At 64.0% G+C, this 57671-nt stretch carries 50 protein-coding genes (1 of these 50 running past the window's edge); 19 read left to right on the top strand and 31 right to left on the bottom strand.

Annotation, left to right across the window (positions count from 1 at the left end; translation table 11 throughout):
- Positions 1-189, top strand: partial view of a helix-turn-helix transcriptional regulator gene (locus XcyCFBP4188_RS04910; protein ID WP_006452421.1) — the 3' end only. Its footprint begins 396 nt before the window's first position; only the last 189 of its 585 coding nucleotides appear in the window; the start codon falls outside the window, past its left edge; its stop codon occupies positions 187-189.
- Here the strand turns inward: XcyCFBP4188_RS04910 and XcyCFBP4188_RS04905 are convergent.
- The 6 genes from XcyCFBP4188_RS04905 to XcyCFBP4188_RS04880 all read right to left on the bottom strand — a co-directional run bounded on the left by XcyCFBP4188_RS04905 (position 186) and on the right by XcyCFBP4188_RS04880 (position 8179).
- Positions 186-1811 carry a caspase family protein gene (locus XcyCFBP4188_RS04905; protein ID WP_104591727.1) on the bottom strand — a complete coding sequence of 542 codons (1626 nt, stop codon included), beginning with the start codon at positions 1809-1811 and terminating at the stop codon, positions 186-188. The two genes, XcyCFBP4188_RS04910 and XcyCFBP4188_RS04905, sit on opposite strands and share 4 nt — an antisense overlap.
- Positions 1812-2171: 360 nt before the next feature.
- Positions 2172-4403 (bottom strand): NADP-dependent isocitrate dehydrogenase, encoded by a 2232-nt coding sequence (locus tag XcyCFBP4188_RS04900; protein ID WP_104591726.1) that lies wholly within the window; start codon positions 4401-4403, stop codon positions 2172-2174.
- A 421-nt stretch (positions 4404-4824) separates the two neighbouring features.
- On the bottom strand, positions 4825-5379 hold the full coding sequence (locus tag XcyCFBP4188_RS04895) for a RodZ family helix-turn-helix domain-containing protein (RefSeq protein WP_006453104.1): 555 nt from the start codon (positions 5377-5379) through the stop codon (positions 4825-4827).
- A gap of 93 nt (positions 5380-5472) precedes the next feature.
- Positions 5473-5766 (bottom strand): LysM peptidoglycan-binding domain-containing protein, encoded by a 294-nt coding sequence (locus XcyCFBP4188_RS04890; RefSeq protein WP_006453105.1) that lies wholly within the window; start codon positions 5764-5766, stop codon positions 5473-5475.
- Positions 5767-5869: 103 nt separating this feature from the next.
- The gene (gene queF, locus XcyCFBP4188_RS04885) at positions 5870-6685 is read right to left on the bottom strand and encodes an NADPH-dependent 7-cyano-7-deazaguanine reductase QueF (protein ID WP_006453106.1); all 816 of its coding nucleotides are present in this window, start codon (positions 6683-6685) and stop codon (positions 5870-5872) included.
- Positions 6686-6862: 177 nt separating this feature from the next.
- Positions 6863-8179 (bottom strand): M20 family metallopeptidase, encoded by a 1317-nt coding sequence (locus tag XcyCFBP4188_RS04880; RefSeq protein ID WP_006453107.1) that lies wholly within the window; start codon positions 8177-8179, stop codon positions 6863-6865.
- A gap of 256 nt (positions 8180-8435) precedes the next feature.
- Here XcyCFBP4188_RS04880 and XcyCFBP4188_RS04875 point away from each other — a divergent pair, with 256 nt between their 5' ends.
- The 3 genes from XcyCFBP4188_RS04875 to XcyCFBP4188_RS04865 all read left to right on the top strand — a co-directional run bounded on the left by XcyCFBP4188_RS04875 (position 8436) and on the right by XcyCFBP4188_RS04865 (position 16290).
- The gene (locus XcyCFBP4188_RS04875) at positions 8436-9677 is read left to right on the top strand and encodes an efflux RND transporter periplasmic adaptor subunit (protein ID WP_006453108.1); all 1242 of its coding nucleotides are present in this window, start codon (positions 8436-8438) and stop codon (positions 9675-9677) included.
- Positions 9678-9770: 93 nt separating this feature from the next.
- Positions 9771-13019: an efflux RND transporter permease subunit gene (locus XcyCFBP4188_RS04870; protein ID WP_104591725.1), complete on the top strand. Its 3249-nt coding sequence runs from the start codon at positions 9771-9773 to the stop codon at positions 13017-13019.
- Positions 13020-13149: 130 nt separating this feature from the next.
- On the top strand, positions 13150-16290 hold the full coding sequence (locus tag XcyCFBP4188_RS04865; protein ID WP_104591724.1) for an efflux RND transporter permease subunit: 3141 nt from the start codon (positions 13150-13152) through the stop codon (positions 16288-16290).
- An 888-nt stretch (positions 16291-17178) separates the two neighbouring features.
- On the opposite strand, the gene hglS is transcribed toward XcyCFBP4188_RS04865, so the two are convergent.
- From hglS to XcyCFBP4188_RS04810, 10 genes are all read right to left on the bottom strand, one after another.
- On the bottom strand, positions 17179-18546 hold the full coding sequence (gene hglS, locus XcyCFBP4188_RS04855) for a 2-oxoadipate dioxygenase/decarboxylase HglS (RefSeq protein WP_104591723.1): 1368 nt from the start codon (positions 18544-18546) through the stop codon (positions 17179-17181).
- A 332-nt stretch (positions 18547-18878) separates the two neighbouring features.
- Positions 18879-19499 carry a hypothetical protein gene (locus XcyCFBP4188_RS04850; RefSeq protein WP_167393504.1) on the bottom strand — a complete coding sequence of 207 codons (621 nt, stop codon included), beginning with the start codon at positions 19497-19499 and terminating at the stop codon, positions 18879-18881.
- Between the two features lie 170 nt (positions 19500-19669).
- Positions 19670-20257: a hypothetical protein gene (locus XcyCFBP4188_RS04845; protein WP_104591721.1), complete on the bottom strand. Its 588-nt coding sequence runs from the start codon at positions 20255-20257 to the stop codon at positions 19670-19672.
- 108 nt (positions 20258-20365) lie between these two features.
- On the bottom strand, positions 20366-21124 hold the full coding sequence (locus XcyCFBP4188_RS04840; RefSeq protein ID WP_104591720.1) for an HAD family hydrolase: 759 nt from the start codon (positions 21122-21124) through the stop codon (positions 20366-20368).
- Positions 21125-21161: 37 nt separating this feature from the next.
- Positions 21162-21566 (bottom strand): EF-hand domain-containing protein, encoded by a 405-nt coding sequence (locus tag XcyCFBP4188_RS04835; protein ID WP_174556012.1) that lies wholly within the window; start codon positions 21564-21566, stop codon positions 21162-21164.
- 272 nt (positions 21567-21838) lie between these two features.
- The gene (locus tag XcyCFBP4188_RS04830; RefSeq protein ID WP_043907690.1) at positions 21839-22198 is read right to left on the bottom strand and encodes an EF-hand domain-containing protein; all 360 of its coding nucleotides are present in this window, start codon (positions 22196-22198) and stop codon (positions 21839-21841) included.
- A 225-nt stretch (positions 22199-22423) separates the two neighbouring features.
- A complete protein-coding gene (locus XcyCFBP4188_RS04825) occupies positions 22424-22801 on the bottom strand; it encodes a hypothetical protein (RefSeq protein ID WP_006449378.1) in 378 nt (125 codons plus the stop codon).
- 136 nt (positions 22802-22937) lie between these two features.
- Positions 22938-23135 (bottom strand): CPXCG motif-containing cysteine-rich protein, encoded by a 198-nt coding sequence (locus XcyCFBP4188_RS04820; RefSeq protein ID WP_006449379.1) that lies wholly within the window; start codon positions 23133-23135, stop codon positions 22938-22940.
- A 150-nt stretch (positions 23136-23285) separates the two neighbouring features.
- A complete protein-coding gene (locus XcyCFBP4188_RS04815; RefSeq protein WP_162096828.1) occupies positions 23286-24032 on the bottom strand; it encodes a M15 family metallopeptidase in 747 nt (248 codons plus the stop codon).
- Between the two features lie 97 nt (positions 24033-24129).
- A complete protein-coding gene (locus tag XcyCFBP4188_RS04810; protein ID WP_006449381.1) occupies positions 24130-24936 on the bottom strand; it encodes an N-acetylmuramoyl-L-alanine amidase in 807 nt (268 codons plus the stop codon).
- A 518-nt stretch (positions 24937-25454) separates the two neighbouring features.
- On the opposite strand from XcyCFBP4188_RS04810, the gene XcyCFBP4188_RS04805 reads away from it, so the two are divergent.
- The 6 genes from XcyCFBP4188_RS04805 to XcyCFBP4188_RS04775 all read left to right on the top strand — a co-directional run bounded on the left by XcyCFBP4188_RS04805 (position 25455) and on the right by XcyCFBP4188_RS04775 (position 31806).
- Positions 25455-26867 carry a C40 family peptidase gene (locus tag XcyCFBP4188_RS04805; protein ID WP_006449382.1) on the top strand — a complete coding sequence of 471 codons (1413 nt, stop codon included), beginning with the start codon at positions 25455-25457 and terminating at the stop codon, positions 26865-26867.
- On the top strand, positions 26864-27961 hold the full coding sequence (locus XcyCFBP4188_RS04800) for a dipeptide epimerase (RefSeq protein WP_006449383.1): 1098 nt from the start codon (positions 26864-26866) through the stop codon (positions 27959-27961). Before XcyCFBP4188_RS04805 ends, XcyCFBP4188_RS04800 begins: the two co-directional genes overlap by 4 nt.
- A gap of 663 nt (positions 27962-28624) precedes the next feature.
- The gene (locus XcyCFBP4188_RS04790) at positions 28625-29401 is read left to right on the top strand and encodes a L,D-transpeptidase family protein (RefSeq protein ID WP_104591719.1); all 777 of its coding nucleotides are present in this window, start codon (positions 28625-28627) and stop codon (positions 29399-29401) included.
- Positions 29398-30705 carry an APC family permease gene (locus tag XcyCFBP4188_RS04785; RefSeq protein ID WP_104591718.1) on the top strand — a complete coding sequence of 436 codons (1308 nt, stop codon included), beginning with the start codon at positions 29398-29400 and terminating at the stop codon, positions 30703-30705. The genes XcyCFBP4188_RS04790 and XcyCFBP4188_RS04785 overlap by 4 nt, the downstream gene beginning before the upstream one ends.
- Before the next feature lie 87 nt (positions 30706-30792).
- Complete coding sequence (locus XcyCFBP4188_RS04780) at positions 30793-31290, top strand: hypothetical protein (RefSeq protein WP_043907146.1); 498 nt, start codon at positions 30793-30795, stop codon at positions 31288-31290.
- A gap of 183 nt (positions 31291-31473) precedes the next feature.
- The gene (locus tag XcyCFBP4188_RS04775; protein ID WP_104591717.1) at positions 31474-31806 is read left to right on the top strand and encodes a hypothetical protein; all 333 of its coding nucleotides are present in this window, start codon (positions 31474-31476) and stop codon (positions 31804-31806) included.
- A 53-nt stretch (positions 31807-31859) separates the two neighbouring features.
- On the opposite strand, the gene yiaA is transcribed toward XcyCFBP4188_RS04775, so the two are convergent.
- Positions 31860-32297 (bottom strand): inner membrane protein YiaA, encoded by a 438-nt coding sequence (yiaA, locus tag XcyCFBP4188_RS04770; RefSeq protein WP_006452390.1) that lies wholly within the window; start codon positions 32295-32297, stop codon positions 31860-31862.
- A gap of 171 nt (positions 32298-32468) precedes the next feature.
- Between yiaA and XcyCFBP4188_RS04765 the strand changes: the two genes are divergently transcribed.
- The gene (locus XcyCFBP4188_RS04765; protein ID WP_043910495.1) at positions 32469-33647 is read left to right on the top strand and encodes a PQQ-dependent sugar dehydrogenase; all 1179 of its coding nucleotides are present in this window, start codon (positions 32469-32471) and stop codon (positions 33645-33647) included.
- Between the two features lie 287 nt (positions 33648-33934).
- Here the strand turns inward: XcyCFBP4188_RS04765 and XcyCFBP4188_RS04760 are convergent, their stop codons facing one another.
- From XcyCFBP4188_RS04760 to tsaD, 3 genes are all read right to left on the bottom strand, one after another.
- A complete protein-coding gene (locus XcyCFBP4188_RS04760) occupies positions 33935-36106 on the bottom strand; it encodes a glycoside hydrolase family 3 N-terminal domain-containing protein (protein WP_074056525.1) in 2172 nt (723 codons plus the stop codon).
- A 257-nt stretch (positions 36107-36363) separates the two neighbouring features.
- On the bottom strand, positions 36364-36741 hold the full coding sequence (gene folB, locus XcyCFBP4188_RS04755; RefSeq protein ID WP_104591716.1) for a dihydroneopterin aldolase: 378 nt from the start codon (positions 36739-36741) through the stop codon (positions 36364-36366).
- An 86-nt stretch (positions 36742-36827) separates the two neighbouring features.
- Complete coding sequence (gene tsaD / locus XcyCFBP4188_RS04750) at positions 36828-37892, bottom strand: tRNA (adenosine(37)-N6)-threonylcarbamoyltransferase complex transferase subunit TsaD (RefSeq protein WP_074056524.1); 1065 nt, start codon at positions 37890-37892, stop codon at positions 36828-36830.
- 280 nt (positions 37893-38172) lie between these two features.
- On the opposite strand from tsaD, the gene rpsU reads away from it, so the two are divergent.
- The 6 genes from rpsU to XcyCFBP4188_RS04720 all read left to right on the top strand — a co-directional run bounded on the left by rpsU (position 38173) and on the right by XcyCFBP4188_RS04720 (position 45013).
- Positions 38173-38388, top strand: a complete 216-nt coding sequence (gene rpsU, locus XcyCFBP4188_RS04745) for a 30S ribosomal protein S21 (RefSeq protein WP_002808376.1) — start codon at positions 38173-38175, stop codon at positions 38386-38388.
- A gap of 135 nt (positions 38389-38523) precedes the next feature.
- Positions 38524-38970, top strand: a complete 447-nt coding sequence (locus XcyCFBP4188_RS04740) for a GatB/YqeY domain-containing protein (RefSeq protein WP_046932417.1) — start codon at positions 38524-38526, stop codon at positions 38968-38970.
- Positions 38971-39219: 249 nt separating this feature from the next.
- A complete protein-coding gene (locus XcyCFBP4188_RS04735) occupies positions 39220-40167 on the top strand; it encodes a YihY/virulence factor BrkB family protein (protein ID WP_006449727.1) in 948 nt (315 codons plus the stop codon).
- 128 nt (positions 40168-40295) lie between these two features.
- Complete coding sequence (dnaG, locus tag XcyCFBP4188_RS04730) at positions 40296-42050, top strand: DNA primase (protein ID WP_104591715.1); 1755 nt, start codon at positions 40296-40298, stop codon at positions 42048-42050.
- Between the two features lie 112 nt (positions 42051-42162).
- The gene (locus XcyCFBP4188_RS04725; RefSeq protein WP_104591714.1) at positions 42163-43164 is read left to right on the top strand and encodes a bile acid:sodium symporter family protein; all 1002 of its coding nucleotides are present in this window, start codon (positions 42163-42165) and stop codon (positions 43162-43164) included.
- 268 nt (positions 43165-43432) lie between these two features.
- The gene (locus XcyCFBP4188_RS04720) at positions 43433-45013 is read left to right on the top strand and encodes a thioredoxin family protein (protein WP_104591713.1); all 1581 of its coding nucleotides are present in this window, start codon (positions 43433-43435) and stop codon (positions 45011-45013) included.
- Between the two features lie 202 nt (positions 45014-45215).
- Here XcyCFBP4188_RS04720 and cyoE read toward each other — a convergent pair whose 3' ends face one another.
- The 4 genes from cyoE to XcyCFBP4188_RS04700 are packed head-to-tail and all read right to left on the bottom strand — an operon-like array spanning position 45216 to position 48617.
- Entirely contained in the window at positions 45216-46112 is an 897-nt protein-coding gene (gene cyoE, locus XcyCFBP4188_RS04715; protein WP_074056519.1) for a heme o synthase, read from the bottom strand.
- 2 nt (positions 46113-46114) lie between these two features.
- Entirely contained in the window at positions 46115-47278 is a 1164-nt protein-coding gene (locus XcyCFBP4188_RS04710; protein ID WP_006449733.1) for a COX15/CtaA family protein, read from the bottom strand.
- Positions 47279-47288: 10 nt separating this feature from the next.
- A complete protein-coding gene (locus XcyCFBP4188_RS04705) occupies positions 47289-47864 on the bottom strand; it encodes a hypothetical protein (protein WP_043907994.1) in 576 nt (191 codons plus the stop codon).
- 27 nt (positions 47865-47891) lie between these two features.
- On the bottom strand, positions 47892-48617 hold the full coding sequence (locus XcyCFBP4188_RS04700) for an SURF1 family protein (protein ID WP_006449735.1): 726 nt from the start codon (positions 48615-48617) through the stop codon (positions 47892-47894).
- Positions 48618-48677: 60 nt separating this feature from the next.
- Here XcyCFBP4188_RS04700 and XcyCFBP4188_RS04695 point away from each other — a divergent pair, with 60 nt between their 5' ends.
- Positions 48678-48896: a twin transmembrane helix small protein gene (locus tag XcyCFBP4188_RS04695; protein ID WP_006449736.1), complete on the top strand. Its 219-nt coding sequence runs from the start codon at positions 48678-48680 to the stop codon at positions 48894-48896.
- 98 nt (positions 48897-48994) lie between these two features.
- Here the strand turns inward: XcyCFBP4188_RS04695 and XcyCFBP4188_RS04690 are convergent, their stop codons facing one another.
- The 6 genes from XcyCFBP4188_RS04690 to XcyCFBP4188_RS04665 are packed head-to-tail and all read right to left on the bottom strand — an operon-like array spanning position 48995 to position 53735.
- Positions 48995-49870, bottom strand: a complete 876-nt coding sequence (locus XcyCFBP4188_RS04690; protein ID WP_006449737.1) for a cytochrome c oxidase subunit 3 — start codon at positions 49868-49870, stop codon at positions 48995-48997.
- Positions 49871-49909: 39 nt separating this feature from the next.
- Complete coding sequence (locus XcyCFBP4188_RS04685) at positions 49910-50506, bottom strand: cytochrome c oxidase assembly protein (protein WP_006449738.1); 597 nt, start codon at positions 50504-50506, stop codon at positions 49910-49912.
- On the bottom strand, positions 50503-50676 hold the full coding sequence (locus tag XcyCFBP4188_RS04680) for a hypothetical protein (RefSeq protein ID WP_043907995.1): 174 nt from the start codon (positions 50674-50676) through the stop codon (positions 50503-50505). The genes XcyCFBP4188_RS04685 and XcyCFBP4188_RS04680 overlap by 4 nt, the downstream gene beginning before the upstream one ends.
- Positions 50657-52261 (bottom strand): cytochrome c oxidase subunit I, encoded by a 1605-nt coding sequence (gene ctaD / locus XcyCFBP4188_RS04675; RefSeq protein WP_095574994.1) that lies wholly within the window; start codon positions 52259-52261, stop codon positions 50657-50659. The genes XcyCFBP4188_RS04680 and ctaD overlap by 20 nt, the downstream gene beginning before the upstream one ends.
- Before the next feature lie 39 nt (positions 52262-52300).
- Positions 52301-53242 carry a cytochrome c oxidase subunit II gene (coxB, locus tag XcyCFBP4188_RS04670; RefSeq protein WP_006449741.1) on the bottom strand — a complete coding sequence of 314 codons (942 nt, stop codon included), beginning with the start codon at positions 53240-53242 and terminating at the stop codon, positions 52301-52303.
- Positions 53243-53258: 16 nt separating this feature from the next.
- Complete coding sequence (locus XcyCFBP4188_RS04665) at positions 53259-53735, bottom strand: DUF2244 domain-containing protein (RefSeq protein ID WP_006449742.1); 477 nt, start codon at positions 53733-53735, stop codon at positions 53259-53261.
- 278 nt (positions 53736-54013) lie between these two features.
- Here XcyCFBP4188_RS04665 and putA point away from each other — a divergent pair, with 278 nt between their 5' ends.
- Positions 54014-57214, top strand: a complete 3201-nt coding sequence (gene putA, locus XcyCFBP4188_RS04660) for a bifunctional proline dehydrogenase/L-glutamate gamma-semialdehyde dehydrogenase PutA (RefSeq protein ID WP_104591712.1) — start codon at positions 54014-54016, stop codon at positions 57212-57214.
- Between the two features lie 102 nt (positions 57215-57316).
- Here putA and XcyCFBP4188_RS23250 read toward each other — a convergent pair.
- Positions 57317-57671: hypothetical protein (locus XcyCFBP4188_RS23250; RefSeq protein WP_218972675.1), on the bottom strand; the 355-nt coding region annotated here is incomplete at its 5' end.

Genomic DNA, 57671 nt, shown 5'->3' with positions numbered 1-57671 from the left:
CTCACCCCACGCGAGCGTGAGGTGGCCGACTTGTTATCGCGCGGGCTGAGCAACAAGGAAATTGCACGCGACCTGCGTATCGAGCTGGCTACCGTAAAAAATCACGTACATAGCGTGCTCAGAAAGACCGATGCACGCACGCGCCTGCAAGCGGTGGTGAACATCGGCGCCGCTTTTTCCATGCCTTAGACCAGGGCCAGTGCGATGGGTGCAACGGTCTTTGCCACATCGAGCACAGTGTCATACCAGGCTTTATCGTAGCCCTCATCGTTTGGCGTGCCCGCGCTAACCGCAGGTGTAAACCCCTTGGTCTGCATTGCCTGGGTCACCATCGGCAACACGATCGGCAATGCCGTGCTCACCGCGCGGCTGATGCTGTCATACCACGCTTTTTCATCCACGCTGCCCATGGCCAAGCCCTGCGCCTGCGCTGCCGGTGAAAAGCCCTTGCTTTGTATTGCCTGGGTCACGATCGGCAACACGATCGGCAGTGCCGTGCTCACCGCGCGGGTAATGCTGTCGTACCAGGCTTTCTCACCCACGCTGCCCACGGCCAGGCCCTGCGCCTGCGCCGTCGGTGAAAAGCCCTTGCTTTGCATTGCCTGGGTCACCATCGGCAACACGATCGGCAATGCCGTGCTCACCGCGCGGCTGATGCTGTCGTACCACGCTTTTTCATCCACGCTGCCCACGGCCAGGCCCTGCGCCTGCGCTGTCGGTGAAAAGCCCTTGCTTTGCATTGCCTGGGTCACGATCGGCAACACGATCGGCAGTGCCGTGCTCACCGCGCGGGTGATGCTGTCGTACCACGCCTTGTCTACCGAAAGCGATTGGCCGGCTAGCAGGGCCGAGGAATTTAAACCACTGGACATGTATGCGGACATGACATTGACCTCTGAAGGATGCGAAGAAGGAAGGGAAACATTGGCAGGCGAAGAGGCGGCAAGCGGGTCGAGCTTCAAGAAGCTCAACTTCCCCATTCCGGCCGGCTTGATCGGCAACTTGATTGCGGGCGTCTGCTTCACGAACAGACGTCGAAGTGTGTTTCCCGCTCCGAGGACTAGGTCGATGGATGCGCGTGCTGCGCCAAGCTGATCGACCTGATCCAGCAAGGCGTATGTAAAGGCAGACATTCCGTTGGTTCCTGGCGTGGACGCAGATGCGGTCTCATCGGCTTGTGCTGCGGAGATGAGCAAGCCTTTGGACGCCGGAAGCGTGAGCGTGGTGACCGTTGCATCACCGGTGCCAGGAACATACCCCTTCGACGCAGGGGGCAGGACCAACCCGAATGGCCTGAAAGACACTGCAGCAGGCTCAAATCCCTTGGAGCTAATTACCTGGCTCGTCGGCGCCTCGGCAGTCCAGAACTTGGACTTGACGACATGGGCAATCCTGCCGTCTTCAGCAATGAAGAGTTTCTCCAAACCACCGGAGAAGCAGGTATCCAGAACGATGGTCAGTACACCATCCGGCACCGACACCATTGCATCTGCCAATTCCGTGTCATCGAGGAACTGGCTGTCCTGCGTCACCAGCGCCTCGCGCAACTCGCCGTTGATCTGCGGCCGGTAGCCATGACCGGAGTAGAAGAACACCAGACGATCCTGCGGCGTGGCTCCATTGAACAACCATGCCAGTCCGTCCAGAACCGCATGTTTGCTTGCCTGCTGGTCGGTCAGCGCTTTGATTTCCTGAAATGCAAACTTGGACTGCAGGTGGGTTGAAAATGCGGTTGCGTCCTGTACACAACTCGGTAGTGCATTGGTCCCTGGGTAGTTGTTGATACCAACTACAAGCGCTCGCGTTGTCATCGGGAAGACTCCCTTGTATCGCGTTGATCGTTGCCCGGCGGTTTACCGAGTAAGCCAATGCTGGTCGCGTTTGTCCCAACCGGCCATGCATCGATGGATCCGGTTTTTATCCTCCATCGTGCCCATATCCATGGATCCAACGATCCAGCCGAACGCTCAAGTGTGTGTCTTACAGCGTATTGACATGGACGAGCACGCCAATGGTTGGCGATGGTCGGCGTTAGCGACGGCATACGCGATCGCACCCTGGCGGCCTTCTCATCGGTGTCGCGGAAACAGAACGACCCGCTTCGAACGAAGCGGGTCGTGGGGACATGCATGCGGACAGGCCGCCTCAGAAGGCGGCTTCAGCCATCAGGATCAGGCCTTCAGCGTCGCCAAGACGTCGTTGAAGGTCTTGCTCGGGCGCATCGCTTCGCTGACCTTGGCCAGATCGGGGTGGTAGTAGCCGCCGATATCCACCGGCTTGCCCTGCGCGCCGTTGAGCTCGGCCACGATGGTGGCTTCGTTCTCGGTCAAGGCCTTGGCCAGCGGCGCGAACTTGGCCTGCAGCGCGGTGTCTTCGGTCTGTGCGGCCAGGGCCTGCGCCCAGTACATCGCCAGATAGAAGTGGCTGCCGCGGTTGTCCAGTTCACCGACCTTGCGTGCCGGCGATTTGTTGTTGTCCAGGAACTGGCCGTTGGCCACGTCCAGCGCCTTGGCCAGCACCGTGGCCGACGGGTTGTCGTAGCGGTTGCCCAGATGCTCCAGCGAGGCGGCCAGAGCCAAAAACTCGCCCAGCGAATCCCAGCGCAGGCTGTTCTGTTCGACGAACTGCTGCACGTGCTTGGGCGCCGAGCCACCGGCGCCGGTTTCGAACAGACCGCCACCGGCCATCAGCGGCACGATCGACAGCATCTTGGCGCTGGTGCCCAGTTCCAGGATCGGGAACAGGTCGGTGAGGTAATCGCGCAGCACGTTGCCGGTGACCGAGATGGTGTCCTGGCCCTTGCGGATGCGCTCCAGCGAGAAGGTGGTCGCTTCCACCGGCGGCAGGATGCGGATATCCAGCCCGCTGGTGTCGTGATCCTTCAGATAGGTTTCGACCTTGGCGATCACCTGCGCGTCGTGCGCGCGCGCCTTGTCCAGCCAGAACACGGCCGGGGTATCGCTCAGACGTGCGCGCTCGACCGCCAGCTTCACCCAGTCCTGGATCGGTGCGTCCTTGACCTGGCACATGCGCCACAAATCGCCGGCTTCCACCGCGTGTTCGAAGACGGTGGTGCCGGTGTCGTCGGTGACCTTGACGGTGCCGGCGGCGGGAAGCTGGAAGGTCTTGTCATGCGAGCCGTATTCCTCGGCTTTCTGCGCCATCAGGCCGACGTTGGGCACCGAGCCCATGGTGGACGGATCGAACGCGCCGTGCGCTTTGCAATTGTCGATCACGGCCTGGTAGACATCGGCATAGCAGCGATCCGGGATCACCGCCTTGGTGTCCTGCAGCTTGCCTTCAGCGTTCCACATCTGACCCGAATCACGAATCATCGCCGGCATCGATGCATCGACGATCACATCACTGGGCACATGCAGGTTGGTGATGCCCTTGTCGGAATTGACCATCGCCAGGGCCGGACGCTGCGCGTATTCGGCCTGGATATCGGCCTTGATCTGCGCTTGCTGCGCTTCCGGCAGCGTGGCGATACGTGCGTACAGATCGCCGATGCCGTTGTTGGGATCGAAGCCGACCGACGCAAGCGCATCGGCATGCTTGCTCAGCGTGTCCTTATAGAACTCGCCGACCACCACACCGAACAGCACCGGGTCGGAGACCTTCATCATAGTGGCTTTCAGATGCACCGAGAACAGCACATCCTTGGCCTTGGCATCGGCGATCTGGGCATCGATGAAGCTGGCCAGTGCGCGCTTGCTCAACACGGCGGCATCGACGATTTCGCCAGCCTTGACCGCCACTTTTTCCTTCAGCACGCTGCTGCTGCCATCGTTGCCGACGAATGCGATCTTCAGCGCGCCCGCCGCTGCCACCGTGGTGGACTGCTCGCTGCCGAAGAAGTCGCCGTCGTCCATGTGCGCCACATGCGACTTGGAGTCGCTGCTCCACTTGCCCATGCGGTGCGGATGCTTGCGTGCGTAATTCTTCACCGACAGCGGCGCGCGGCGATCGGAGTTGCCTTCGCGCAGCACCGGGTTGACCGCGCTGCCCTTGACCTTGTCATAGCGCGCCTTGATGTCTTTTTCGGCGTCGTCCTTGGGCGTGTCCGGATACGCCGGCAGCGCATAGCCCTGGCCCTGCAGTTCGGCGATGGCGGCCTTGAGCTGCGGCACCGAGGCGCTGATGTTGGGCAGCTTGATGATGTTGGCTTCCGGCGTGGTGGCCAGCGCGCCCAGTTCACAGAGGTCGTCGGCGATCTTCTGCGCGTCGCTCAGGCTTTCCGGGAACAACGACAGAATGCGGCCAGCCAGCGAGATGTCGCGGGTTTCGACCACGATCCCGGCAGTATCGGTGTAGGCATCGATGATCGGCAGCAGCGACTGCGTGGCGAGATAGGGAGCTTCGTCGGTGAGCGTGTAGAGGATCTTCGGTGTCTTCGACATGAGGTGCGATGGCTCTTGTGGTCGGGAGGAGCGCCGGTGTCCATGGCAATGGCGTTGGCGTGCTCGACGGGGGTCGCTGGTGGCACGCCGATCGGCCAGCGCGTGGAACGCGGCGATGGATCAGCACGGCATTGTCGCGTCTGAGCCGCGCCCGGGTAAAGCGACCACAGGCGGATGCTCCATCCCGTGACCCGGCCAATCGACATGGATGCAGCTGTAACGAATGTGTCGCGTCACAACGTGGCGCAGCAAAAAGGCGCGATCGTGTGATCGCGCCCTGATGGCTTACCGCTTGATGGCTTGCTGGAAGAACAGAGACGAAGTGATCGCCCTGTTGACCAACATGTTGGCGGGCCAGTGTGTTACCGCCCTGCTCCGCCAACATACGCGTCTACATGCAGCATGCTTCCTCGCGCTTGTCTTACTTGACCGTAATGGTCTGCGGATTACCTGCCGGCTTGCCATCCACCATCACCTGCGCGGTGTAGGTGCCAGCCGGCCAGCCGTCGGGCTTGCTGAAGCTGAGGTTGGTGGTTTCTGCGCCGGTGGTGGTCAAGGTAGCGTTCTGCTCGCCGGCGATCTGACCATCCTGGTAAGTGAGCTTGGCTGCGACCGGCACGTTGCTCGCGCTGCCATCGGTTTTCACCGAGACGATGATGGTGTCTTTGCTGGTGATATTGGCCGACGGGGTCACTGTCTTGTCTGCGGCAGCAGTGGTGCCGACCGCGACGCTGGATACCGTCACCGCCGCACCGGTTGCGGAAGCACTGTCGGTACTGGCAGCACCGGTGGCAGTGCTCTGGCCAGCCTGATCGCTCGCAGGCGGCGTGCCAGCCGGGCCGGGCATCGCTTCGGTGGCGGCACCGGAGGTGGGATCCTTCGACACGCTGGCATCTTCTTCTTTCTTGCAACCTGATAGTGCGAGCACGCCGACAAGAGCAATGGCGAGCGTGCTTGAAACGGCTTTAGTACGCATGAATGAATCTCCGGATAAACGAATGGGGTTTCTTGAAGAATGCGTTGAGTGCAATAGATCACCAAGCCAGCGATCGGCTAACCAGGCGTGCGCTTATGCCTTTAGTGGTAAATGCAACACCTGCCCCGGAAAAATCTTGTCCGGATCCTTGAGCGTCTCGCGATTGGCCTCGAAAATGCGCGGCCACAGATTGCCGTCGCCGTAATGGCGTTTGGCAATACTGGAAAGGCTGTCGCCTGCCTGCACGGTCACCGTCTCTTCGACGATCTGCGCCGTGCTTTGCACGCTGCTGCGGACGTTGGAAAAATCCGGCGCTGGCGTGACATTGGCGGTGCTGTCGACCGAGGAGGTTACGTTGGAAAAATCTGCTTTCTTGTCGACACTCATTGCTGCCGTCCTGCGTGCGTCACGATGACTGCAGGGTGCGCGGAGCGCCGTTAAGCGTGGATCGCGCCGCCGTGAAGCTGGCGCGATCCTCCAACACGGCCGGCTATTGGCGCAGATCGCGGAAAATCGACAGCGGTGTCGGCACGCTGGGCGAACTGCGCAATGGGTTGATGTCCAGTCCGCCACGACGGGTATAACGCGCCTCCACCACCAACCACTCGGGCGCGCAGCGGATCAGCACGTCATGGAAGATGCGCTCCACGCATTGCTCATGAAACTCGGCGTGGTCGCGGAAACTCACCAGATAGCGCAACAGGCCTTCGCGGTCGATCGGCGCGCCGCGATAGCGCAGCGTGACGCTGGCCCAATCCGGTTGACCGGTGACAGGGCAATTGGATTTGAGCAACGCTGAGGTCAGCACTTCTTCCACGATTGGTTGTGCGTGCGCTGAGAGATACGCGACATTGGGCGGGCCGTAGTCGTCGATGCTGACATCCAGCGCGTCGATCGATTCGCCCTCGCCCACCGCATCGATCGGCGGCAGACCGAATTCCACCGCCACATCGGCACCGGCGCGCGTGGACAGGTCGGAGGCAATACGCGTACGCACCGCTTCGGCGCTATTGAAGCGGGTGGCGTTGAGCGAATTGAGATACAGCTTGAGCGACTTGGATTCGATCAACGACGGCGAATCGCTGGGCACATGCAAGGTGGCGGTGGCCACGCAGGGTTTGCCTTGTGCATCGAGCCAGCCGAGTTCATAGGCGTGCCAGCGATCGCGGCCGATAAAGGGCAGCGCGCCGGTCAGGCCGATCGCCTCGCGCCCGGCCGCGCGCGGAATCGGAAACAACAGCGACGGATCGTAGCCGCTGGGGTAAGCGACCTCACGACCGAGGGAGGAATCTTCTGGGGTATTCATGCCGCCATTTTAGGGCGAGCGGGCTGGCCGTGAGGTGTATGGCAGCCGCCGGAGCGACCCCCTGGGCAAACAGAAGCAGCGGGCTTCACACAGCCCGCCGCCGTAATCACCGCAAACCGACAGCGGGAATCGTGCACTTGCACACGAATCCCTAATCCCGAATCACGAATCCCGGTTTCAGCCAGCCTCACCCTGATGCAGATAATCCAGCGACACCTGCAACAGCGCGCGCAAACCCACATCCAGCGACGACTCGTCGAGCAGGAACTGCGGCGAATGGTTGCTGGGCGCGGTCGCTGGGTCGATGCCCTTGGCGGTGGAGCCGACGAAGAAGAACATCGACGGCACCTGCTGGGCGTAGAACGAGAAGTCTTCCGCGCCCATCTGCAGCGGCGGCTCGTAGACGTTGTCGGCGCCCACCACGGCCTGCAAGCTGGGCAGCATTTTGGCAGTCAGTGCCGGGTCGTTGATCGTGGCCGGGTTGCCGGGCTGGTCCGGCACCTGCGCCTCGACGGTGGCCCCGTGGGCGACGGCGGTGTGCTCGGCCACCGTCTTGAGGTCGGCGAAGATCTGCTGGCGCATGGCTTCGTCGAAGGTGCGGATGGTGCCGACCATTTCCACGTCGTCGGGGATGATGTTGTAGCGGATGCCGCCCTTGATCGCGCCGAAGCTCAACACCGCCGGTTGTTTGGACAGGTTGGCGCGGCGGCTGATCACGGTCTGCGCGGCGCCGATCATGTCGGCGCTGGCCACGATCGGGTCGATGCCGTTCCACGGCGCCGAGCCATGCGTCTGGCGGCCGATCATCTTGATCGCAAACCGGTCCGAGGCCGCCATCAGCGGGCCGCTACGCACCGCGATCTTGCCGGCCTGCACGCTGGAGAACACATGCAGGCCGAACACCGCCTGCGGCTTGAAGTCGGCGAACAGGCCTTCCTTGAGCATCAGCGAGGCGCCGCCCTCTTCGTTGCCGGGGGCGCCTTCTTCGGAGGGCTGGAAGATCAGCATCACTTCGCCGGGCAGCTGCTCGCGCATGCCGACCAGCGCTTCGGCCACGCCGAGCAGGATCGCGGTGTGTGCATCATGGCCGCAGGCGTGCATCACCCCGACCTGCTCGCCGCGGTACTCGGCGGTGACCTTGGAGGCATACGGCAGGCCGGTCTGCTCTTTCACCGGCAGTGCGTCCATATCCGCGCGCAAGGCGATCTTGGGACCCGGTTTGCCGCCCTTGATGATGGCCACCACGCCGTGATGGGCGATGCCGGTGCGCGGCTTGAGGCCGAGCTTGCGCAGCTGCGCGGCCACCGTGGCGGCGGTGCGCTCCTCGCGGTTGGACAGTTCCGGATGCTGGTGGAAGTCGCGGCGCCACTGCACCAGCTTGCTCTGCAACGGCGCGGCGGCGGCCTGCACTTCGGGCCGGGGCGCGGCCTGGGCGGCGGCGAGCGTGGGCAGGGCGAGCAACAGCGCGCTGGTCAGCAGGCGGGAGTGGCGCATCGAGAATCCTCTAAAGATGGTTGCTTAATGTAGTGCACCGGCGCAGCTGGCGGGCTGCGGTGGTGCCCGATTCAGCCCGCCGGTCAACCGTGGCGACCGTGGTGCGTTGCCGCTGTACTGCATCTGTGAACGTCGTGGCCGTTTCGCCTGGCGAGCCGTTACTTCAGTAACGCTCAATTGGTGGGGCGCAACGATATGCTTCGCACAGCTGCCCCACGGTCGCATCAGCGCCCGGCCCGCCCTCAGGAGTTGTCGCATGTCGCGTTTTTGGAAGATCACACTGCTGGTCGTAGCGGTGCTTGTCGTGGTGTTCGTTGCAATGCGCATGTTCGGTGGGGGCAATCACGGCAAGCGCGCCGGCGCGCCGGACGGCAGCGGCAGCGAAGAGCACGGCCCGGTGCCGGTCACGGTGGTGGCTGCCACCACCCAGGACGTGCCGGTTTACGCCAGCGCGTTGGGCACGGTCACCGCGCTCAACACGGTCACGGTCAGCCCGCAGGTCGGCGGCCAGCTGATGAGCCTGAACTTCCAGGAGGGCCAGGAAGTGAAGAAGGGCCAGCTGCTGGCGCAGATCGATCCACGCAGCCTGCAGGCCAGCTATGACCAGTCGCTGGCGGCCAAGCGCCAGAACCAGGCGCTGCTGGCCACCGCGCGGGTCAACTACCAGCGCTCCAACGATCCGGCCTACAAGCAGTACGTCTCGCGCACCGATCTGGACACCCAGCGCAACCAGGTGGCGCAGTACGAGGCAGCGGTGTCGGCCAACGATGCGCAGATGCGCGCGGCCCAGGTGCAGTTGCAGTTCACCCGCATCCTGGCGCCGATCGACGGCATTGCCGGCATCCGCGGCGTGGACGTGGGCAATATCGTCAGCAGCACCTCCACCATCGTCACCCTGACCCAGATCCGCCCGATCTACGTGTCCTTCAACCTGCCCGAGCGCGAGTTGCAGGCGGTGCGCAGCGGCCAGGCGGCCGCCCCGCTGGATGTGGCGGCGCTGGATCGCGGCGATGCGCACGTGATCAGCGGCGACGGCAAGCTGGAGGTGATCGACAATCGCATCGCCGCCGACAGCGGCACCTTCGGTGCGCGTGCGATCTTCGCCAACACCGACAACGCCTTGTGGCCGGGCCAGTTCGTCAATGTGCGCCTGCAGCTGCGCACCATCTCCGGCGGCACCGTGGTGCCGACCCAGGCCGTGCAGCGCGGTCCGGACGGCGATTACGTCTACGTGGTCGGCAGCGACAACACCGCGCAGATGCGCACCGTGGTGCAGGGCGTGGAAGTGGACGACAGCCATGTGCAGGTCACCAAGGGCCTCAAGCCAGGCGAGCGCGTAGTGACCGAAGGCCAGTTCCGGCTCAAGCCGGGCAGCAAGGTCAGCGCGCTCAAGCCGGGCGAAACCCCGCCGGAGCCGACCGAGGCCGAACTCAAGGCCGCGCAGGACAAGAGCCGTGGCGGCGCCGGCGGCCGACGCAGCGGCGGCGGCCCGCGCTAACTCGCGATCACCGGCGACGGGATTTCCGTCGCCGGTGCGCCTCGGCGCATTGCGCGCCGGCACCGATTGACGTCTTCAGCAAGGATTCCCCCCGTGGGCTTTTCGACCATCTTCATCCGCCGTCCCATCGCCACCTCGTTGTTGATGGCGGGCATCCTGCTGCTGGGCATCCTGGGCTACCGGCAACTGCCGGTCTCCGCACTACCGGAAATCGACGCGCCCAGCCTGGTCGTCTCCACCCAGTACCCGGGCGCCAATGCCACCACCATGGCCTCCCTGGTGACCACACCGCTGGAACGCCAGCTCGGGCAGATCTCCGGGCTGCAGATGATGACCTCCGATTCGTCGGCAGGCCTGTCCACGATCATTCTGCAGTTCTCGATGGACCGCGACATCGACATCGCCGCGCAGGACGTGCAGGCGGCGATCCGCCAGGCCACCCTGCCCTCGTCGCTGCCGTACCAGCCGGTCTATAACCGGGTCAATCCGGCCGACGCGGCCATCCTCACGCTCAAGCTCACCTCCGACTCGCTGCCGCTGCGCGAGGTCAACCGTTATGCCGACGCGATCCTGGCCCAGCGCCTGTCGCAGGTGCCGGGCGTGGGCCTGGTGTCGATCGCCGGCAATGTGCGGCCTGCGGTGCGCATCCAGGTCAACCCGGCGCAGTTGTCGAACATGGGCCTGACCATGGAGTCGCTGCGCAGCGCGCTGACCCAGACCAATGTCAGCGCGCCCAAGGGCTCGCTCAATGGCAAGACCCAGTCCTACAGCATCGGCACCAACGACCAGCTCACCGATGCGGCGCAGTACCGCGAGACCATCATCAGCTACAGCAATGGCCGCCCGGTGCGGCTGGCCGATGTGGCCAACGTGGTCGACGGTGTGGAAAACGATCAGCTCGCCGCCTGGGCCGATGGCAAACCGGCAGTGCTGCTGGAAATCCGCCGCCAGCCCGGCGCCAACATCGTGCAGACGGTGGAGCAGATTCGCAGCATCCTGCCGCAGCTGCAGGCGGTGTTGCCGGCCGATGTGCATCTGGAAGTGTTCGCCGACCGCACCGAAACCATCCGCGCCTCCGTGCATGAAGTGAAGTTCACCTTGGTGCTGACCATCTTCCTGGTGGTGGCGGTGATCTTCGTGTTCCTGCGCCGGCTGTGGGCCACCATCATTCCCTCGGTGGCGGTGCCGCTGTCGCTGGCCGGCACCTTCGGGGTGATGGCGTTTGCGGGCATGTCGCTGGACAACCTGTCGCTGATGGCGCTGGTGGTGGCAACCGGATTCGTGGTCGACGATGCGATCGTCATGATCGAAAACATCGTGCGCTACATCGAACAAGGCAAGAGCGGGCCGGAAGCGGCCGAGATCGGCGCCAAGCAGATCGGCTTCACCGTGTTGTCGCTGACCGTGTCGCTGGTGGCGGTGTTCCTGCCGCTGCTGCTGATGCCGGGTGTCACCGGGCGCCTGTTCCATGAGTTTGCGTGGGTGCTGTCGATTGCGGTGACGATCTCGATGCTGGTGTCGCTGACGCTGACGCCGATGATGTGCGCCTACCTGCTCAAGCCAGACGCCTTGCCCGAGGGCGAAGATGCGCACGAGCGTGCCGCCGCAGCCGGCAAGACCAACTTGTGGACGCGCACGGTGGGCACCTACGAGCGCAGCCTGGACTGGGTCCTGGCGCATCAGCCGCTGACTTTGGCGGTGGCGATCGGTGCGGTGGCGCTGACCGTGGTGCTGTACATCGCGATCCCCAAAGGCCTGCTGCCGGAGCAGGACACCGGCCTGATCACCGGCGTGGTGCAGGCCGATCAGAACGTGGCCTTCCCGCAGATGCAGCAGCGCACCCAGGCGGTAGCCGCGGCGCTGCAGAAAGACCCGGCAGTGACCGGTGTGGCGGCCTTCATCGGCGCCGGCTCGATGAACCCCACCATCAACCAGGGCCAGCTCTCGATCGTGCTGAAGACGCGCGGCGACCGCGACAACCTGGATGAAGTGCTGCCGCGCCTGCAGAAAGCGGTGTCCGGCATTCCGGGCGTGGCGCTGTTCCTCAAGCCGGTGCAGGACGTCACCCTGGACACCCGCGTGGCCGCCACCGAATACCAGTATTCGATGTCGGATGTGGACAGCGCCGAGCTGGCCACCTGGGCCGCACGCATGACCGAGGCGATGCGCAAGCTGCCCGAGTTGGCCGACGTGGACAACAACCTGGCCAACCAGGGGCGTGCGCTGGAACTGACCATCGACCGCGACAAGGCCAGCATGCTGGGCGTGCCGATGCAGACCATCGACGACACGCTGTACGACGCCTTCGGCCAGCGCCAGATCTCCACCATCTTCACCGAGCTCAATCAATACCGGGTGGTGCTGGAAGTGGCGCCGGAATTCCGCAGCAGCACCGCATTGATGAATCAGCTGGCGGTGGCCAGCAATGGCAGCGGCGCGTTGACCGGCACCAATGCGACCAGCTTCGGCCAGGTGAGCTCGTCCAACTCGTCCACCGCCACCGGCGTGGGCGCGCAGAACACCGGCATCGTGGTCGGTGCCGGCAGCATCATTCCGCTGGCCGCACTGGCCGAGGCCAAGGTCACCAACACGCCGTTGGTGGTGAGCCATCAGCAACAGCTGCCGGCGGTGACGGTCTCGTTCAATCTGGCGCCGGGCCATTCGCTGTCGCAGGCGGTGGAAGCGATCGAACAGGCGCGCGAAGACCTCAAGATTCCGACCCAGGTGCATGCGGCGTTCGTCGGCAAGGCGGCCGAATTCACCGGCAGCCAGACCGATATCGTGTGGCTGCTGCTGGCCTCGATCGTGGTGATCTACATCGTGCTGGGCGTGCTCTACGAGAGCTACATCCACCCGCTGACGATCATCTCCACGCTGCCGCCGGCCGGTGTCGGCGCGCTGCTGGCGTTGATGATGTGCGGGCTGAGCCTGTCGGTGGACGGCATCGTCGGCATCGTGCTGCTGATCGGCATCGTCAAGAAGAACGCGATCATGATGATCGACTTCGCCATCGACGCACGCCGCGAAGGCGCCAACGCGCACGAAGCGATCCGGCGCGCCTGCCTGCTGCGTTTCCGCCCGATCATGATGACCACCGCCGCCGCGATGCTGGGCGCCTTGCCGTTGGCCCTGGGCACCGGCATCGGCTCGGAGCTGCGGCGTCCGCTGGGCATCGCCATCGTTGGCGGCCTGCTGTTGTCGCAATTGGTGACGCTGTACACCACGCCGGTGATCTATCTGTACATGGAACGCGCCGGCGAGCGCGTGCGCGATTGGCGTGCACGGCGTGCGGCACGCCGTGACGGCGCGAACCCGGCCTCCACCTCGGAGCGCCCGGCATGACGACTGGTGCAGCGAAGGCTGATCGGATTTCCGGACCGCGGCTTCGCCTGCGCGCAGGCGCGCTCGGGCGTGGCGCTGGCCCTGCTTGCCGAATCCCTAATCCCGATTCCCAAATCCCGGCACCACAGCCATGAACATCTCCGCCCCCTTCATCAAGCGCCCGATCGGCACCTCGTTGCTGGCGATCGGTTTGTTCGTGATCGGATTGATGTGCTACCTGCGGCTGGGCGTGGCGGCGTTGCCGAACATCCAGATTCCGCTGATCTTCGTGCACGCCACGCAGTCCGGCGCCGATGCCAGCACCATGGCCTCCACCGTCACTGCGCCGCTGGAACGGCATCTGGGCCAGCTGCCCGGCATCGACCGCATGCGCTCCTCCAGTTCGGAGAGCAGCAGCCTGGTGGTGCTGGTGTTCCAGAGCAATCGCAACATCGATTCGGCCGCGCAGGACGTGCAGACCGCCATCAACTCGTCGCAATCGGACCTGCCTTCCGGGCTTGGCACGCCGATCTATTCGAAAGCCAACCCCAACGACGACCCGGTCATCGCCATCGCGTTGACCTCCGACACCCAATCGGCCGATGAGCTCTACAACGTCGCCGACTCGCTGCTGGCGCAACGGCTGCGCCAGATCACCGGCATCAGTTCGGTGGATATTGCCGGCGCCTCCACACCGGCGGTACGCGTGGATGTGGATCTGCGCGCGCTCAACGCGCTGGGCCTGACCCCGGACGATCTGCGCAACGCGGTACGTGCGGCCAACGTCACCTCGCCAACCGGATTCCTGTCCGACGGCAACACCACCATGGCCATCGTCGCCAACGATTCGGTCGCCAAGGCCGCCGATTTCGCACAGCTGGCGATCTCCACCCAGTCCAACGGGCGCATCGTGCGGCTGGGCGATGTGGCCACCGTCTACGACGGCCAGCAGGATGCGTATCAGGCGGCCTGGTTCGACGGCAAACCGGCGGTGGTGATGTATGCCTTTACCCGCGCCGGCGCCAACATCGTCGAAACCGTGGACCAGGTGAAGGCGCAGATTCCCGGGCTGCGCGCCTACCTGCAGCCCGGCACCAAACTCACGCCCTATTTCGACCGCACACCCACCATCCGCGCCTCGCTGCACGAGGTGCAGGCCACGCTGATGATCAGTCTGGTGATGGTGATCCTGACCATGGCGCTGTTCCTGCGCCGGCTGGCACCGACCTTGATTGCCGCAGTCACCGTGCCGCTGTCGTTGGCCGGCTCGGCGCTGGTGATGTACATGCTGGGCTTCACCTTGAACAACCTCAGCCTGCTGGCGCTGGTGATCGCGATTGGCTTTGTGGTCGACGATGCGATCGTGGTGATCGAAAACATCATGCGCCATCTCGACGAGGGCATGTCGCGTCTGGATGCGGCACTGGCCGGTGCGCGCGAGATCGGCTTCACCATCGTCTCGATCACCGCCTCGCTGGTGGCAGTGTTCATTCCGATGCTGTTTGCCAGCGGCATGGTCGGGGCGTTCTTCCGCGAATTCACCGTGACCCTGGTGGCAGCGATCGTGGTGTCGATGCTGGTGTCGCTGACCTTGACGCCGGCGTTGTGCAGCCGCTTTCTGTCGGCGCATACCGAGCCGGAAAAACCTAGCCGTTTCGGTGCCTGGCTGGACCGCATGCATGAGCGCATGCTGGCGGTGTACACGGTGGCGCTGGATTTCTCGTTACGCCACGCGCTGCTGCTGTCGCTGACGCCCTTGCTGTTGATTGCCGCCACCATTTTTCTCGGCAGCGCGGTCAAGAAGGGTTCCTTCCCCGCGCAGGACACCGGGCTGATCTGGGGCCGCGCCAATTCCAGCGCCACGGTCTCGTTCGCCGACATGGTCAGCCGCCAGCGCCGCATCACCGACATGTTGATGGCCGACCCGGCAGTGAAGACCGTCGGCGCGCGGCTGGGTTCCGGCCGCCAGGGCTCCAGCGCCTCGTTCAATATCGAACTGAAAAAACGCAATGAAGGCCGCCGCGACACCACCGCTCAAGTGGTCGCACGGCTGAGCGCCAAAGCCGACCGCTACCCGGATCTGGATCTGCGCCTGCGCGCCATCCAGGACCTGCCCAGCGATGGCGGTGGCGGCACCAGCCAGGGCGCGCAATACCGCGTGTCGCTGCAGGGCAACGATCTGGCACAGCTGCAGGAATGGCTGCCCAAGCTGCAGGCCGCGTTGAAGAAGAATCCGCGCCTGCGCGATGTCGGCACCGATGTGGACACCTCGGGCCTGCGCCAGAACATCGTGATCGACCGTGCCAAGGCCGCGCGGCTGGGCATCTCGGTCGGTGCGATCGATGGCGCGCTGTATGGCGCGTTCGGCCAGCGCTCCATTTCCACCATCTACTCGGATCTCAACCAGTACAGCGTGGTGGTCAATGCGTTGCCCTCGCAGACCGCCACGCCCAAGGCGCTGGATCAGGTGTTCGTGCCCAACCGTGCCGGCCTGATGGTGCCGATCACATCGGTTGCCACGCAGGTACCTGGCCTGGCGCCGCCGCAGATCATCCACGAAAACCAGTACTCCACGATGGATCTGAGCTACAACCTGGCGCCGGGCGTGAGCACCGGCGAGGCAGACCTGATCATCAAGTCCACGGTGGACGGGCTGCGCATGCCCGACGGCATTCGTCTCAGCGGCGACGACAGTTTCAACGTGCAGCTCAGCCCCAATTCGATGGGCGTGCTGCTGCTGGCGGCGGTGCTCACCGTCTACATCGTGCTGGGCATGCTCTACGAGAGCCTGATCCATCCGGTGACCATCCTGTCTACGCTGCCGGCGGCCGGCGTCGGCGCGCTGCTGGCGTTGTTCCTCACCAACACCGAGTTATCGGTGATCTCGATGATCGCGCTGGTGTTGCTGATCGGCATCGTCAAGAAGAACGCCATCATGATGATCGACTTCGCACTGGTGGCGCAGCGCGTGCACGGCATGGATGCGCGCGCGGCCGCCCGCGAGGCCTCGATCGTGCGCTTCCGGCCGATCATGATGACCACGATGGTGGCGATCCTGGCCGCAGTGCCGCTGGCGGTGGGCCTGGGCGAAGGCTCGGAACTGCGCCGCCCGCTCGGTATCGCGATGATCGGTGGGCTGATCTTCTCGCAGAGCCTGACCTTGCTCAGCACCCCGGCGCTGTATGTGATCTTCTCCTGCCTGAGCGAGCGCTGGAAGGCGCGTCGCGCACGTGCGCGCGCACGCCGTGCAGAACGCGCGGCAGCACGGCGCCCGGCAGCCTCGGCGCACTGAGGCTGGGCTGACAAAAACCAAAGAGAAGTGATTGAACGGTGTGGATGCGTTGCGGTTGTGGAGCGGCTGATCTGCGGCTTGGCTGCAAGGCCCTTGCCCGCCCACCATCGCAGGACACGCTGCAAGTACGTCCGTGTAGGCTCTTACGCGGCATCCATGCCGCGTAAGGTCCCGCGACGGTGAGCGGGCAAGGACCAGTCGGGAGTGTCGGTGTGCAGGTTTTTAAACAAAGCTACCGATCAACTCTCTGGTGCGGTGTCTTCGCCGATGGCGGGACCGTGTGGCGGCATGGATGCCGCCACCGAGCCTCCAGGGATGGATTCACGGCGTGTCCCGCAAGCGGTGAGGGCGTCGCGCCCTCGACCCGCTAGGTTTCGGAACATCCAAGCAATGCTGAAGCTCAAGATCCCGGTCGCCTTGAGAGGTACTCGAACGGGGGTGGAGATGCCGTCGGGTGCAGAGCGGCTGATTTGCGGGTTTGCTGCAGGGCCCTTGCCCGCCCACCATCGCGGGACACGCCGCAAGTACGTCCGTGTAGGCTCTTAGGCGGCATCCATGCCGCGTAAGGTCCCGCGACGGTAGGCGGGCAAGGACCAGTGGAGATGGTCAGTGTGCGTGGTTACAAGCAGAGCATGGAGCGCGGTAGTTCGATTAGGTGCGGTCTGATCAGCTTAGTTCTATCCGATCGATGTCACCTCCATCCAACACCAACTCATTCGTCAAAACAGGGGCGTGTGGCCAACACGCTGCCGCTATCGAGACAGCGCTGAGAACTTTATCAGTCGCTCTTCGTAGTGCGTGCAGTTGGGCGATATCGCATGCAGCACCTGGAACTGCGGGATACCGCTACCGCACACACCCACCTGATACTGTCGCCTGGTTGCTGCCTTACACCACCAACGCCTGCAGCGACTCCCGCTCCAACTGTGCGTACAACGCAAATTCGTCGTGCACCTGCGCGCCCAATGCCTGCTCGAAACTGCGCTTGCTCGAATGTGCGGCGTAGGCACGTTGTTCGGCGCCGCCGAGATTCGACTGGAAGATACCCGCCGCACTCACCGGCAGAAAATCTTCATAGATGATCGGATCGGCGCTGACCAGGCCAAGCGCGATCGCAGTTTCTGCTGGCATCGCGGCCACCTGTGCGGGATCGGCGCGGCCTGCCTCGGTGAACGCATAACGGAAATAGCCCAGGCCTTCCTGACGCAACAGCGCTTCGTCATCGGGAAACGCCACAAACGCCGTCTGCAGGCGCGTGGCGTAATCGGCGCCGGTGCTGCCGGCGCCATCGCTGTCGCGTGCCTGCGCCAGCAACGCGTCGTACAGCGCGCGACCCTTGGGCGTGAGCGCAAGCCCGCGCTGCTCGATCTCGCCAAAGCGCGCGGTGTGCGTGCCATGTTCGGCCAGCCCGCTGTCGCCGACAAAGCGCACCGGCTCTTCCAGAGCCTTGAAGCTGGTCTGCCGCAGCAGGATCGGAATGCGCCGCTGCGGCGGGCCTTCGATCACCGCCTTGGCATCGATGCCGGCACGCTGCATCTGCGCCTGCGCCGCATCGATATCCAGCGTGCGCGGCGTCAGGTGATTGATGTGCGGGCCGTGGAAGCTCACCACGTCGGCAATCAACTTGTGCGCCTCGCTCAGCGCGCGGTAGGTCGGCAGCGACACGGTGGCATCGCCATGCCAGCGGAAGGTTTCCAGCGCTTGCGCCACAAATTCCTGCGCCTGCGCCGCCTCCAGCCCGCCGTGACGCTCATGCTGCTCGATCAACTCCAACACGCCGGCGGTGAAGATCTGCCGCTGCTGCAGGATCTGCTCGGCCTGCGCACGCAGCGCGACATCTTCGATCAACTCCAGCCGCAGCAAGGAGGTGAACACGCGGAACGGATTGGCCGACAGCGCCGCATCGTCGATCGGGCGGAACGCGGTGGAATGCACCGGCACCCCGGCCACCGAGAGGTCGTAATAGCCCACCGGATGCATGCCCATTACCGCAAACAGCCGGCGCAAGGTGGCCAGTTCCTGCGCGGTGCCGACCCGGATCGCGCCGTGGCGTTCCAGATCCAGCCGCGCGCGCTCGTCGTTGCGCTGCAGGCGCGCGGCCAGGGCGGGATCGGCGCTCAGGGTGTCGGCGTTGACCTGCGCCACCAGCGTCATCAAGTCGCCGTACAACGGCACTTCGGCGCGATACATGTCCGACATCGCCTGGGAGAACAGGCTGCGGATCTGATCGGGAGAGACAAACACGGTATCGCGCATGGGCTGGTCTTGGCGGAGCCGGCCAACGCCAGCGTTACCGCATTCTCGCCGACCCTGCCCTGCGGCGACCAGCTGCACGGCAGCATGCCGGCGAGCACGTTGGCGTGCAGACAGTCGCGCGGCATGGAGACTGCGTAGGCCTTTTGCCGCGCCAGAGCCGATGATGCCTTTCAGGATCAGAGGCGGTGGTCGTTAGCGATGCGGAGCCGGCGCTGCGTGGTACCGGCTCGGCTGGCCGGCCAAGGCAAGCCGCGCGACGCACGCTCCATGCCGCTAAACCCCGTGCCACTGAAGGCCACCCCACTCGGGAAGGCCGGAGGGAATCACACGCTCTAAAGCCCGGCCTGCGCCGCGGCCTCGTCCGCTTCGCTGGCCTGGCGCGCGGCCTCCAGCCGTTGCGTATGGTCGCCAAGTTGTCGACGCAGCAGCGCATCCAGCGTGATCGGCCGCTCCCAGCGGTCGTAGCTGGCGACGATGGCATGCCGCAGCGCACGCATGTGCGCGCTGTCCGGGCTGGCCGACAAACGCGTGACCACGCCTTGCCAGCCATCGTGATGGTCGCGGCTGTACGCACGCACCGCGTCGCGACAGGACAACTGCAGGGTCTGCGCCCAGAAACAGGCGAAATAGATATCGCCCGCATGCCAGCCATGCACCTGCAGCAGCGCCTGCACGTAACCGCGCGGGGTGCCGGTGTAGCGCGCCACTTCGGCGATAAAGCTGTCCGGATAGCGCTGCGCATAGCTACCCATATCGGCCAGATGCTGGTCCACCCACGCATCGCCAGTGCCGGGGATCACCGCCGGCGCCGGCTCTGCCGCAGCGCCTGCCGCTGGCGTTGCGGCAGGCGATGTCTGCGCTACCGCCAACATCGGCAACAGCAACGCCATCAGCAATGGCAGAGATCGCAACAGGGCAGTGGACAGTAAACGCATATGCCGATGATGCCGCATGCCCGCGCCGGTGTCAGGCCGATCGCAGCGCTGCCCCATGTCACACGTGGCCAACAGTCGTCAGGCAAGCAGCGTGGCGCGCCAAGACTTCAAAGTAAGCGCGTGGTGCAGATCGCACCGCGCGTCGGCAACGCAGCTGCGCCGGTTGGCGCAGCAGGAGTGATCTACGCTCAGCGCAGATCGTAAGAACCGATGTGATGCACTTCGCGGCAACCGGTCAGGTCGCAAGACCCAACATAGCCCGGACCGATGTAACGCTGCCTTGCATCGCGGTTGTGCGGGCTGCTGTAGGGGTCCGGGCCGTACAGCCCGTTGCCGTAATAAATCTGCCCGTAGGGACGGTTACGCGATGCACCCAGCCGCAGTCTGGCGCCATATCCCGGATACCCGCTGCCATCGCCGACGTATTCACCGGAGCGATCGTCCGAATACCGGTCGGCCGCGAATGCAGCATTGCCATCGCGCCCATTCGGCCGGGTCTGCAAGGTCGCGATACTCTGACCGTGGGCATCCACATAGCCTTGCTCACGGTCGAAGTGCACCGTGCGGAAATACACCAACTCCCCACCCTCCCGACGCGTACGCAGGCGGACAAAGTCGCCGCCATCGTCGTAGTACGGCTGGCCGTCGCGAAAGATCACTTCGCTGGGGTTGATGACTTCTTCTTCGAGCTCGGCAGCTGCCAGCGGCAGCGTAGCCACCAGCAGACCCAACAACACTGCCAGGCTGGTGCGATAGGTAAACGACAACATGTGCATTGGTGATCCCCAAGGTCGGCCATGCCTGCGCCCAGCCGGAAACGTCCTGTTGCTAGGGCACCTCAGCGTGCCCGCCTGTTGCATCTGCAGTGATCTTGTTCGCCGCTTTCAGCTTAGCGCGTGCTGCCGGGCCAATGCATCCAGCGCCTGCACCGCCGCAGGCCAGCCGGCCGCATCGGGCACTTCGTGCATGCGTGGCTCGTCGGCGGCCACGCCGTGCTCCTGCTCGTGCGCCCAGGTCACCGCGTAAGGGGTGTAGATACCCCAGCCACCGATGGCCAGCACCGGCTCCACATCCGAACGCAACGAATTGCCGATCATCACAAAGCGCTGCGCAGGCAGGTCGAACTCGTTCAGCACGCGCGCATAGGTCTTGGGGTCTTTTTCGGAGACCACTTCGACGCGCGGAAACAGATCGGCCAGACCGGACTGCTCGATCTTCTGCTCCTGATGGAACAGATCGCCCTTGGTGATCAGCACCACCGCATGGTCGGCCGCAATCGCACTGACCGCCTCGCGTACGCCGGCAATCACCTCCAACGGGTGCTGCAGCGTGGCGCGGCCGATCTCGACGATGCGCTGGATGTCGCGCGCAGCAATGCGTGCCTGCGTCAGCTCGATCGCGGTTTCGATCATCGACAACGTCATGCCCTTGGCGCCGTAACCGAATACCTTGAGATTGCGCCGCTCCACCGCCAGCAGATGCTGCTGCATGCGGCTGTCGCCCAGGTCCAGATAATCGGCCAGAATCGCTTCGAAATCCGCTTCGGCGCTGCGGTAATAGTCCTCGCTCTTCCAGAGGGTATCGTCGCCATCGAAGCCGACCAGTTGGATCGCCTGGCCGTCGCGCTGTGCAAAAGAGGTCATCGCACAAGTCTAGCAGCGCACTGGAGCGTTGCCATGCTCAGTCGCCTGCGGCATCGCCCGGGCCGGGCTGGTAGCTGACGAACTCGTCGCGCGACAAACGCCCATCGCCATTGCTGTCGAAGCCGGCGAAGTTCTCGCGCAGGACCGGGTCCGCACCGGCTTCGGCCATCGTCAGCGACCCATCGGCATCGCTGTCCAGGCTGCGAAAGCTGCGTGGCACCAGAGCGCCTGCTTGCGGTGCGAGCGACGCCTCTGCGCTGCCTTTGGCAGTGGATGACCCGGGCACATCGGCAGGCAGCAATGGCGTGCTGGCGGGCGTTGGTGGATCGATTGGCAAGGGCGACATCGCCGGTGCAGCGGTATTGGATGCCGTCGGCGACGGCAGTGGCGCCACGGTGGGCAGCTCCGGTGGCGCGGCGAGCGCCAGCAATGGACTCGACAAGCCGACCAACAAGACGATGCGCAACTGAAACATGATAGAAGACCGGGCAGAAGGCCACACCACCGTAGCGAGGCAGACGTAAAGAAAACGGGAGCGACCCTGGCAGATCGCTCCCGCATGCCCATCCTGTTACTTGCTCATTCCGTGCATCCAGAAGCGATACCACGGATCAAACGACAACTGCTGATCAAACACCTGCTACTGCGAAGGCTGCCTCCTGATACTTGGAAAAATGTCAGCAAACAAACCCACTTACGTTGCGACCTACTGCCTTAATTGCCTTGCGACCCACTCGCTGCGCCGCCCTGCTGCTTGACGACAAACGCCTTGTACTCGTCCGGGGTCAATTGCCCGTCCTTGTCGGAATCGGCGTCGTTGAAGATCTGCGCAAGCCCAGCGTTGACCTGAGCCTCCTGTGTACTGATGGCGCCGCTGCTATCGGTGTCGACACTCGCCCAGGTCTGGCCGCCGCCGGACTGTGCAGGCTGTGCCGCAGTGGTGGCAGAACTTCCCGACTGGGCCGATGTCGCGGCGGCATCCTGTTGCGTACTCTGCGCCATGGCCGGTAGCGCCAAGGCGGCAGCAAGGGCGGCGGTGGCAGCGAGCAGCGAGATGCGGTTGCGATTCTTCATTTGGGTGGTCTCCTTGGCTTGGGAATGCACGGTGTCACCGCGCATGGCACCAACTTACCTGAAGCAAATGAATAGAAAACCCACGCTAAAATTGCGCAAAACATCCTTTTAACCACAGCGCGGATATTTGCGGTTAGCCGTCTGTTAGGTCTCGATGAGCCAAATAGAAGTGGCTCATTCAATGCATGAAAATATGCGAACTCCCGCACATTTTTTCGGGCGATGTCAGGCGTTCGGTGGCGCGTCGTCCCAGCTTCCGGAACTGAACAGTTTCCAACCCAGTACCACGCCGGCAATCGCGCCGAACACTTCCAGCACTACACGCGATCCCAGCTCGTTGGGATCGTGGATCCTGGCCAACGCGATGCGCGCATACAACGGCGACTCCAGCCGCACAATGCTGGTGTAGACGAGTTTCCAGATGTCGTAACCGGCGCCGATCGCAATCGCGAGCAGGCAGGCGATCCCCAGCGTGTGCCCATGGGTGAACTGCAGGCGCCGCCCGCTGTGCTCCACTGCCGCAAACACCAGCACTCCCAGCACCAACGCGATCAAACCAGCCTCCAGCGAACCGAGCAGGCCGAAGTGCAGAGACAAATTCATCGTGACGATCCGGGCAGCAGGTGCACCAGTCTAGCGGCTGCGGGCGACCGATCCCTGCCAGACCCGCAGGAACGATCGGTCACGCGAATGGGGATTGGCTGGCAAACCGATTGCTCGATCCTTCGACAAGCCACGCTCATGCATCGTCCTGCCCGCGCGCGCTCACCTGCGCCTCGCCCTCTTCGTCCCACTGCACGCTCACCGAGATCGGCTTGCAGCAGACCTGGCAATCTTCGATGTAGTGCTGATCGCCGCCGGTCAGGTCCAGCGTCAGCGTGATCCACTCCCCGCAATACGGGCAGGCGATATCGACAAAACGTTCCGGGTCGGACATGACAGTTCCTTGAAGTGGCAATACACGCTACGCGGCAATCAGGCCATGCGCAGCGCGCGGATGGCCGGTAGCACGCGCAGTGTACGAGCGGCATTGACCGCTGCCGAGCGCCCACGACCACCGGCGACAGCGCAGCGGCTTCGTGCCCGATCAGTTGACCGGAACGTCGTACGCAGTATCGGGCGTCGGCTCGGGACGCAGAGTGAAGTGCCACCACTCCATCGGATAGTTGGCAAAGCCCTGCGCCGCCATCGCACGCAGCAAGCGCTGACGGTTCGCCCGCTGCGCGGCGCCGATATCGGGTGCATCGGTATGCGCACGCGCATCGAAGAAATCGAAATCGGTGCCCATATCGACCGTAAGACACTGGCCCGATCGGCAATCCAGCAAGCCTAGATCCAGCGTCGCACCGCGGCTATGGCCGGAGGTCTCGGCGATGTAATCGCCCAGCAGCGCGCGCTTGTCAACGCGCGGGTAGTACTGCGCCTTGCTCGACTGCTCCTGCAGATCCGCGGCCCAGGCCACGAACGCCTGCACCGCCCGCACCGGTCGATAGCAATCGAACACCTGCAGCCGATATCCCTGCGCCTTGAGCGTACGCGCCACCCGCGCCAACGCCTCCGCCGCCGGACGCAGCAGATAGCAGGTCGCCGCCGCATACCCCGGCACCACACGCCCGGTGAAGTTGTTGCTGCCCGCATAGCGCATGTCCACCGCGATCTCCGGCGCAAGGCTGCGCACATCGACCAGGCCGGCTTGTGCGGGTGTCTGCGCTGGCGAAACGCGCACCTCGGCTGCGTTTACGGCAAACGGTAGCGCGACCATCATCAGCAACGTGCTCCAGATCGCCTGCGGCCAGTCACGGCGCTGAATTTGTAACAGTTTGGTTTTCTGCATGGTCTTACTCCTGTCCAAGCCGCAAATGACGCGCGCCATTCGCCGATCTTTACCCAATTGCCGAAGAGGTGGCTTGGCCACTTCGACCAGGATCCGCTTACGGCCCATCGCCCTCAAGCGGCTCGGCAGCGCCAGGCAGGCTTGGTGGCCGCAGTGGTCCGGTCAACGCATACAGAATCCGCAGATCCTCAGCATCCAATGTGCGTGCATCGTTGCCGCGATAGTGGTGGTGAAAGGCGCGCAGCGTCGCGGCGGGATCCTCGACGCTGTAGCCGAGCAGGGCGAGCGCCTGCCACGGGTCGAAACCGGCCGGCGCAGCCGGGGCATCGGCCGCTGGCCAGCGGCCGAATCCGGCGTCGGCCAGGCGTTTCCAGGGAAACAGGGGGCCGGGGTCGTTCTTGCGCGTCGGCGCGACGTCTTCATGGCCGACGATCTGCGTGCGCGGGATGCGCAAGCGCGTGCACAGGTCGTCCAGCAAGACCAGCAGGCTGTCGATCTGCGCGGACGCGAACGGCTCACTGCCGTCGTTGTCCAGCTCGATGCCGATCGAAGCGGAATTGATGTCGGTAATGGTGCCCCAGCGCCCGGCACCGCCGTGCCAGGCGCGCTGGTCGTCGCTGACCAACTGATAGCGCTGCCCATCGTCGCCGATCAGATAATGCGCACTGACCCGGCCACCGCTGTTACGCCCGCGCAGCGTACTCAGACTTTGCTGCACCGAGTGCTGGTCGGTGAAGTGCAGCACGATCAGGATCGGCCGGCGCGTGTCGTAATTGGGCGACGGCACCCACTGGGCCAGCGGATTGCGCTGCGGCGCATGCGCGCAAGCACCCAACGACAGCACGACCAGGCAACACGCGGCGCGTAGCCAGAGCGATGGCAACAGGGCGGTAGTGGGCGACATCGGACTCTCCGGGTGACTGGCGAAACGACAAGGGCATGCGCCGCGCCTGCGCCTGGATGGACACCGCACGCGGTGCACCCATTATCTGCCGAGCGTCATGAAGTTGCAGCGGCCGCGAGCAGCCCTGCAAGTGCGCGGCCACTTCCAGCACGCGCCCACCATCTTTGGCGATGACTGTGCAGTTGACGCTCAGCATCGGGAGCACTCCGGATGCCACCCATGTGATGGCGATGCCCGCGTTCCGGGCGCTGCATCCGGTCTGGTCGTGGCGAGGTCGCCAACCGTGCGCTCCGCAGCCGGTCATCGGCATTGGCAGGCTTGGCGACACGAGTACAGCCAGTAACAGCACGCCACCAAGTCGGCGCCCCTGCACCATGCGACAAGCGCGGTAGGCACCGCGGCATGCGCCACGCGTACACTGCAATCCATTGCGCTCGTTGCAGGTGCAGAATGCGCTTGCAGCATTGGTCTCTCGCACAGCACCTTGTCAGTCGCTACATCCATCAAGAGCCTTCTTCATGCCATTGTCGCGCCGCCTGCTGACGTTGTTGCTGCTGGTCACCGGCCTGCCCTGCAGTGCGGCTCCGGCAACACATGCCGTTCATGTGCAGCAGACGGCCCCATTTGCGATCAGCGATGCGCAGCTGACAGCCGATTACTGGATCCAACGCAGTCGCACCGCACAAGCGCTGCGCCTGACTTCCGCACAGATCGCCAGCTTCAATGCGCGCTTGCTGCATGACGATGTCTCCATGCACGATCTGTCACAGCTGCCCGAAGCTCTCCCTGCTGCCGATGTACGCGCACGCATCGAGAAACTGTCGGCCACGCCAACGCGTGCGTTGTACGGTGCGGACGGAATGCCCATTGATGCGACACGCTTGGCCGCGTTGCGCCGCGCACTGGCATTGGATGCACTCCCCGCCCAGGTAACGCCACGCTTCGCGCTGGTGGTACAACGCGCGGCACTACGCACATTTCCCACTACGCAGCGTGCGTTCACCACCACCGACGACCGCGACATCGACCGCTTTCAGGAATCGGCGCTCTACCCCGGCACGCCGGTGGCGGTGTTGCACACCAGTGCCGATGGCGCATGGCAATTCGTGCTGGCCGCCAACTACGCCGCATGGATCGCCAGTGATCGTCTCGCAATCGGTACACGCGCCGAGGTGCTGGACTACGCACAACGCAGCCCACGCGTGATGGTCACCGGCGCACGCGTGCAAAGCGCTTACACACCCGAATTACCTGCGATCTCAGCGCTGACGCTGGACATGGGCACCAGCGTGCCGCTGCTCAAGGACTGGCCACCGCAACAGCCGGTCAACGGGCAGTTGCCGCTCGCTGCCTATGTCGTGCAACTGCCACTGCGCAAAGAAGAAGGCCGCTTGCAGCTGGTGCCGGCACTGATCCCGCGCGGTGCCGACATGCGCATTGGTCCGTTGCCGGCCACCCATACAGCGTTACTGCGTCAGGCATTCAAATTCCTTGGCGAACGCTATGGCTGGGGCAACGATTACGACGCCCGCGACTGCAGCGGCTTCGTGCTGGATGTGTATCGCAGCCTCGGCATCGCATTGCCGCGCAATACCGGCGATCAGGCGCGGAGTCCGGCGTTACGTAACGTGCCGTTCGATGTGCGCGCGCCATTGCCGCAACGCCTGCAACAACTCGCACAACTGCAGGTCGGCGACCTGATCTATATCCCCGGCCATGTGATGCTGGTGATCGGGCATGAACAAGGCGCACCGTGGGTCATCCACGATGTGGCCGGCGCCAACTATCGCGCGGCCGATGGCAGCGTGCAGCGCGCGCGCTTGAACGGCGTATCGGTCACCCCGCTGCTGGCACTGCTCGCCAGCGACGGCACGCCGTTTGTCGATCACATCACCCGCATCCAACGCATCGCACCGATTGGCTCCCCATGAAGATCACCGGCTTCCGCCTCGGCATGCTGCGCGTGCCGTTGAAAACTCCGTTCAAGACCGCGGTCCGCACCGTGCAGGCGATCGAGGATGTGGTGGTGCTGTTGCAGACCGACAGCGGCCATATCGGCTATGGCGCAGCGCCGGCCACCGCACCGATCACCGGCGATACGCATGGCTCCATCATCGCCGCGATCCAACAATGCATCGCCCCGAAGCTGATCGGCCAGGACGTGGCCGATCTCAACCGGCTATGCACGCTGGTGCAACACGCGCTGGAGCGCAATACCAACGCCAAGGCGGCAGTGGAAATCGCGCTCTACGATCTGTGGGCGCAGGCATTGAGCACGCCGCTATACCAGGCGCTCGGTGGCGGCACGCCGCACATCACCACCGATATCACCATCAGCGTCGATGCCATCGACACAATGGTGGCCGATGCGCTATCCGCGCTCGCACGCGGGTATGGGTCGCTGAAGATCAAGGTCGGCAAAGACAGCGATTCGGATGTCGAACGTGTCAAGGCGATTCATGCGGCGGTTGCTGGCCGCGCATCGCTGCGCCTGGATGCCAACCAGGGTTGGACGCCCAAACAGGCGGTGCGCACGATGCGCACGCTGGAAGACGCCGACATCGTGATGGAATTGGTGGAGCAGCCGGTCAAGGCGGCCGACATCGACGGCCTGGCCTTCGTCACCGCGCGCATCGACACGCCGGTGATGGCCGACGAAAGCGTGTTCTCGCCGATCCAGGCGATCGAGCTCATCCAGCGTCGCGCCGCCGACATCGTCAACATCAAACTGATGAAGACCGGCGGGCTCTCCAACGCAATCCGCATCGCCGATATCGCGGCGTTATATGGGGTGCCGTGCATGATCGGTTGCATGATCGAATCCAGCATCAGCGTGGCGGCGGCGGTACATCTGGCCGTGACCAAGGCCGACAGCATCACCCTGGCGGATCTGGATGCGCCCGCACTCGGGCAGTTCGATCCCACCGAGGGCGGAGTGCACTTCGACGAAGCGCAACTCCATATCGACGACTCGCCGGGTCTGGGCATCCGACGCATTCGCGGACTGGAGCTGTTGTCGGATTAAAGCGCCGTTGGATATTTCTGGTCGAGGGCGCGGTGCCCTCACCGCTCGCGGGACACGCCGTGAATCCATCCATGGAGGCTCGGTGGCGGCATCCATGCCGCCACACGGTCCCGCAAGCGGTGAGGACACCGCACCAGAGAGTTAGTCGGTTGCTTGAAAACATGCACACCGACCATCTCCACTGGTCCTTGCCCGCCCACCGTCGCGGGACCTTACGCGGCATGGATGCCGCGTAAGAGCCTACACGGACGTACTTGCGGCGTGTCCCGCGAGGGTGGGCGGGCAAGGACCCTGCAGCCAAGCCACAGATCAGCCGCTCTGCAGCCGATTCCTTCATAGAACCCAAGGCTCCCATAACAACCGAGAGGCTGACAAAACGTCGCAAGCCATGGGCTACCGGGTAGCGACGGCCCACCTAGAACCAGCATGTACGAGTGGCAGATGCCCACCGAGCGACGGCAGAGCCTCTTGAGAGTGGCGAAGTAATCTTGTCAGCCGCTCCAAGCCCCGCCAAGCGCGCATGCGCCACACAGCGGCATTGCTAGGTACAGTAGCGATAAGGTGTTGGTCCGTGATGCAGTGCCGAGGCACCGCACTGTCGCCGCCAACGACCGATCAACTCAACGCACCTCACCCCTGCCAGACCCATCCCCCGGAGCCTGCATGCGCCTTGCCACCGTGTTTCGATCCGTCGTGCTGCTGGCACTGGCAAGTAGCAGCAGCCTTGCCGGCGCTGCCGGTCCAATCGATGCGCTGAATCGAGCGCAGGCATTGATCGTGGTGACCACACCGGATTGGAACAGCACGCAGGCGCGCCTGCAGACATTTACCCGTGTGGATGGCCACTGGCAACCGGCCGCACCAGGGTTTGCGGTGGCGCTGGGCCGCCATGGCAGCGCCTGGGGCGATGGCCTGCATCCTGCACAGACGCAAGGCCTGCAGAAGCGCGAAGGCGACGGCCGCAGCCCGGCCGGTGTCTTCGCCATCGGCCCTGCCTTCGGTTATGCCCCGAGTATCGACAGCACGATGCCGTACCGGGCGATGACCGCCACCAACTACTGCATGGATGTACCGAGCTCGCCGCTGTACAACCGCATCGTCGATGCCGCCCAGGTCGGTGAAGCCGCAGTGGCCGGCTCGACCGAACCGATGCGCCTAGACCTGCAACATCCCGGCGATGCACGTTACAGCGAGGGCTTTGTGATCGCGCACAACCCCAACGCGATCCCCGGTCATGGCAGCTGCATCTTCGCCCACCTGTGGCGCACGCCAGGCCAGTTCACCGCCGGCTGCACTGCAATGGCGCCGGCCGATATGCAACGCCTGCTGGCCTGGTTGAAGCCCGACGACAAACCGCTGTTCGTGCTGTTGCCGCGTGCCGAATACGCACGCCTGCAAGCACAGTGGCAGCTGCCCAAGTTGAAGGACGCCGCACGATGAACACACCGGTTCCTGCTCCCGATTCCACTGGGCTGGTGCGCGTCGTCAGCCGTTGGCAGATCGTCGGATTGTCGATCAACGATGTGATCGGCAGCGGCATCTATCTGCTGCCGGCAGCCACCGCCGCACTGCTGGGGCCAATGAGCCTGTGGGCGGTGATGCTGGCCGGCCTGGCGGTGGCCTTGCTGGTGTTGTGCTATGCGCAGGCGGCGAGTTATTTCGATACGCCAGGCGGTAGTTATCTGTACACGCGCGAGGCGTTCGGCCCCTTCGTCGGTTTTCAGATCGGCTGGATGATCTGGCTCACCCGCATCAGTTCGGCAGCCGCATTGAGCAACGGCCTGGCCGACGCGGTCGCGCGGTTCTGGCCGACCGTCGCCACCGAGCAGTGGGCACGTCTGCTGGTGGTGGTCGGCTCATTGGGATTGCTCACCGCCATCAATGTGATCGGAGTGAAATCGGCCGCGCGCACCGGCATCGCCCTGGTGATCGGCAAGCTGGTGCCGCTGCTGTTGTTCGTGGCAATCGGCCTGTTTTATGTAGATTGGTCGTGGGCCTTCGCCGGCACCACGCCGGACTTGCGCGACCTGGGCAATCTAGGCGAAGCCGCCTTGTTGTTGCTGTTCGCCTATGCAGGGTTCGAAAATATTCCTGCGGCCGCCGGCGAATACCGCAATCCACGCCGCGATGTCCCGTTCGCACTGATCACCATGATCGTCACCGTGACCTTGATCTACGCAGCGGTACAAGTCGTCGCACAAGGCACGCTGCCCAATCTTGCCGCCTCGCCTACACCGTTGGCCGATGCCGCAAGCCGCTTCGGTGGCGAAGCGCTGGCGCTGATCCTCACCGTGGGTGCCACCATCTCCATCCTCGGCACCACCAGCAACACGGTGATGCTCGGGCCACGCTTTTTGTTCGCGCTCGCACAAGATGGCTATGGCCCGGCATTTCTGGCGCGCGTGCATCCGCGCTTCCACACCCCCGCAGCGGCGGTGATCACCCAAGGCGTGTTGTCGCTTGGATTGGCGTTGTCGGGGTCGTTCACCCAGCTGGCGCTGTTGTCGATGGTCACGCGGCTGTTTGCGTATATCGGCACGGCTGCAGCGGTCATCGTGCTGGCGCGTCGTTACCGGCAACGTACCGACACCTTGCGTCTACCGGGTGGGCCAGCCATTCCCATCGCCGCACTGCTGTTGTCGCTTGGCCTGCTGGCCAGTGCCAGCTGGCAGAATCTGGCCGCCGCCGGCATCGCCTTGCTGGTGGGCTGGGCGTTTTATCTGTTCCCACGCAAGCAGGTCTAAGGGTTTCGCAACACACTCGCGCAGGGCTCACGCACACCTAACCCCATGCGCCCAACGCTGCAGCTCTCACCTGCATGGGAGTTTGCGATGAAACTGCGCCGTGTCTACAGCACACCCGATATCGCTAGTGCGCAACGCGTCATGCAGGCCGCACGCAGCGCAGGCATCGACAACGATGCACTGTCGTTGATTGCCCGTTCGGATATCGAGCTGGAAGACGTGCCCGACGAGCGCAAGAATGCCAAGACCGACTTTCTTCCCGCTGCCGCGCGTGGCGCCGCAACGGGCGGTGCCGCAGGCCTGGTCGCCGGTCTGGTTGCCATCGCAGTGCCTCCCATCGGCCTCACCATTGCCGGGGCCGGCGTCATGGCGCTGGCAGGCGCGCTGGTCGGCACCTGGTCGTCTGCACTGATCGGGGCCACCGTACCCGATCCGATCCGTCGCCAGTTCGAAGAGGAAATTCAGGCCGGGCGCGTATTGGTGATCATCGATGCAGACGAGCCATCGCTGCAGCATGCCGAAGCCAGCCTGATCGCTGCAGGCGCAACGCCGTTGCCTTACGAAGCTGCGTCAGCCTCGACTTGAATGCGAGCAGACGTAGATCCACAGCTCGCTCATTGCACAAAGCGTGGTTCAACAGTGCAGACTGTGAAACAGCGCGAATGCTTCATCGCAGCACGATTTTTTGATGCCCTCCTCACCTGCCCTGGCAACGGATTTAACACCCGCCAACCTACGGTAGTTGGCACATTCACCGTGGAGACGAGCATGAACGTGCCGTATCAGATTCCAGGCCGTGCGCCGGACGAAGACCGCAGCCAGAAAGTATCCAACTATTGGCGCGAGCGCTTCACCGAAGAGCCGTATTACACCGAAGGTGACCGCTACGAAGATTACGAAGGCGCCTACCTGGCAGGACATGAGGCACGTATCCGCGAAAACGCGCGTGCCTATGATCAGGTGGAAGCCGAATTGCACCGCGAATGGGAAGCCAATCGCGGCACCGAAGGTTTGAGCTGGAGCAAGGCCCGTCACGCAGTCAAGCGTGCCTGGGAAAATGCGACGGACTTTATCGCCGGCGATAGCAAGTCAAAGCCCTGAAAACAACAACGCCACCGTCGAGGTGGCGTTGTTGTTTCAGCGTGGTCGAGGCATCAGTCCAGTGGCGGCGGTGCCGCGCGCGAAATAGGCAACCGGTTGTCGACATCCATCGCATCGCGCGTGTTCTTCTGCACCGCAACCGCACCGAACAGACTCAATGCATACGCCATCGCATAAAAGCCTTTCTCGCTGAGCAACAAGGTCGCGTTGATCAAGCCAATCGCCAATAGCAGCAGTGCGATGATCAGAGAGAACCAGCAGATCGCGTAATACAGTCCCGTCACCGGAATACCGTCCGCGCGGTCACGCACACTCTTCTGCAACGACACCGATGCGAACAAGCCAAACAGCAGCAACGTAAAGTAGTAGCCTTTTTCGTTGAGCATCATCTGCGCATTCCACAACCCGATCAGGTAGGCAGTGCTGCCCAGCAGCAATGCGGCCCAGGATGCGGCGATAAAAGCAGGCGAGGTTTTTTGCGTGGCAACCATGGAAACTCCTTTTCATGGTGGAGCAGGAAGGTGGGACGCACACGTCTCACAGAGAAAGTGATCTACGAAAAGGCGGCCTCGAAGGCGTCGTGTGAGGTACTTGAAAACCCGACGCGGGACACGTTGCGGGAGGGCTGCAGCGTCACCGCGCCTTATCCCCTGGAGGACCACATGTCTGTCCGACGTCTGCTTGCACTGGCCTGCTCGGCCACGCTGTTCACCACCGGCGCCGCATTTGCCGCGCCCGCCGCCGCACCTGCGGCGGCCATTCCCAAGGCGCAGTGGCCATTCCAGGCCACCACCGTTGCCGATTTCGACGAGCCCTGGGCGATGACCTTCCTGCCTGACGGCAGTTTGCTGGTCAGCGAAAAACGCGGCTCGCTGATGCGGCTTGATCCCAAGACCAAGCGCAAAAGCGCCATCACCGGCATCCCGACCGTGGCCTACGGCGGCCAGGGCGGTTTTGGCGATGTGCTCGCGCACCCGCGCTTTGCCCGCAATGGCCTGGTCTATGTGAGTTACGCCGAACCTGGCGAAGGCGATACACGCGGCGGCGCCGTGGCGCGAGCCAAATTGACCCTGGATGCCACCGGCGGCGGCACGCTGTCGGACTTCAAGGTGATCTGGCGTCAGGACCCCAAGGTCACCGGCAATGGGCACTTCGGGCATCGGCTGGCATTCGATCAGGCCGGCAAACTGTGGATCAGCTCCAGCGAACGGCAGAAATTCACCCCCGCGCAGGACATGAAAGCCAATCTCGGCAAGCTGATCCGGCTCAATGACGATGGCAGCGTGCCGGCCGATAATCCCTTCGTTGCGCAAGGCGGTGTCGCCGCGCAAGTGTGGTCGCTGGGCCATCGCAACATCCTGGGCATCGCGTTCGACAGCAAGGGCCGCTTGTGGGAACACGAGATGGGCCCGATGGGCGGCGATGAGCTGAATCTGATCCAGCGCGGCGCCAACTATGGTTATCCGATCGTCTCCAATGGCGACAACTACGACGGCACCCCGATTCCCGATCACGACACCCGCCCGGAATTCGCCGCGCCCAAGATCAGCTGGACACCGGTGATCTCGCCGGCCGGCTTTGTGATCTATAGCGGCAAGCAGTTCCCGACATGGCGCGGCAACGGCTTCATCGGCGGGTTGTCGTCGATGGCATTGGTGCAGGTCTCGCTCGGCGATCAGCCGCGCGAAGTGGCCCGCTACGACATGGGCGCACGCATCCGCGAAGTTGAACAAGGGCCGGATGGCGCGCTGTGGCTATTGGAAGGCGAAGCCAGTGGCAGCACCGGGCGTCTGCTCAAGCTGACACCCAAGAGCAAGTCGGCAGTCGAGAACGATGCGTAAGTCGGTGCATCGCCTGGATCGCTGCACCAATGCGTGCTGCGTCAAGTAGCAGCACTGAGTGATGACTCGCACCATCGCCATGCACTCGTTGAGCGCTGACGATGGTGACGATCAAGCGGGCTGCTTGCGTAGCGATTTATGTCTTGTGGCGTCAGCCATCGGCCGCTGCAGCGCCCTCACTGAAGAGCGCCCTCACTGAAGGCTGCAGCGCTGCAGATCAGCCGCTTGCATTACGTTCAACCGAAAGCGATGACTCCAACGTACCGGCTTCCTCGGAGGACACGCTTTCAGCCTTCCAACAACTCGAAGGACACTGCCTCGCCGCTCTTGGCGGATGCGCAGACCCACACATCGAACAATCCCGGCTCTGCGCCGAATACGCCCTTGGGGTCGGTGAAGGCCAGCGCATCGCGCGCGAGGGTGAACACCACGTCCGTGCTTTCGCCAGGCTGCAACAACACCTTGCGAAAGCCCTTGAGTTCGCGCACCGGGCGCACCCGGCTGGCCACGCGATCGTGCACATACAGCTGCACCACTTCTTCGCCTGCAACGCTGCCGGTATTGGTCACGCGCGTGGTGATGGTCAGCGCCTGATCCCAACCAACCTGCGCGCTGCTCAGCTGCGGCGGCGCATACGCAAACGTGGTGTAGCTCAAGCCGTGGCCGAACGGATACAACGGCTCGTTGGGCATTTCGCGCCAGCGCGCCTTGTATTCGGACAAGGTCGGCAACTCCGGGCGGCCGGTACGCAGATGGTTGTAGAAATACGGCTGCTGCCCGGTCACCTGCGGGAAGCTGATCGGCAGCCGCGCAGACGGGTTGTAGTCGCCGAACAACACATCGGCCACGCCGGTGCCGGTCTGCGTGCCCAGATACCAGGTCACTGCAATCGCATCGGCATCGCGCACCGCACCGCTCAATGCCAGCGCACGCCCGTTGCGCAGCAACACCACCATCGGTGTGCCGGTGGCGGCGATGGCTTCGGCCAGCGCCTGCTGCGCCGGCGGCAATACGATCTCGGTACGCGACTGCGCCTCGCCACTGAACCGCTGCGGCTCGCCCAGCGCCAGCACCACCACATCGGCGGCCTGCGCCGCATCGATGGCGGCGGAAATCCCGCCTGGCAGCGCCTCTTCCAGGCCGCAGCCCGGCACCACGCTCAGATGCTCGTTCCCGACCACCGCACGCACGCCCTGCTCCAGGGTCACGTAGCGTTCCTTGTCGCCGAACAAGGTCCAGCAGCCCTCGATGTTCTCGCGGTCCTGCACGAACGGCCCGATCAGCGCGATGTGCTGTCCGCTTTTCTTCAGCGGCAACACTGCGCCTTCGTTCTTCAGCAACACGATCGAACGCCGCGCCGCATCGCGTGACAACGCATCGTGCGCCGGCAGATGCGCGGTGTCGGCTTCGCGTGCCGGATCCAGCGAGCGATACGGATTGTCGAACAAGCCGATTGCTTCTTTCAGCTGCAGCATGCGGCGCACACTCGCATCCAGCGTGGACATCGGCACCTCGCCGCTTTCCACCAGCGACGGCAGATGCGCGGCATAGAAACCGCTCTGCATGCTCAGATCCAGACCGGCCAGGAACGCTTTTTTGGTCGCATCGCGCTCATCGGTGGCGTAACCGTGCGCGATCAATTCCATGTCGGCGGTGTAGTCGGAAATCACCACGCCGGGGAACTGCCATTCGCCACGCAGGATCTCGGTCAGCAACTCGTGGTTGGCGCTGGCCGGCACGCCGTTGATGTCGTTGAACGAGGACATCACGGTCAATGCGCCGGCATCGAAGGCGGCCTTGAACGGCGGCAGATGCACATCGCGCAAGGTTTGCGGCGCGATGTCCACGGTGTTGTATTCCATGCCCGCCGCCACCGCGCCATAGGCGGCAAAGTGCTTGGGCGTGGCCAACAGCGAATCGGCGGCTTTGAGATCGCTACCCTGGAAACCGCGCACGCGGGCGGCAGCAAACACAGCGCCCAGCAGCACGTCTTCGCCGGCGCCTTCTGCCCCACGGCCCCAGCGCTGATCGCGCGCAATGTCCACCGCCGGAGCATAGGTCCAGTGCAGGCCAGCGGCGGTCGCTTCGATCGCGGTGGCGCGCGCGGTGCGCTCGGCCAGTTCCGGCTCGAAGCTGGCCGCTTCGCCCAGCGGAATCGGGAACACCGTGCGCATGCCGTGGATCACGTCGGCGGCCAGGATCACCGGGATGCCCAGACGGCTTTCTTCCACCGCCACTTTCTGGATCTGTACGCCCAGCGCGGCGCCAACGCCATTGAACAGCGAGCCGACCCGGCCCTGCCGGACCTGCTGCAGCACCTCGTCGGCGTTGAGCACATTGGCTTCGGGATTCACGTCCGGCGCGAACGGCCGCACCATGTCGGCGAACACACCCAACTGTCCGACCTTCTCTTCGACGGTCATCTGGGCAATCAGGGTTTCGATGCGATCAGCAGCCATGAGATCCTTGAGAAAACGTTTACATGGCCGTCAATTCTAGCCTGACGCGACCGCGAGGATGCAACTCTTCTGCCTGTTCAGGCTGATGTTCAGCCCCGTTGGCAGACGTTGGACGGCAAAATGACGACCTGCCTTGCATTCGCTCACGCGCCGCCGCAACCGCTCAATACCTGCCATCGGTGGGCGCCCGGAACCTCCAGACGGCCCAGCCGCCGACAACACCGAGCGCTACTGTAAGGCCAGGGAGCGGATACACCCTATAGAGAAGGTGGCACGTCAGCAGAAACGCGCGTGCGCTCGATGATCACACCCACCGCCTGCGCCCCGCGCACCGCGCCGGGCTTGCTCAGCTTCAGCCGCAGCCAGTGCACCCCAAACTCGTCCAGCACGATCGCCGCGCAGCGCTCGGCCAGCGTTTCCACCAGCCCGAAGTCGGAGGCCTGCGCGAACTCGATCAGCCGCTTGCTCACCGCCTTGTAGTTCAGCGTGTCGGCAATGTCGTCGCTGGCCGCCGGAATGCGGTTGTCGAACCCCATCTCCAGATCGAACCGCAGCGTCTGGCGGATGCGCCGCTCCCAGTCGTAGATGCCGATCAGCGCATCGATTTCCAGGCCTTCGATAAAAACTTTGTCCATGGGTGGGGAATCGGGAATGGGGATTAGGGAATGGTGAGAAGCACGAGCAACAGCAGAGCAGCACGGAACGAATCGGAATAGCGCTCTTACGATTCCCTATTCCCGATTCCCGAATCCCGCGCCGCCGCCAACGGCGGCAAGCCCGCCATATCCCAGCGCGGCGTCACATGCACCGCCGCATCGGCGCGCTCGCCGGCCTCCAGCCGCAGCGCGCCGGCGAAGGCGATCATCGCGCCGTTGTCGGTGCACAAGGCCGGGCGTGGGAAGCACACGCGGCCGCCGCGCCGCTGCGCCGCCTCCTGCAGCCGCGCGCGCAGGCGCTTGTTGGCACCCACGCCACCGGCCACCACCAGCGTGTTGCAGTCGGCCGCATCCAGCGCGCGCAGGCATTTGATCGCCAGCGTCTCCACCACCGCATCCTCGAACCCGCGCGCGATGTCCGCCCGCGTGGTGTCGGACTGGTCGCTGCCGCGCCAGGCCAGCAGCACCTGGGTCTTGAGCCCGCTGAAACTGAAATCCAGCCCGGGCCGGTCGGTCATCGGCCGCGCGAACTTGTAACGTCCCGGGGTGCCGGTTTCGGCCAGCGCCGCCAGTTGCGGCCCGCCCGGATACGGCAGGCCCATCATCTTGGCGGTCTTGTCGAAGGCCTCGCCGGCTGCATCGTCCAGCGTCTCGCCAAGCACCTCGTACTCGCCCAGCGCCTTCACCGACACCAGCTGGGTGTGGCCGCCGGAGACCAGCAGCGCCACGAACGGCGGCTTAGGCGGGTCGTCTTCCATCAGCGGCGCCAGCAGATGGCCTTCCATGTGATGCACGCCGATCGCCGGCACGTCCAGCGCCCAGGCCAGCGAGCGCGCCACACCGGCACCTACAAGGAGTGCGCCCACCAGGCCCGGGCCGGCGGTATAGGCCACGCCATCGAGTTCATCGATGCGCAACCCGGCCTCGCCCAGGGTCTGGCGGATCAGCGGCAGCAGCTTGCGCACGTGGTCGCGGCTGGCCAGCTCCGGTACCACACCACCATATTCGGCATGCAGCGCAATCTGGCTGTAGACCGCATGCGCGCGTAGCGCCGGCACGCCGGACAGCGCGGTGTCGTAAACCGCCACACCGGTCTCATCACACGATGATTCGATCCCAAGAACTTTCACGGCAACTCGGCAGACAGGCACATGCGGCCTATTTTCGCAGCTTTTGCGCTGCGCAGATCGGCCAGGGGCGATATGCTGCGCCGCCGTGCGATCGCTGCCGGATCAGGCCAAAACGCACGCTCTCATAGGCATGCAGAAGCAAATCTTGCAGGGGGCTTGCAGGTCGTTGGCAAGTCGTTATAATGCGCGGCTCGCCGGGGCAACCCGGAAATTCCGTCACGCGAGTCCGCTCGCACCCGCCCGGGGCTCCCGGACGGAAATCCCATTATCTGGAGAACCCATGCCCAGCGTTAAAGTCCGCGAGAACGAGCCCTTCGAATTTGCGCTCCGCCGTTTCAAGCGCACCTGCGAAAAGGCCGGCGTGCTGGCCGAAACCCGCAAGCGCGAGTTCTATGAAAAGCCGACCCAGGAGCGCAAGCGCAAGGCTGCCGCTGCTGTGAAGCGTCAGTTGCGTCGTTCCTCGCGCGACGTCACCAAGCGCCAGCGCTTGTACTGATCGAACGCGGTTCCTTGCCGACGGGCATGCGCTGAAGGCGCGGCCCATCGGGATCGAACCCAAGAGCCGGCACGCGCAAGCGTCGCCGGCTTTTTGTATTGGTCTTTTTCAACACGCAACCTCAGGAGTCACCGCATGCCCCTCAAGCAGCAGCTCACCGATGACATGAAAGCCGCCATGAAATCCGGCGACAAGCACAGCCTGGGCGTGATCCGGCTGATCAATGCCGCGATCAAGCAGAAGGAAGTGGACGAGCGCATCGAGATGGACGATGCGGCCGTGATCGCCGTGCTCGACAAGATGGTCAAGCAGCGCAAGGACTCGGTCACCCAGTTCGAAGCCGCCGCGCGCGAAGACCTGGCGCAGATCGAGCGCGAGGAGATCGTGGTGATCGAGCGCTATTTGCCGGCCAAGATGGGCGAAGCCGAGATCGTCGCCGCCATCCAGGCCGCGATTGCAGAAACCGGTGCCAGCAGCCCCGCCGACATCGGCAAGCTGATGGGCGCGCTCAAGCCCAAGCTGGCCGGTCAGGCCGACATGGGCCTGGTCTCGGCCCTGGTCAAGAAGAGTCTGGCAGGCTGAAGTCTGCCTCCGCATTGCCCTGTGCTGGATTGCCAGGGCAATACAGATCGCCGCGCAAGCCAAGGCTATCTCGGTGCCGCATCGTGCGCACCACATCGCGCGACATCCAGCGCCCGCTTTCACCAGACCTTCGATTCGGCCCTGTTAGAACGGGTCCGCCAATGCAGGCGCGGGCGAAGCATTCCGCATACCGGTTTCGTCCTCTAACCCCTGCACGCATCACGGTATGCCCAAGGATTTCCCCCGCCGGTGACGAAGCTCTCAACCGAACACCTGCAGAAGCATCTGGGCCGCCTGCAACGCAGCCTGCCGATGGCACTGCTCAATCGCTTTCTCGAGATCGACGTGATGACGCAGGCCGCGTCGCTGTCGTTCTATGCCTTGCTATCGCTGGCACCGCTGCTGGTCTTGCTGCTGTGGCTGACTGCATCGCTGTATCCGCCTGCGCAGGAAGCCTTGGTGCAGCAGATTGCGCAACTGGCCGGCGGTAGTGCAGCGGAAGTCGCCGACACGGTGATCCGCAATGCCACCGATCAACCCGGCGTAGGCTCGCTGGCCGGGCTGTGGAGCACGCTGTTGCTGTTCATCGGTGCCACCGCAGTGTTTGCGCAGTTGCAGAATGCATTGAACCTGATCTTCCGCACTGACAAGGAGCGCCTGGAAGGCGTCGTGGCATGGCTGAAGAAGCGCGTGTTCTCGTTCGGTGTGATCCTGGCGCTGGGCTTCTTGTTGATCGTGTCGATGATCGCCACCACCGCGCTGCAAGTGGTGTTCGCACGCCTGCCCTCGGTGCTGCCGGCGATCGGGTATGTCACCACCCTGGCGCTGTATTCACTCGCCTTCGCCTTTCTGTATCGCTATCTGCCCGACCGCACGGTCAACTGGCGGCAGGCCTTTGTCGGCGGCGTCATCACCGCGTTGTTGTTTGCACTGGGGCGCTACGGCATCGGCCTGTACATCGCCAAGGCGGCACCCGGCAGCGCGTATGGCTCGATGGGCACCTTGGTGATCCTGCTGGTGTGGATGTACTACGCCTCAGTGGTGTTCTTCGTCGGCGCCTTGCTGACCGCCGTGATCGACGAGCGCGTGCGCTCGCACCGCAAGCTGCGCGAGGCCGGGGTGGATACGGACAACCTGCCGCCGTCGGTCGACGAACCGAGCGTCACGCCGCAGCCTGAAACGCCAGCACGCAGTTGATTGCGCCCGGCGCGGCCTGTGCCATGTGTGGCAAGGCTGCACGTAGTGACGCACTGAGGGCCTTCGCTCTCTAAGGGCCTTCGTTCGCTGAAGCCGGCGAGCGCCGGCGGCTGGGATATCCTAGCGGGATGGCCCGCATCCCCGACGCATTCATCGATGAACTGCTTGCACGCACCGACATCGTCGAGGTGGTGGGCGGTCGCGTGCCGCTCAAGCGTCAGGGCAAGGAATACTCGGCGCGCTGCCCGTTCCATGACGAGCGCTCGGCCTCGTTTACGGTCTCGCCGACCAAGCAGTTCTATCACTGCTTCGGCTGCGGTGCGCATGGCACCGCAATTAGTTTTCTGATGAATTACGACCGCCTCGAATTTCTCGATGCGGTCGACGAGTTGGCCAAGCGCGCCGGCATGGAGATCCCGCGCGAGACCCAGCAGCGCACGCCGCAGCAGCAGGACGACAGCCGCGAGCTGTATTCGGCATTGGAAGCGGCAACGCAGTTCTTCCAGCGCCAGCTCGAAGGCAGCGAGCGCGCCCGCGACTATCTGGACGGGCGCGGCGTGGATGCCGACAACCGCGCGCGCTTCCAGATCGGCTACGCGCCCGATGGCTACAGCGCGTTGAAGGACACCCTGGGCACCGATGCGCGCCGCATGAGTGTGCTCGAGCGCGCCGGGCTGTTTTCCAAGAACGATCGCGGCCACGTCTACGACAAGTTCCGTGACCGGGTGATGTTCCCGATCTTCGACCGCCGCGGCCGCGTGATCGCCTTCGGCGGACGCATCATGGGCGCGCCGGCCGATGGCCGCGACCCCGGCCCGAAGTACCTCAATTCGCCGGAAACCGCGCTATTCCACAAGGGCCGCGAGCTGTACGGTCTGTGGCAGGTGCGCCAGGCCAATCAGAAGATCGAACGGCTGATCGTGGTCGAGGGCTACATGGACGTGGTCTCGCTGTTCCAGTTCGGCGTCACCCAGGCGGTGGCCACGCTGGGCACGGCAACGACCCCCGAACATGCCGAACTGCTGTTTCGCAACGCACCGGATGTGTATTTCTGTTTCGACGGCGACAACGCCGGCCGCAAGGCCGGTTGGCGCGCGCTTGAATCGGTGCTGCCGCGCATGAAGGACGGCCGCCAGGCGTTTTTTTTGTTTCTGCCCGATGGCGAAGACCCGGACACCATCGTGCGCAAGGAAGGCGCGCAGGCCTTCGATCAGCGGCTGAAACAGGCCACGCCGCTGTCGCAGTTCTTCTTCGACGAGATGTCGCGCGAGAGCAACCTGCACACGCTCGATGGCAAGGCCCGGCTGGCCGAACGCGCCAAGCCGATGCTGGCGCAGATTCCCGAAGGCGCGTTCGGCGATCTGATGAGGCAGGAACTGTCGCGCCTGACCGGGGTGGGTGCCAGCACCTCCACGCAAGCGTCTACGCCACAAGGGCGGCCACGGCCGCCTGCGCGCATGGGCGCACCCACGCAAAAACGCAGCCTGGTACGCGCGTCCATCGCCATCCTGCTGCAGCAACCGTCGCTGGCAATGAGCCTGGAAGGCGACCACGATTTTTCCGGCCTGCGCCTGCCTGGTATCGACCTGTTGATGGAGCTGCTGGCGCTGGTGCGGCAACGCCCGGAAATCAGCACCGGCGCCCTGCTGGAACACTTCGCCGAACGCGAAGAACAGGCCGCGCTGCAGAAACTGGCCGCACAGGTCTTGCCCGGCGACGAACACAGTTGGGCGATGGAGTTGCACGACGTGGTGGCGCAACTGGACAAGCAATTGCTGCGTCAGCGCCTGGACGAACTACAGGACAAGCAGCGCGCGCAAGGACTGGACGACACCGACAAATACGAGCTGCGCGAGCTGTTCAAGGCGCTCGCTGCGTTGTAGCGCGGGTTGCTGCTATCAAGGAAGGCCAGATTGTCGTGCGCGCTGCCCAGGACGCCACGCATCGTAGAATGACGCGCACCACGCGCCTGAGCGCGCACTCTCCGGGACCTCGATGAAGAAGCTGCTGGCGCGGTTGCGCATTGATCCATTCACCCTCGCGCTGCTGTGCACGGTCACGCTCGCCTCGTTTCTGCCGGTCTACGGCACCGCTGCCGCGATCATGGACGATGTCACCGATGTGGCGATCGCCGCGTTGTTCTTCCTGCACGGCGCGCGGTTGTCGCGTGAGGCCGTCAAGGCCGGCGCGCTGCATTGGCGCCTGCATCTGGTGATCCTGACCTGCACCTTCGTGCTGTTTCCGCTGCTCGGGGTGTTGTCCAAACCGCTCGCGCATCTGGCGCTGACACCGGAGCTGTATGTCGGCCTGTTGTTTTTGTGCGCGCTGCCATCCACGGTGCAATCGTCGATCGCCTTCACCTCAATGGCGCGCGGCAACGTGCCGGCCGCCGTCTGTGCAGCCTCGCTTTCCAGCCTGTTGGGCGTGTTTCTGACGCCATTGTTGATGGGTCTGTTGGTCGGCAGCCAGGGCGCGATGGCGCACCCGGCCGAGGCGATCGGCAAGATCATGCTGCAGCTACTGGTGCCGTTTCTGGCCGGGCATTTCCTGCGTCCGTGGATCGGCGGCTGGGTCGAACGGCATCGCGCCGTGCTGCGTTACACCGACCAGGGCACCATCCTGCTGGTGGTCTATACCGCCTTCAGCGCGTCGGTGAACGAAGGGCTGTGGCAGAAGACGCCGTTGCCGGCCCTGCTCGCCGTACTCGGTGCGGCCGCGCTGTTGCTGGCCGTTGCGATGCTCTCGATCACCTTCATCGCGCGCCGCCTGCGCTTCAACCGCGCCGACGAAATCGCAATTGTCTTCTGCGGCTCGAAGAAGAGCCTGGCCACCGGCGTGCCGATGGCCAGGGTGATGTTCGCCGGCGGCGGCCTGGGTGCGATCGTGTTGCCGATCATGCTGTACCACCAGCTGCAGCTGATCGTCTGCGCGTTCGTGGCCGCACGCTATGCACGTAGCGCACCGAGCGAGCCGCAAGCCGGTGCCGGTGGTCACTGAGCGCGATGATCACTGCACCGCGGTGGTCTGATCGCTTACACGCAGGCGCGGCCCGCGTATGCGTGGCCTACAGATGCCTGCTTGCTGTGGGCGGGTTGCATCTGCCGCAAACGCCAAGCCACTACGCTCCACGTGATGGCACTTCGCATTGCAGCTCGGAGCGGGTTCTAAGCAGATGGACAAGCGTCATGAGCTGTCGCATGGTTGGCAAGGCACAGCTCGCTAGAGTGCTTGATCGTCCCCCTGCCGCCCCCAATCGGTGATTGCCATGACGCTGTCGTTCCGACGCCCTTCCCCATCCTTGATCGTGCTGCTGGCGGTACTCGCCACCCTGACTGCCTGCGACAAGCCCGCGACGCCATCGGCACCCGCGCAGACCAAGACAACGGCCACGCCTGCCCCAGCATCCAGCATCGCCTGGCGCGAGGGCGATGTGGAAGACGCGTTTGTCGAGGCCAAGGAAAGCGGCAAACCGATCCTGCTGTACTGGGGCGCGGCCTGGTGCCCGCCGTGCAATCGTCTGAAGGCCACCTTGTTCAAGGACCCGGCCTTCATTGCCCGCACCCAGCAATTCGTGGCGGTGCACCTGGATGGCGATTCCGAAGGCGCGCAGGCCTGGGGCGAGCGCTTCGGCATCAAGGGCTACCCGACCATCATCGTGCTGCGCCCGGATCGCAGCGAGATCACCCGCCTGGCCGGCGACGCCGACAACGCGCGCCTGGCCGATGTGCTGCGCGTGGCGGCCAAGAGCACCAGCACCGCCAAGCAACTGCTCGACACCGCATTGCAGACCCCGCAGCAACTCAGCGCGGACGACTGGGCCGTGCTCGGCAATTACGCCTGGGGCACCGACGATCGGCTCGTCAAGCCCGATGAGGCCGTCGATGTGCTTACGCGCCTGTCCAAATCGGCCCCGCAGCCGGCCCTGCAACGCAGCTTCGCGCTGGCGGCGATTACCGCAGCCAAGGACCCACCGGCCGCCAGCGCGGCTTCGCGCACGCTGCTGGAATCGGTGCTGGCCGACCCTGCCGAAGTGCGCGCCAATCTCAGCACGCTGACCTACACGCCCGCGCGTCTGGTCGCCGCTGCCAGCCGCGATGCCGGCGAGCGCACCACGCTGTCCAACGCGCTGAATCTGGCATTGGACAAGGTCTACGCCGACACCGCGCTGCCGATCGCCGATCGGTTGGGCACCGCCTACGCGCAGATCCAGCTGGCACGCCTGGCGCAGGGCCAGCCCACCGAAACCGAAGCGAAAGGCCCGCAACCGCCGCTTCCCAAAACCGTGGTCGACACCGTGCAGCAACGCGTGCAATGGGCCACCGACACCGCCAAGACCGACGAAGAGCGCCAATCCACCATCAGCACCGCCGCGGCGCTACTGAGCGAAGTAGGCGATGGCAGTGGCGCCGAGCAGTTGCTGCTGGCCGAGTTGGCACGCAGCAAGACGCCGTACTACTACATGCCCGAACTGGCCGATCTGGCCGAACAACGCGGCGATAAAAAGACCGCGCTGTCCTGGCTCAAGAAGGCCTACGAAAGCGCGCAAGGGCCTGCCACCCGGGTGCAGTGGGGAGTGATGTATGTGGATGGCCTGATCCGGCTCAGTCCCGACGACACCGCCGGCATCGAGGCGGCGGCCACGCAGGTGATCGGCGAGCTGGCCGGGCAGCCCGATGGCTACCGGCAGCGCACCCGCCAACGCTTCGCCACGCTGGGCGCCACGTTGAAGACCTGGAGCAAGCAGCATCGCCAGCAAGGCAATGCGGTGCTGACACGACTTCAGCAAAAGATGCAGACCAGCTGCGGCAGCAAGAACACCAGCGAGTGCGCCAACTGGCTGAGCTGAGCCTGCGCAACCGTGCAGGCAGTTGCGCGGCGACTTGGCGCGGCTGACAGAGCACGGTTGGCAGCTGGCCAATGAATGTTGAACGTGCTCGGGACCGGCGTGTATGGCTGATACATGCCGCGTTCGAGCAATGGCCGCACCCATCGGCGGCCGCACAGCAGCTTTGTCAGCCGCTCCTGGCGTCAGCTGCCTGTCGCTGCCGCTAGCGCACCCACGGCAGCAGCAAGTGATCCACCATCAGGAACGCGAACAGCGCCATCAGATACACGATGGAGTAACCGAACATCTTCATCGAGAACAGTTCGTCCGGCGGGTCGAGCATGCGCCAGGCGTACCAGAGAAACACCACGTTGAGCACCAGCGCGCCGCCGAGATAGAACACCCCGCTCATGCCCACCGCCACCGGCAGCAGGGTCACGATCGCCAGCAGCACCGTGTACACCAGGATCTGCCTGCGCGTATGCGGCACGCCGTGGGTCACCGGCAACATCGGGATCGCGGCCTTGGCGTAATCGGCGCGACGGAAGATCGCCAGCGCCCAGAAATGCGGCGGCGTCCAGATGAAGATGATCAGCACCAGCAGCGAGGCATTGATCCAGTCGGCGCTGGTAGGCAAGCCCGTCACTGCCGCCCAGCCCAGCATCGGCGGCGTGGCACCGGCCAGCCCGCCGATCACGATGTTCTGCGAAGTCGCCCGCTTCAGGTACACGGTGTAGATCACCGCGTAACCGATCAGCGAAGCGAAGGTCAGCACCGCCGTGATGACATTCACCCAGACCACCAGAATGGTCATGGAAATCACGATCAGCACGCTGGCGAACAGCAGCACCTGCCACGGCCGCACCTTGCCCACTACCAGCGGGCGCCAAGAGGTGCGCGCCATCTGTGCATCGATCTTGGCATCGAGCAATTGATTGATCGCCGCCGCCGCCGACGCCGCCAGCCAGATGCCCAGAAAGCCCAACGCACCGGTGCGCACCTGCAGCCACGTCGGCACCTCGGGGATGGCCAGGAACATGCCCACCAACGCGGTGAACACGATCAGTGCCACCACCTTGGGTTTGGTCAGATCCCAGTAATCGCGTGCGCTGACAGCCATGTTCACTCCGGCGCGCGCAGCCGCGCCAACAACGAGACCAGCACGAACAACAGTGCCACCGCCCCGCCGTTGTGCAGCACCGACACTTCCAGCGGCAATGCCAGCTTGACGTTGAGCATGCCCAGCGTCACCTGCACCGCCACCAGCACCGCCAGCGCACCGGCCCACACGCGCATGCCCGGCGAGCGCGACAGGCGCCAGGCCAGCCACCACAGATACAGCGCTGTCGCAATCGCCCACAACCGGTGCGCCATCTGGATCGCGATACGCGCCGCGCCATCGAGCACGCCGCCTTCGTAATCCACGCCGATCCCGCGCCAGAGTGTGAAGCCTTCGCGGAAGTCGTGTGGCGGCCACCATTGGCTCACGCAACGCGGGAAATTGTCGGCCGACCAGCTACCGCCGCCGCAGGCCAGCGCCGCGTAGTTGGCACTGACCCAACCGCCCAGCGCGATCTGCAGGCCCAGCACCGCCACGCCCAGGCGCAGCAGCCATTTCAGCCGCGAAGCGTCGGCCAACGTGATCGGCAGATGCGTCGCGCGCCAGGCCATCCACACCAGCAGCGAGAACATCAGCATGCCGCCGAGCAGGTGGCCCATCACCACGATGGGCTTGAGCAGCAGCGTCACCGTCCACATGCCCAGCAACGCCTGGAAGATCACCACCGCCAGCGTCAGCACCGCCGCGCGGGCCAGATCGATATTGCTCCAGCGCAATGCCGCCATCAGCAGGATGGCCTCGCCCACGATCGCCACCCCGGACGCCAGGGTGTGCCAGCCGGACATGTACAGCGGGATCGACAACGCCACCAGCACCGCCGCAGTGACAACCTGGGCAATGCCCATGCGTCTGCGGCGCACCGCCAGCAACGACAGCACCAGCACTTCCACCCCGAGCGCGCCGGCCAGGAAACGGTGCACCTGCTCGCGCCAGGCCTTGTGCGACTCCAACGGACGGATTTTGCTGGCCACATGCGTGTTGGCTTCGTCGCTGGTCTGCGGCCAGGTGACGCGGCCATAGCAGGTCGGCCAGTCCGGGCAGCTCATGCCGGCATCGGACAGGCGCACGAACGATCCGAACAGGATCGTGCTCGCAGTGAACAACGCCGCCAGCCAGGCCATGCGATGGAAGTGGCGGAACAATGCCGGTGGCACAAACAGATTCATCGAAACGGGCTCACATCAGTTTCAGCAGCTTGACCAGATCGGCGCGCAGGCCGGCCGGGTCGAACCCTGGGGCATACCGCAGGATCACGAAGCCGTTGGGGTCGATCACATACACCGGCACGCCGGCGGCATCGGTAGCGCGTGGTAACGCCTGCCGCAGCCGCGCGTCGTCGCGCAGCACACGCAGCGCCGGCATCGGCGGCAAACCGGCCGGCGGGGTACCGACCCACAGCACCTCCACCTTGTCGGCGCGATGCCCGAGCAGTTGCCACACCTTGTCCAGTTCTGCCGCCAAGGTCACGCACTGCTGCGTGCAACTGGCGGGCGGTGCGAGCGCGATGCGCCATACGCGTTCGGCAGGCGTCCATGCATACGGCTGCCCGTCCGCGCGCAGCGGCACCAAGGCGCGCAGGTCGGCGGGCGGCTTCAGCAGTTCGCCGTGATTGCGCATCGATGCCGGCTGCCATCCGGAGAAGCGCAGCACGCCGGCCAGCAACATCGAGCCGAAGAACAGCACCGCCAGGGCAATCAGCATCCTGCGGCCGCGTTTGACCGAATGCGGCGTGGCCGATGTGGATGAGGTCATGCCGGCGATTTTCTCATGCCGCAGGCGTCAGTGCCCGCGTCGACGGCGGCGACGCGCACGCCATGTCAGCAACGTCGCGGTGACCAATACCGCTGCGGCCAGACCGAACCATTGCACCGCATAACCCAAGTGCCGCGCGGGTGGCAGCGTGTTCGGCAGCATCTCCAGATCGCGCGCGTAACCGACCGGTAGGGCCGGATCCAGCCGCAACACCTGCGACGAAATGTCGCGCCTGCCAAAGGCACTGCGCAGGGCCGGCGCATCCAGGCGTGTGGCCAGCCAGGTCTGCGGCGTACCGGCGGGGGCCATTGCCGGCCCGATCGCAAGCCCAGCCGAGGGCGGCGCGCTGAGTAACCCCCGCATTGCCTGGGTCCCGTGCAGTGGCGTGATCGTCGGTAACTGCCGATTGGCCGGCAACGGCAGCCAGCCCAGCTCGATCAGTAGTGTGCCTGCGCTGCCTTGTGGCGCGGCAAGTTGATAAACGCGCACACCGGCGCGCCCTGCATGCAGTTGGTTGTCCAGCAACACCTGCTGCGGCAGAAAACGCACGTCTCCGCTCGCCCATGCCAGCGCATGCGGCGTGGCTAACGCTTGCACCAAGGTCAACGGCATCTCGCGCACATGCGCGGCGTGTTCCAGCAAGGCTTGCTTGCTGTGCATGCGCTGCAGCTGCCAGTACCCAAGCGCCGCAAAACCCGCGCTGACCAGCAACGCCAGACACCAACCCAACACCGCCGTGTGCTTGCGCATCATGACAAGCGACGCAAAAAGGCGTGCAATGCCGTTACCACGCCGACGACCACCGGGGCTGTTGTGAACGATTCGCTCAAGACGCTGCTGATTGTCGCCTTCCTGATCGTGATCCTATGGAACCTGGGCGCAGGTCTCTATTACCTGCTCACCGATCGGGGCGAGACCAAGCGCACCGTCAACGCACTCACCTGGCGCATCGGTCTGTCGGTCGCGCTGATCGCGGTGGTGATCCTCGGTATCTACACCGGCTGGATCAAGCCGCATGGGCTCGGCCGCTGACGCGGCCGATGGGATTGGGGATTCGACATTAGGGATTCGTAATAGCAAAAGCGGATCGCTCTTGCGAAATCCCAATCCCGACTCCCCAATCCCCACCCTCAAAGCACATACACGAACAGGAATAGCGCCAGCCATACCACGTCGACGAAGTGCCAATACCACGCGGCCGCTTCAAAGGCGAAATGGTTGTCGCGGGTGAAGTGCCCGCGCGCAACCCGCAGCCACATCACCGCCAACATGATGGTGCCCAGCAACACATGCATGCCGTGGAAGCCGGTAAGCATGAAGAACGTGGAGCCGTAGATGCCGGAGCCAAGCGTCAGATTGAGCTCGGTGTAGGCGTGGATGTATTCCTCCGCCTGCAGGAACAAAAACACGCAACCCAGCAGCACGGTCAACCCGAGCCACAACAGCAGCGCACCGCGCCGGCCACCTTTCAGCGCGTGATGGGCAATGGTCAGCGTCACACCGGAGCTGAGCAGGATCAACGTATTGATCAGCGGCAGGCCCCACGCCGGGATGGTCTGGAACTGCCCGCCGATCGTGCCCGGGCCATTGGTCGGCCACGCGGCGGAATAGCCATTCCACAGCAGCTCGTTGGTCATCACACCATCGCCTTCGCCACCCAGCCAGGGCAGCGTCAGCACGCGCGTATAGAACAACGCACCGAAGAAGGCGCAGAAGAACATCACCTCGGAAAAGATGAACCACACCATCCCCATGCGGAAGGACCCATCCACCTGGCGGTTGTAGTGCCCGGCATTGGATTCGCGGATGACATCGCCAAACCACATGAACAAGGTCGCCAGCAACATCGCAACGCCAGCGAAGAACGTCCAACGTCCCCATGCCGCATCGTTGAGCCAGCTGGCCACGCCAATCATCATCACGAACATCGCAATCGACCCGACAAACGGCCACTTGCTATGGCTCGGGACGAAATACGCGTCGGCATTGGGACTGTGGTCGGCCATGGCGTTGCTTCCGTGTCGGTGCTGCGTGTGGAGAAAGGATTACGGTGCCGCGCGCGGCGCGCTGGATGCGCCACCGCCTTGCAACTCCGAGGTCAGGGTGTCGTTGCGATAGAACGTGTAGGACAAGGTGATCGTGGTGACTTCCGGCGGCAAAGCAGGGTCGACGATGAAACGCAGCGGCATATCGCGCGTTTCGCCGGCCTGCAAGGTCTGCGCGGTAAAACAGAAACATTCGGTCTTGTTGAAATATCCGGATGCACGCGCCGGTGCGACCGACGGCACCGCACTGCCGACCACCGCACGCACGCTGTCGTTGCGCGCGAAATACAAGGCTTCGTTGAGTTCGCCCGGCACCACATCCATCGTCATCTGCTCGGGATGGAAGGTCCAGGGCAGTTTGGAATTGACCCCGGCATCGAACTCCACCCTCACCGTACGCTTGCCCGCCGCTGCAGCCCCGGCAGCACTCGCATGCGAGCTGCCAGGTGCTCGCTCCATGCGAATGCCGAAGACTTTTTCGCAGGCGATGCGGTACAGCGGCACCAGCGAAAAGGTCAGCACGAACACGCCCAACACCACGCCCAGCAGTTTGAACAGGCCGGCAGTCGGTGCAGGCGCGGGCGCGTGGGTACTCACCGCCCAATGACTCCCGAAGCGATGAAACCTGCGTAGATCAGCAACGCGATGATGCCGACCGTGATCGCGGTGCGGCGCACCGCGCGGCGCTGTTGCGCCTGCCGTTCGGCAGCGGAGAGCAAACGTGCCACAGCCGGCAGCGGTGCGGACTCAGTGACCGATGTCTTCATGCGCGAGATCTCCAGGCTTGATCACCGGCGGCACGGTGAAGGTATGCGCCGGCGCGGGCGATGGCACCGTCCACTCCAGCCCCTTGGCGCCTTCCCACGCGCGCGCCTCGGCCTTTGCGCCATTGCGCAGCGAGGCAAACAGGATGCCGGCCATCAGGAAGGGCGTGGCGAACATGCCGAACGCGCCGATCGAGCTGATCAGGTTCCAGTCGGCGAACACCACGTTGTAATCGGGAATCCGCCGCGGCATGCCGGCCAGGCCGAGAAAATGCTGCGGGAAGAACAACAGATTGACGAACACCATCGTCCACCAGAAATGGAACTTGGCCCAGGCCTCGTTGTACATGCGCCCGGTCCACTTCGGCCACCAGTAATACACCGCCGCAATCAGCGCGAACACCGCACCGGTGACCAACACATAATGGAAATGCGCGACCACAAAATAGGTGTCGTGATACTGGAAATCCGCCGGCACGATCGCCAGCATCAGACCCGAGAACCCACCGATGCTGAAGAGAATCACGAACGCCACCGCCCACAGCATCGGCGATTCGAACGTCAGCGAGCCCCTCCACATCGTGCTGACCCAGTTGAACACTTTCACCCCGGTCGGGATGGAGATCAGCATCGTGGCGAACATGAAGTAGATTTCGCCACCGAGCGGCATACCCACGGTGAACATGTGGTGCGCCCACACGATAAAGCTCAGGAACGCGATCGCCGCGATCGCATAGACCATCGCCTGATAGCCGAACAGCGGCTTGCGGCTGAAGGTTGGGATGATCTCGCTGACCACGCCGAACGCCGGCAGGATCATGATGTAGACCTCGGGATGCCCGAAGAACCAGAAGATGTGCTGATACATCACCGGGTCGCCGCCGCCGGCTGCGTTGAAGAAGCTGGTGCCGAAGAACTTGTCGGTCAGCAACATGGTCACCGCACCGGCCAGCACCGGCATCACTGCGATCAGCAGGAACGCGGTGATCAGCCAGGCCCAGCAGAAGATCGGCATCTTCAACAGATCGATACCGGGTGCACGCATGTTGAGCACGGTGGCGATGATGTTGATCGCGCCCATGATCGAACTGACGCCGGCGACATGGATCGCAAATACGCTGAAGGCCACGTTGTAGCCACCCTGCAGCGACAGCGGCGGGTACAGCGTCCAGCCACCGGCCGGCGCACCGCCTGGCAGAAACAACGTCAGCAACAGTAGGGTGAACGCGACCGGCAGCAGCCAGAACGACCAGTTGTTCATGCGCGGCAGCGCCATGTCCGGCGCGCCGATCTGCAGCGGAATCATCCAGTTGGCCAAGCCGACGAAAGCCGGCATCACGCCACCGAAGATCATCACCAGTGCGTGCACGGTGGTCATCTGGTTGAAGAATTCGGGTTTGACGAACTGCAACCCGGGCTGCATCAATTCGGCGCGAATCACCACGCTCATCGCTGCGCCGATGATGAACATCACGAAGGAAAACAGCAGATACAGCGTGCCGATATCCTTGTGATTGGTCGAGAAAAACCAGCGCTCGACGAAACCGGGCTGGTGGTGTCCGTGGTGATCGACTGCGGTATGCGCCATGACGGAACGACCTCTATAAAGCGGTGCGATTGCGAGCGATTAAAGAGCGGCGGTCGGTGCGGCGGCGGGAACAGGCGCGGCGGCGGGAGCGACCTCCCCGGCAGGCGCTGCTGCAGGTGCGGAGACCGGTGCAGGTGCACCTGCCGGTGTTGCGCTTGCACTGCGACGCGCCGCCAGCCAGCGCTGGAATTCGGCCTTGGGCAACGCCTCCACCACAATCGGCATGAAGCCATGATCCTTGCCGCACAACTCGGCGCACTGCCCGCGATACACGCCCGGCTGCTCGATGTTGGTCCATGCCTCGTTGACGATGCCGGGGATGGCGTCCTGCTTCCAGCCAAGGGCCGGCACCCACCACGCATGAATCACGTCGTCGGCAGTGATCACGAAACGGATCTTGGTGCCGACCGGCAGTACCAGGCGGTTGTCCACGTCCAACAGATAATGCGGTTGCGATGCAGCGGTCGGACGCTCGCCACTCTGGCGGATGCGATCGGATTCGCGGGCCAGCCGGCTGGTGAATTCCACGCCCTGGCCCAGATACTCGTATTTCCACATCCACTGGTAGCCGGTCACCTTGACGGTCATTTCCGACTCGCGCGTGTCGTACATCGCAATCAGCTTGGCCGTTGCCGGCCAGGCCATCGCAATCAGCACCAGCACTGGAATCACCGTCCACAGCACTTCGGCCGTGGTGTTATGGCTGAATTGCGCAGCCACCGCGCCCTTGGACTTGCGGAACTTGAAGATCGCATAGCCCATCGCACCGAACACCAGCGCGCCGATCACCACGCAGACCCACAGCGCCACCATGTGCGCCTCATAGGCCATGCGCGCGGTCTGCGTGACTCCGCGGCCCATGTTGAGCTGCCATTCCTTCGGGTCGGCCGATTGCGCCCAGGCACCTTGTGCGCTCAGCAGCGCCGTCATTGCCAGGCTCACTTTCGTATATATCGACTTCCAGCTGCTGCGTTGCGTCATTGCCTAGACCCTTACGTCATCGGTGACGGCCATTGGCGGCCGCGAGCAAGCGTTTCAGCGTAGTTGCCAGTTCCACACGTTCGGCCGGCCCGAGAAAACTTCCGATCTCGATTTGCCTGCCGCTGCTTATCAGCAACACCCTGTCGTCGCGTTCCATGGATAACCGCACCCAGTGCGGATGAGCCTGAAACGCTGGTGGCGCATGCCCGGACGGAAACACCTCGACAACGGCTTCCCCCACCCGGATCGCTTCTTCGCGCTCGCCACTTCGCCACAACTGCCGTAGCGCCAGCGCCACCACACCACTGTGCAACAGGGCGAACACCGGCGCGAACGCATTGCCGGTCCACCACCCCAGGCCTGCAAACAACCACATCGTTCCCGCCAACACTGCGAACAATTGCACGAATTGCCTGGCAGACAGTGCCCGCGGGGGCCGCAACCGCACCTGCGTCCCAACCCCTTCGGACATCAACGGCAGCACTTCGATCATTGGCAACACGCAGCGCACTGCGGGAATAGCCCGATGGTAGACCCGCGCGAACGCATGCGGCAAGCGTTTCCGGCAATCATTCAATTGCTGCAGTGCAGCTAAAAACGCGCGTAAATCAAACACTTCCCCGATGCAGGTGGCTGCAGCCAGCAGCGATCGAGTCCGCTTGAGCGTGCGATGGCGACATGCACAAAACGGCGGAAAAGTTGCCGCTTCCACACAAGTGCGCAGGTACTTCCGCTCTCTAGAATGAGCGCGGATCCCCAGGCATCTTTCGCATGAACGCTCAGCTCGACCCGCTTGCCTCCAACCCAGTTGCGCGCCCGCTGTTGGCGCCCGAGCTGCCTGCCTCACCCGGCGCATTGCGTGCCGCCATCACCGCCGCCTGGCTCAAGGACGAAGCCGAGCACATGCGCGAGCTGCTCGACCAGGCCCGCCTGCCCGCCGCCGAACAGGCCAAGGTGCAGGCAGTCGCGGCCGACTTGGTCACCCGTGTCCGCGCACGTGCGCAGGACCAGGGCGCGATCGAAGCCTTCATGCGCCAATACGACCTGGGCAGCGAGGAAGGTGTGCTGCTGATGTGCGTGGCCGAAGCGCTGTTGCGCATTCCCGACCAGGACACCGCAGACAAGCTGATCCGCGACAAGCTCGGCGATGCGGACTGGAAAAAGCACGTCGGCGGTAGCGATTCGGTGCTGGTCAATGCATCGACCTGGGGCCTGATGCTCACCGGCAAGCTGGTGCAACTCAACGACCTCACCCGCGCCGACGTACCGGGCGCGTTCAAGCGGTTGATCGGCCGCGTTGGCGAACCGGTGATTCGCCTGGCCGTGCGCCAGGCGATGAAGATCATGGGCCACCAGTTCGTCATGGGACGCACCATTGGTGAAGCACTCGCGCGCTCGCGCAAGGGCGACAACGCCAACTACCGCTATTCGTTCGACATGCTCGGCGAAGGCGCGTTGACCATGAAAGATGCGCAGCGCTATCTGCAGGCGTATCGCGATGCCATCCATGCGATCGGCCGCAGCGGCAAGTTTGTCGGCACCGACGTATTTGCAGCGCCCAGTATCTCGATCAAATTGTCTGCGCTGTATCCGCGCTACGAGCACGCCAAACGCGCACGCGTGATGGCCGAGCTCGTACCGGGTGTGCTGGAGCTGGCGCAGCTGGCCAAGTCCTACGGTATCGGCTACACCGTCGATGCCGAAGAAGCCGATCGTCTGGAACTGTCGCTGGATATCATCGAGGCCACGTTCTCCGACCCATCGCTGGATGGCTGGGAAGGCTATGGTTTGGCGGTGCAGGCGTATCAAAAGCGCACGCCCTACACGATCGACTTTCTGGCCGATCTTGCGCGTCGTGTCGGTCGTCGGATTCCGGTGCGTCTGGTCAAGGGCGCGTACTGGGATGCGGAGATCAAGCGCGCACAGATCGAAGGCCACCCTGGCTATCCGGTCTTTACGCGCAAGCAGAACACCGACGTGTCGTATCTGGCCTGCGCACGCCGCATGTTCGCGCACAGCGATGCGCTGTATCCAATGTTCGCCACGCACAACGCGCAGACCATCGCTGCGGTACGCGCAATTGCGACGAGCAAGAATTACGAACACCAGAAACTGCACGGCATGGGCGATGACCTGTATGCCGAAGTGATTCCAGCCGATCGCCTGGGACTGCCATGCCGCGTGTACGCACCGGTCGGCTCGCACGAAGATCTGCTGCCGTACCTGGTGCGTCGCCTGCTCGAAAACGGCGCCAATTCCAGCTTCGTCAATCGCATTACCGATGAGGATGTCGCCATCGAAGACCTGATCCGCGATCCGGTCGAAGCGGTGTCGTCGTTTAGCTCCATTCCGCATCCCAAGATTCCGCTGCCGACCGATCTGTTGCGCAGCCAGAACCAGCACAGGAAAAACTCCATGGGCGCCAATCTCGCCAACGACAACGATCTGCGGCAGCTGGCCGAGCAACTCAACGCCGCAGTCAAACCGTGGAAGGCCAGCCCACTGGTGCCCGGCGCAGTACTCAGCACGCCCAGCGAAGCGGTACTCAACCCGGCAGACCGACGTGAAACCGTCGGGCATTGGCAGCCGGCCGATCCGGCAACCGTGCAGAAGGCACTGGCGTCCGCTGCCGCCGCGCAGCCCGCCTGGAACCGCACGCCTGCCGCCAGCCGCGCCACCATCCTGGAGCACGCGGCCGACCTGCTCGAGGCGCGCATGCCCGAGTTCATGGCGATCTGCGTCAAGGAAGCCGGCAAGACTCTGCCCGACGCCGTGGCCGAGGTCCGCGAAGCAGTCGACTTCCTGCGCTACTACGCCGGCCAGGCACGCGCCCAGTTCGGTGCGCCCGAGCGCCTGCCCGGTCCAACTGGCGAATCCAACGAGCTGCAGTTGCATGGGCGCGGCGTGTTCGTCTGCATCAGCCCCTGGAACTTCCCGCTCGCCATCTTCCTGGGTCAGGTCGCCGCCGCCCTGGCCGCTGGCAACAGCGTCATCGCCAAGCCGGCAGAGCAAACCAACCTGATCGGCTACGCGGCAGTGAAGCTGCTGCAAGAAGCGGGCATCCCCGAGGCTGTCGTGCAGTTCCTGCCTGGCGATGGCGCGACCGTCGGCGCCGCGCTGACTAACGATCCGCGCGTGGTCGGCGTCGCTTTCACCGGCTCCACGGAGACCGCACGGGTCATCAACCGCACCCTGGCTGCACGCGACGCCGCGATCGGTGTGCTGATTGCCGAAACCGGCGGCCAGAATGCCTTCATCGCCGACTCCTCTTCATTGCCCGAAGCCGTCGTCAAGGATGCGATCTCCAGCGCCTTCATGTCCGCCGGCCAACGCTGCTCGGCCGCCCGCGTCTTGTTCGTGCAGGACGACATCGCCGACAAGGTGATGACCATGCTCGCTGGTGCCATGGGCGAGCTTAAGATTGGCGACCCTGCGCTACTGTCCACCGACGTTGGCCCGGTAATCGACGCAGATGCACTCAAGATCCTCGACGATCATGCAGCACGCATGGATCGCGAAGCGCGCCTGATCGGCAGCACGGCACTGGATCCAACGACCGCGCATGGCAGCTTCTTCGCCCCGCGCGCCTATGAGCTGACCACGCTGACGCAGCTGCAACGTGAGATCTTCGGACCGGTGCTGCATGTAATTCGCTGGAAAGCGGACCAGCTCGATGCCGTTATCGACCAGATCAACGCCACAGGTTATGGACTGACGCTAGGTGTGCACTCGCGTATCGACGAGACCATCGACCGCATCACCACACGCGTTGCGGTCGGCAATGTCTACGTCAACCGCAATCAAATCGGCGCCGTCGTCGGCGTACAACCCTTCGGCGGCCAAGGCCTCTCCGGTACCGGTCCCAAGGCCGGCGGGCCGCACTACTTGCTGCGCTTCGCGACGGAGAAGGTCGTTACCGTCAACACCACAGCCGCGGGCGGCAACGCCTCTTTGCTGACACTGGGCGACTAAAAGTTCGCTCGGCAACAAGAGTAACTCTTTCGCCCAAACAAACAAAAACCCCGCGGAAGCGGGGTTTTTGTTGCGTCCAGATTTGCCAATGAGCCGCCACAGCTAAATCGGCTCAGCGTTCAAGCGCCGCACGAAAGTAATCCTGTGCCGGATCAAGATATTCCTTTCAGCACCTTGAGCACATTGCGTCATCTCATCTTCAAGCAATGTCTTGCCGGAAGCGGCAAAACATAACTCAATACATTGTCGTGCCTTGCGGTAATGGATTACGTCAGCGATGGATTCGCTGTGGTTTAACGCATCAAGGCAACAGATGTATCGCACTAAGTCGATCTGCACTGCAATGCAGCAGCTCAGGCATGCAGATATCCAATAGGCGAGGCCGGCGATGTTGCCGACGTGACGGATATGGTGGCGGAGCCAGATAAACCCAAATCTCGTGTTAGCCAGATCTACG

Source organism: Xanthomonas hortorum pv. cynarae (assembly GCF_002939985.1).
Classification (GTDB): domain Bacteria; phylum Pseudomonadota; class Gammaproteobacteria; order Xanthomonadales; family Xanthomonadaceae; genus Xanthomonas; species Xanthomonas hortorum_D.
Note: the sequence above shows the minus strand (reverse complement) of the source record. Positions and strands in the feature narration are given on the sequence as shown.

Excerpts from the sequence above, each read along its gene's own strand:
- XcyCFBP4188_RS04905 (WP_104591727.1), bottom strand. The coding sequence starts at position 1,811 with ATGACAACGCGAGCGCTTGTAGTTGGTATCAACAACTACCCAGGGACC.
- XcyCFBP4188_RS04900 (WP_104591726.1), bottom strand. The coding sequence starts at position 4,403 with ATGTCGAAGACACCGAAGATCCTCTACACGCTCACCGACGAAGCTCCC.
- XcyCFBP4188_RS04895 (WP_006453104.1), bottom strand. The coding sequence starts at position 5,379 with ATGCGTACTAAAGCCGTTTCAAGCACGCTCGCCATTGCTCTTGTCGGC.
- XcyCFBP4188_RS04890 (WP_006453105.1), bottom strand. The coding sequence starts at position 5,766 with ATGAGTGTCGACAAGAAAGCAGATTTTTCCAACGTAACCTCCTCGGTC.
- queF (WP_006453106.1), bottom strand. The coding sequence starts at position 6,685 with ATGAATACCCCAGAAGATTCCTCCCTCGGTCGTGAGGTCGCTTACCCC.
- XcyCFBP4188_RS04880 (WP_006453107.1), bottom strand. The coding sequence starts at position 8,179 with ATGCGCCACTCCCGCCTGCTGACCAGCGCGCTGTTGCTCGCCCTGCCC.
- XcyCFBP4188_RS04875 (WP_006453108.1), top strand. The coding sequence starts at position 8,436 with ATGTCGCGTTTTTGGAAGATCACACTGCTGGTCGTAGCGGTGCTTGTC.
- XcyCFBP4188_RS04865 (WP_104591724.1), top strand. The coding sequence starts at position 13,150 with ATGAACATCTCCGCCCCCTTCATCAAGCGCCCGATCGGCACCTCGTTG.
- hglS (WP_104591723.1), bottom strand. The coding sequence starts at position 18,546 with ATGCGCGATACCGTGTTTGTCTCTCCCGATCAGATCCGCAGCCTGTTC.
- XcyCFBP4188_RS04850 (WP_167393504.1), bottom strand. The coding sequence starts at position 19,499 with ATGCGGCATCATCGGCATATGCGTTTACTGTCCACTGCCCTGTTGCGA.
- XcyCFBP4188_RS04845 (WP_104591721.1), bottom strand. The coding sequence starts at position 20,257 with ATGCACATGTTGTCGTTTACCTATCGCACCAGCCTGGCAGTGTTGTTG.
- XcyCFBP4188_RS04840 (WP_104591720.1), bottom strand. The coding sequence starts at position 21,124 with ATGACCTCTTTTGCACAGCGCGACGGCCAGGCGATCCAACTGGTCGGC.
- XcyCFBP4188_RS04830 (WP_043907690.1), bottom strand. The coding sequence starts at position 22,198 with ATGAAGAATCGCAACCGCATCTCGCTGCTCGCTGCCACCGCCGCCCTT.
- XcyCFBP4188_RS04825 (WP_006449378.1), bottom strand. The coding sequence starts at position 22,801 with ATGAATTTGTCTCTGCACTTCGGCCTGCTCGGTTCGCTGGAGGCTGGT.
- XcyCFBP4188_RS04820 (WP_006449379.1), bottom strand. The coding sequence starts at position 23,135 with ATGTCCGACCCGGAACGTTTTGTCGATATCGCCTGCCCGTATTGCGGG.
- XcyCFBP4188_RS04815 (WP_162096828.1), bottom strand. The coding sequence starts at position 24,032 with ATGCAGAAAACCAAACTGTTACAAATTCAGCGCCGTGACTGGCCGCAG.
- XcyCFBP4188_RS04810 (WP_006449381.1), bottom strand. The coding sequence starts at position 24,936 with ATGTCGCCCACTACCGCCCTGTTGCCATCGCTCTGGCTACGCGCCGCG.
- XcyCFBP4188_RS04805 (WP_006449382.1), top strand. The coding sequence starts at position 25,455 with ATGCCATTGTCGCGCCGCCTGCTGACGTTGTTGCTGCTGGTCACCGGC.
- XcyCFBP4188_RS04800 (WP_006449383.1), top strand. The coding sequence starts at position 26,864 with ATGAAGATCACCGGCTTCCGCCTCGGCATGCTGCGCGTGCCGTTGAAA.
- XcyCFBP4188_RS04790 (WP_104591719.1), top strand. The coding sequence starts at position 28,625 with ATGCGCCTTGCCACCGTGTTTCGATCCGTCGTGCTGCTGGCACTGGCA.
- XcyCFBP4188_RS04785 (WP_104591718.1), top strand. The coding sequence starts at position 29,398 with ATGAACACACCGGTTCCTGCTCCCGATTCCACTGGGCTGGTGCGCGTC.
- XcyCFBP4188_RS04780 (WP_043907146.1), top strand. The coding sequence starts at position 30,793 with ATGAAACTGCGCCGTGTCTACAGCACACCCGATATCGCTAGTGCGCAA.
- XcyCFBP4188_RS04775 (WP_104591717.1), top strand. The coding sequence starts at position 31,474 with ATGAACGTGCCGTATCAGATTCCAGGCCGTGCGCCGGACGAAGACCGC.
- yiaA (WP_006452390.1), bottom strand. The coding sequence starts at position 32,297 with ATGGTTGCCACGCAAAAAACCTCGCCTGCTTTTATCGCCGCATCCTGG.
- XcyCFBP4188_RS04765 (WP_043910495.1), top strand. The coding sequence starts at position 32,469 with ATGTCTGTCCGACGTCTGCTTGCACTGGCCTGCTCGGCCACGCTGTTC.
- XcyCFBP4188_RS04760 (WP_074056525.1), bottom strand. The coding sequence starts at position 36,106 with ATGGCTGCTGATCGCATCGAAACCCTGATTGCCCAGATGACCGTCGAA.
- folB (WP_104591716.1), bottom strand. The coding sequence starts at position 36,741 with ATGGACAAAGTTTTTATCGAAGGCCTGGAAATCGATGCGCTGATCGGC.
- rpsU (WP_002808376.1), top strand. The coding sequence starts at position 38,173 with ATGCCCAGCGTTAAAGTCCGCGAGAACGAGCCCTTCGAATTTGCGCTC.
- XcyCFBP4188_RS04740 (WP_046932417.1), top strand. The coding sequence starts at position 38,524 with ATGCCCCTCAAGCAGCAGCTCACCGATGACATGAAAGCCGCCATGAAA.
- dnaG (WP_104591715.1), top strand. The coding sequence starts at position 40,296 with ATGGCCCGCATCCCCGACGCATTCATCGATGAACTGCTTGCACGCACC.
- XcyCFBP4188_RS04725 (WP_104591714.1), top strand. The coding sequence starts at position 42,163 with ATGAAGAAGCTGCTGGCGCGGTTGCGCATTGATCCATTCACCCTCGCG.
- XcyCFBP4188_RS04720 (WP_104591713.1), top strand. The coding sequence starts at position 43,433 with ATGACGCTGTCGTTCCGACGCCCTTCCCCATCCTTGATCGTGCTGCTG.
- cyoE (WP_074056519.1), bottom strand. The coding sequence starts at position 46,112 with ATGGCTGTCAGCGCACGCGATTACTGGGATCTGACCAAACCCAAGGTG.
- XcyCFBP4188_RS04710 (WP_006449733.1), bottom strand. The coding sequence starts at position 47,278 with ATGAATCTGTTTGTGCCACCGGCATTGTTCCGCCACTTCCATCGCATG.
- XcyCFBP4188_RS04705 (WP_043907994.1), bottom strand. The coding sequence starts at position 47,864 with ATGACCTCATCCACATCGGCCACGCCGCATTCGGTCAAACGCGGCCGC.
- XcyCFBP4188_RS04700 (WP_006449735.1), bottom strand. The coding sequence starts at position 48,617 with ATGATGCGCAAGCACACGGCGGTGTTGGGTTGGTGTCTGGCGTTGCTG.
- XcyCFBP4188_RS04690 (WP_006449737.1), bottom strand. The coding sequence starts at position 49,870 with ATGGCCGACCACAGTCCCAATGCCGACGCGTATTTCGTCCCGAGCCAT.
- XcyCFBP4188_RS04680 (WP_043907995.1), bottom strand. The coding sequence starts at position 50,676 with ATGAAGACATCGGTCACTGAGTCCGCACCGCTGCCGGCTGTGGCACGT.
- ctaD (WP_095574994.1), bottom strand. The coding sequence starts at position 52,261 with ATGGCGCATACCGCAGTCGATCACCACGGACACCACCAGCCCGGTTTC.
- coxB (WP_006449741.1), bottom strand. The coding sequence starts at position 53,242 with ATGACGCAACGCAGCAGCTGGAAGTCGATATATACGAAAGTGAGCCTG.
- XcyCFBP4188_RS04665 (WP_006449742.1), bottom strand. The coding sequence starts at position 53,735 with ATGATCGAAGTGCTGCCGTTGATGTCCGAAGGGGTTGGGACGCAGGTG.
- putA (WP_104591712.1), top strand. The coding sequence starts at position 54,014 with ATGAACGCTCAGCTCGACCCGCTTGCCTCCAACCCAGTTGCGCGCCCG.